This window comes from Clostridium prolinivorans (assembly GCF_004011155.1).
GTDB lineage: Bacteria > Bacillota > Clostridia > Clostridiales > Clostridiaceae > Clostridium_AT > Clostridium_AT prolinivorans.
Genome location: NZ_RJWG01000003.1, coordinates 114948 through 172618, shown reverse-complemented (window position 1 = coordinate 172618; position 57671 = coordinate 114948). Strand labels below are relative to the sequence as shown.

The following is a 57671-nucleotide window of genomic DNA, read 5'->3' as shown; positions in this document are numbered from 1 at the left end:
GGTATTTCCGTTAATCGTGGAATATTAGTAAATGAAAAAATGGAAACAAATATAAAAGACATATATGCTTGTGGTGATAGTGCAGAGCTTAATGGTAAAATTTATGGAAACTGGCCAGCAGCTATAGAAATGGGTAAAATTGCAGGTTCTAATGCAGTTGGAGAAGAAATAATATTTAAAGACTTTGTAAATTCTACAGTGTTTAATGCAATAAATACTGAGCTTTTTACAGCTGGTGATATATATCCTAATGAAGGAAACATAAAAACTTTATGTTCTGCAAATAAAGAAAATAAAATTTATAAAAAACTTTTCTTTAAAGATAATAAACTTGTTGGAGCAATACTTTTAAATGACACAAAACAATCTGTAAAAATTATGAAAGCTATACAAAATGCTATGACAATTAATGATGTTATTAAAGATATTAATTACTAAAATTCTTAAGCCACAATTTAAAAAATTGTAATTATGCAAAATATCTTTTTTATATTTTCCATTAATTTTATAATAAAAATGATAGTAATCTTTAAATGAATAAAGATTACTATCATTTTATTTAAATTATTTAGCTGATTCTTCTATTGCAACTGATACTGCAACTGTTGCTCCAACCATTGGGTTATTTCCCATTCCTAAAAATCCCATCATTTCAACATGAGCTGGAACTGATGATGAACCTGCAAATTGTGCATCTGAATGCATTCTACCCATAGTATCTGTCATACCATAAGATGCAGGACCTGCAGCCATATTATCTGGATGAAGTGTTCTTCCTGTACCACCACCAGATGCTACTGAAAAATATTTCTTACCCATTTCATAACATTCTTTCTTATAAGTTCCTGCTACTGGATGTTGGAATCTTGTTGGATTTGTTGAATTACCTGTTATGGAAACATCAACTCCTTCAAGATGCATTATAGCAACACCTTCTCTAACATCATCAGCACCATAGCATTTAACTTTTGCTCTTTCTCCTTTAGAATATGCTATTTCACGAACAACATTAACTTTTCCTGTGTAGTAATCAAACTTTGTTTGAACATATGTAAATCCATTTATTCTTGAAATTATTTGTGCTGCATCTTTTCCAAGACCATTTAATATAACCTTTAAAGGTTCTTTTCTAACTTTATTAGCTGATTTAGCTATACCAATTGCTCCTTCAGCAGCAGCAAATGACTCATGTCCAGCTAAAAATGCAAAGCATTTTGTTTCTTCTCTTAAAAGCATTGCTGCTAAATTTCCATGTCCTAAACCAACTTTTCTATCATCAGCAACAGAACCTGGTATGCAAAAAGCTTGAAGTCCTTCTCCTATAGCTTCAGCACAATCTGCTGCTTTAGTTAATCCTTTTTTTATTGCTATAGCAGCACCAAGTATGTATGCCCAGCAAGCATTTTCAAAACAAATTGGCTGTATGCCTTTTACTATGTTATATACATCTATACCTTTTTCATCACATATTTTTTTTGCTTCTTCTAAAGAGCTCATTCCATATTTATTTAAAACAGAAGTTATCTTGTCTATTCTTCTTTCATAACCTTCAAATAAAGCCATTTATTTTCCCTCCTTACTCATGTCTTGGATCTATTACTTTTACAGCTTCGTCAAATCTTCCATAAGTACCTGTTGCTTTTTTAAGTGCTTCATTTGCATCCACACCTTTTTTTATCATATCCATCATTTTTCCAAGATGAACAAATTTATAACCTATAATTTCATTGTTTTCATCTAAAGCAGTTTCTGTTACATAACCTTCTGCCATTTCAAGATATCTAGGTCCCTTATCTACAGTACTATACATAGTTCCAACCTGACTTCTAAGACCTTTTCCTAAATCTTCAAGTCCAGCTCCTACAGGTAATCCACCTTCTGAAAAAGCTGTTTGAGTTCTTCCGTAAACTATTTGTAAAAATAATTCTCTCATTGCTGTATTTATAGCATCACATACTAAGTCTGTATTTAATGCTTCAAGTATAGTTTTTCCAGCTAATATTTCAGCTGCCATTGCTGCTGAGTGAGTCATTCCTGAGCAGCCAAGAGTTTCAACTAATGCTTCCTGTATAACTCCATCTTTAACATTTAATGTAAGCTTACAAGCTCCTTGTTGTGGTGCACACCAACCTACTCCATGAGTTAATCCTGATATGTCTTTTATTTCTTTAGCTTGTACCCATTTCCCTTCTTCAGGTATAGGTGCTGGCCCGTGATTTGGACCTTTTGCAACACAAGTCATCTTTTGAACTTCTGATGTGTATTCCATTTTTCCATCCTCCCGTTATTAAATATTTAAGTGCAAAAATACTGCCCATAAAATATACTAGTTATATTATAAATATAAATTATAATAACTAGACATTTATATTTTACCACTTGTTATAAATTTCGCAAACTAATCTTTGGAAATGTTAAAGATTTTTATAAAAATTTTTATATTTTTATTTATATTATATCTTAAACATAGAAATTGTTTCTGTTAATTCATTAATCACAGAATTTTCTTCTTGAAGTGAACCTATAATTTGGTTTATAGAAAATGATTGTTTCTCCGTTGATGAATTTACTTCCATAGTAATTATTTTTGATTGTTTTGTAACTTCAAGTATGTTTTCCATAGAACTAATTACTTTACTTTCAACATCCCTTACTTCATTTAAATTATTTTTAAGAATTAAAATTTCTTTTATCAATATATTAGTGTTATTTTTTATATTCATAAATGCTTTTTCTGTTTGCTGCATTGAATTATTTGAAAGTTCAACAATTTCATTGCTTTCATCCATGTGAATTTTAGATTCTTTTATTGCTTTAGTAATATCTCTAATTATTATACTTATTTCTTCTGTTGAATTTTTAGATTGTTCTGCAAGTTTTCTTATTTCGTCAGCTACAACAGTAAATCCTTTTCCTGCTTCTCCTGCTCTTGCTGCTTCTATTGACGCATTTAAAGCTAATAAATTTGTTTTATCTGCTATATCTTTAATTGTACTTATTATATTTTCAATAACCTTAGATCCTTCTGAAAGATTATCAATTTGTTTTGTAAGAATTAAAGTGCTTGTATGATTTTTATTAAGCTTTTCTTTAAGAACTTTTAATGCACTGATACCAATTTCTGTACTTTGTTTTGTATGATCACCATTTTTTATAGTATTTTCAATTTGAATGTTCATTTCATCAATTTTTTTCGATAATACCTCTATTATTTCATCACATTCTTCAATTTTTTCTGTTTGAATTATTGAACCTTCTAATGCATTTCCCATAGCTGAGGCTATTTCTTCGCTTGAAAATCCTATTTCTTCTGAGATACTGGAAATTGTATTGGAATTACTTTTTAGTCTTTCAATTATATTTGCTGTTTTTTCAACTAAATTTTTAATATTTTTTATGGTAATATTTACGCTGTCTGCAATATCTTTAATTTCATCTTGAGTATTTATATTACATCTTATATTAAGTTTCCCTTCACCTAATTCATTTATAGTGTTAGATACTCTATTTACATTTTTTAGTAATATATTGATAAAAATATTAATTGCAATTATTCCTAATAATATAAAAATAACCGTAGTAATACCAACTATAAAATTAACATTAAATATTGTTTTTTCTGCTTTACTTTTATCCACAGCAGTAAGCCACATTCCTAAAGTATTTCCTTTTTCATCAATTAATGGGATAAACATTCCTTCATATTTTTTATTGTCAATTACTATTTCTGTTATTTCTTCTTTCTTATTATTTATTACCGATTTTTTTATATAATCAGGTACTTTTATATTAAGATACCTTTTACCATTTTTATCTTTAATGCTTGTTGATACACATTTATCTAAATTAAAAATTGCAGAAAATGTTTCCGTTTCTTTTGATATCTTATCTACTATAATTGTATCAGTTTCAAGAGGCACATCTCCTCTATAAAGTTTACCATTTATCAAATTAAAATCCCCAATATAAGATTGATTTAAAAATGATGTCCCCATTTTTGAAGCTGCTTTTAGCTGCTGTCTTGAAGTATCTGTAATTATTTTATTAACTTGAACATTAATAACTAAAAAAACAGTTATGCTAAAAATACAAAATAACAATATGTAAGCAGACATTAACTTACCTTTTAGTTTAAATTTAAAAAACTTATCTAAATTCAACTTCATTTTAAATTTATCCTCCTGCATGTTTTAGAAGTTTTTATTTATTTAAGAATTTAAGGCTGGTTAATAAGCCAGCCTTAAAACTATCTAGTAACCTTCATATCAGTTACTGGTATATACCCTAATTTGGTGATTATTGGTTTTACTTCGTCGCTAACCATATAATCTAAAAAAGCTTTTGTAAGTCCACTTGGCTCACCTTTTGTATACATATGCTCATAAGACCAAATTGAATATTTTCCATTTGTTATATTTTCATTATTTAATTCAACGCCATCAAATTTTAATACTTTTACTCCTGATAAATTTGCTTTATCATTTATATATGATGTTGCTAAATATCCTATAGCTCCTTCTGTTTCTTCTATAGTTTTCTTAACAGCTCCACTTGAATCTTGAGTTAATGCTTTTCCTTCAACTTCTTCTTTACCGTCTAAAGCATATTTTTTAAAGGTAGCCCTTGTTCCCGATGATTTAGGTCTATTTATAACTGTTATTTTTAAATCATTTCCCCCAACTTCTTTCCAGTTAGTTATTTCCCCTGTGAATATTTTTATTGTATCAGCCTTACTTAAATTGTCTATATTTACTTTATCATTTACAACTAATCCAAATCCAACTACAGCAACTTTATGATCAACTAATTGTTTTGCTTCTTCTGGTTTTAATTTTTCTTCAGCAAAAATATCAGAGTTTCCAATTTCAACTGCTCCTTGCATAACTTGAGTAAGTCCAGTACCGCTTCCTCCACCTTGTATAGTTACTGTTGCATTTGGATTTTTTTCTGTAAACTGTTTTGCAGCTTGCTCTGCTAATGGCTGAAGTGCTGTAGATCCTGCAGCAGTTATAGAACCACTTATCTCAGTTTTATTGCTTTCTGCTTGATTAGAATTATTATCATTATTTTTATTACCACACCCTGCAAATATTCCTGCAGACATTGTTATTGCCAATGCAGTAATTAATAACTTAATATTGTTCTTTTTCATAAATAAGTACCCCCATCTTAATTTTTTCTTTTTTCTTTCAACATTTTCAATTTTATATCCTTAAAGTTATATAAATATTATGATGAGGTTAAAGAAAATTAACATACTTTAAGATAAATAAACTTAATTATAATGTTAATTTAAGTTCTTCTAATTTTTGATTATTAAATTCTTTTTTATTAAATTCTCCTTCAGAATTTGCAACTAATAAAGCTGATACTGCAGCACCAGTAACATTTGTTGCGGTTCTTGCCATATCTATAACTGTATCTACTCCAAGAAGCATTGCCATACCTTCTACTGGAAGTCCCATACTTGATAATACAACTGTTGACATTATTGATGCAGTTCCAGGGACACCTGCAGTACCAAAAGAAGCTATTGTAGTTACTACAATTAATATTATATATTGACTAAAATTTAAATTTATATTATAAACCCTCGCTACAAACATTGCAGCCATAACAGGATATAATCCACCACAAGCATTCATACCCATAGAAGCTCCCATTGGTGCGACAAAGCTTGCAATTCTATCTGAAATTTTAACTCTTTCAGTTAAACTTTTAATTGTTGCAGGTAGTGTTCCATAACTACTTCTTGTTGTAAATGCAACAATCTGTGCTGGTAATATTGCCTTAAAAAATTTAATTGGATTAACCTTAGCAATAAAAGTTATTAAGGTTGAATGAACTAGAGCTATTTGAATTATGCATGCTATATAAATTGCTATAACAAATTTACCAAGAGGCAATAATGTTTCAAAACCGTACTTAGCAGAAACTCCTGCCATTAATCCATAAACACCATATGGAGTTATTTTAAGTATCATCTTTGTAATTCTAAACATAATTTGAGCAAAACCATTAATAAAATTTATAACTGGCTTTATAACTTCAGGTTTTTTGGAATTTTCAATAACAATAGCTATTCCTACAAACATTGAAAATATAATAACAGGTACTATTTTTGCATTTGCAGCATCTGCTACCGGATTAGATGGAGTTAAATCTATTAAAACATCAGCAAAAGAAGGTATTTCTCTCGCTTTAAAAGAGGCATCCTTAACAATCTTTATACCTGCCCCTGGATCCATAATAATACTTACTATTAATCCAATTATTGATGCTATAGCTGTTGTTGCTATAAGCCATCCAATTGTTTTAAATCCTATGCTTTTGAGTTTAGCAGTATTATCTAAATTAGTTATACTTGAAATCATGGATGTAGTAACAAGCGGAATAACAAGCATTTTAATTAAATTAACATAAATTTTACCAATTGGTTCTATAACTAAAGCATTTTTCTTAAATATTGAACCAATAGCAATACCTAATATCATTGCTATAAGCACTCTATTTCCAAAGCTAATTTTTTTTGTTTTTAAAAAATATAATAAAGATATTAGTAATATGGATACTAATAAAACTGTAAATTGTAACATACTTAATCCTCCTTAAATTTTTATAAGTAAATTATAAGTAAAATATTAATTTATATACCGGCGCCTTGGTATATAAACAAAAAACCTTCTGCCTCTGTAATTTATACAGAGGCAGAAGGTTAAATTCCGCGGTTCCACTCTGATTAGGTATAAAATACCCATCTTTATTCTGACACAATCATGTCATAGCTCTATAACGTGAGCTCACGTATCAGCCTACTTTCTTCGGCTTAATGCTCACAGGGGCACTTCAACTATAATCCAACATAAAGTTCTCTCACCCTAGAAACTTCTCTCTGTCTGATTCATATAGTTTACTTTTCCTGATCACAGCATTTAATTCATACTATTTTACTTATATTTATATTATAAACGCTTATGTAAAAAAATCAATATATTTTTATAAGAATAAAATCTAAATCTAGAAAAAGTTTTAATGAATATTAAAACTTTTTAAACTTATCTATTTAAATCAGTTTATAATTATAATAATTTTTAAATCTCAATAAAATTTTAACTTTTACTATTTTAAAATAGCTTATAAACACATGCTTCATAAGGAGCGAGTGTAAATTTTCTTATATCATTTTCTTTATTAGAGTAATTTGAAATAATAAGCTCTTTATCTTTATATAAAATATCCTTTGGCAGAGTAAATTCTGTTTCTTTACCATAAAAATTACATATGACAATGAGTTTTTCACCTTTATATTCTCTAATATAAGAAAATATTTGAGGATGCTCCCTGTTTATAAGTTTATAATCTCCGTACACTATTAAAGGATTATTCTTTCTTAAATCCACAAGCTTTTTGTAGTAATAGAATATAGAGTCTTTATTTTTTAAATCATTTTCTACATTTATTTCCTTATAATTTTTGTTTACTTCTATCCATGGTGTTCCTTTAGTAAAACCTGCATTATATTCATCATTCCATTGCATTGGAGTTCTAGCGTTATCTCTTCCTTTTGTCATAATTGATTTCATGATTTCTTCATGAGAATATCCTTTTTCAATTCTTTCTTTATATAAGTTTAATGTTTCAATATCTTTATATTGGTTTATATCTGTAAAATAAGCATTAGTCATACCAATTTCTTCGCCTTGATATATGTAAGGTGTACCTTTCATAAAATGAAGTATAGTTGCAAGCATTTTTGCAGACTCTACTCTATATTCTTTGTCATTTCCCCATCTTGAAACTATTCTTGGCTGATCATGGTTATTCCAATAAAGGCTATTCCATCCTTCTGTACCAAGATCAGTCTGCCAAGAACTTAATATATCTTTAAGCTCAATTAAATCTAATTCTTTTAAATCCCATTTTGATTTACCCTTTTGTTCATCTAACCCTACATGCTGAAAATGAAATACCATATTAAGTTCTTTTCTTTCTGGATTACTGTAAAGTTTTGCTCTTTCTATTGTTGCTCCACCTGTTTCCCCTACTGTAAAAGAATCAAACTTTCCAAATGTTTTTTTATGCATCTCTTGAATATATTTATGAGTATTATCAGTATTTCCCAAAATACAATTATCTATATCTTTTCCTATTAATTCAATAACGTCCATTCTAAATCCTGCAATACCCTTATCAAGCCAAAAGTTCATCATATCATATATTTCTTCTCTTAATTTTGCATTATCCCAATTTAAATCAGGCTGTTTTTTGCTAAATAAATGAAGATAATACTGCTTAGTATGTTCATCATACTGCCAAGCAGAACCACTAAAATAAGATTTAATGTCACTTGGTTCTTTACCATCTTTCCCATCTCTCCAAATATAATAATCTCTATATGGGTTATCTTTAGATTTTCTAGACTCTATAAACCAATTATGTTCATCTGAAGTATGATTTACAACTAAATCCATTATTATTTTAATGCCTCTTTTATCTGCTTCTTTTATAAGTTGTTCCATATCTTGCATAGTACCAAACTCAGAGGCAATTTCTTTATAATTACTTATATCATAACCATTATCATCCATTGGTGATTCATATACTGGTGATAACCATATTATACCTATACCTAGTTCTTTAAGATAATCAAGTTTACTTATTATGCCTTGTAAATCTCCAATTCCATCATTGTTACTATCCATAAAACTTTTAGGATAAATTTGATAAACAACTTTGTCATGCCACCATTTTTCCATAAAAAATCCCACCTTTTATTTTATCTTATACAAATTGTATGCTTGTCTTGTTAATACTATATATTAATACCTTTTGTATAATTTTATTTTTATGATCTATTACATCTTATTTTAATTCAAATTTCAAAATATGTAAATATATTGAATTTTAGACATTATAATATTAATATTTCTTTTATTCCAAAATATAAAATAAAATATTTGTCTGTTTATATTGAAAAAGTTTAAAAAATGTTTGTGAAAGAAATTGACAAGATATTTAAAAAATTATAAAATAAAATTACAAGATTGTAAATTATTTTTATATATTAATGATTATCTCACAAAAACTATTTTTTCTTAGAATTGACCACTATATTTTTGAAGTAAATCAATAATAAACTACTACTCATTATTTAATGGAAATTCATTTACAGTTTATTGTGTTTTAATCATATTAATAAAAATATAATTCTTTCTTGTAGCCAATTATTAAAACGTTTTATATAAGGCATAACAACTAAATATAGTATAAAAATGAACAATTATATATCTTATTTTAATATAGTTAATATTTTATTAATACGATTACACTAAACTTTGAAAATCGATACTTATAATTTTTATTTAATTTATCATAAGAGCATTTTATTAATACTATTATTTATTATAAAAATTTTAATTAGGAGGAATCATTATGTCTAATACAAACATAACTCCCAAAATTTTGGCTGAAAACATTTTAGACAAACTTGGTGGAGGAGACAATTTATCATCTGTAGTTTACTGCATGACAAGGCTTAGGGTAACTCTAAAAAATCCAAATCTTGCTGATAAGGAAGGACTAAAAAAGATTGAAGGAGTTATGGGACTTGTAGAACAAGGAGGTCAGATTCAAATTATTTTAGGCCCTGGAAGAGTTACTAAAGTAGCAAATGAAGTTGGAGAAATCACTGGACTTAAAATTGGAGAAGTTGATGAAGCCGAACTTTTAAAAGCTGAGATAAAAGCTAAAAACAATACTCCATTTAAAAATTTATTAAAAAAAATATCCAGTATATTCATCCCTCTTATTCCAGCATTTATAGGATGTGGTCTTGTAACAGGAATACTTAATATTTTAGTAAAATTTAATGCTGACTTTGCAGCAACTCCAACAGCACAAATATTAGTTATAATAGGAAATTCAGTGTTTTGGGGATTAAGCTTATTTGTAGGTGTTAATGCCGCTAAAGAATTTGGAGGTTCCCCAATACTTGGTGGTGTAATGGCCGCAATAATAACTCATCCAAACTTAGCAAATATAAAATTATTTGGCAAAGCATTAGTGCCAGGCAGAGGTGGAATAATAGCAGTTCTTATAGTAGTTGCATTTAGCAGCTATCTTGAAAAGAAAATAAGAAAAATAGTACCAGAAGTACTTGATTTATTTATTACTCCATTATTAGTTGTATTAATATCTGGATTTATTGCATTAATAATATTGCAACCAATAGGAGGGGCTATTTCAGATGGAATTGGAAATGCAGTTAAAGCAGCTATAAATGGTGGTGGAGCATTTACTGGATTTATTTTGGGAGGAACTTTCCTTCCACTTGTTATGACTGGATTGCATCAAGGTTTAACTCCAATACATGCAGACCTTATAAAAACTACAGGTATGACATTACTTCTTCCAATATTAGCTATGGCTGGAGCAGGTCAAGTTGGAGCATCTATTGCTGTACTTGTTAAAACAAAAAATCAAAGATTAAAGAAAACAATATGGTCAGCACTTCCAGTAGGTATACTTGGTGTAGGAGAACCTTTAATATATGGTGTTACTCTGCCTCTTGGTAAACCATTTTTAGGAGCTTGTATAGGGGGAGCTTTTGGAGGAGCAATTAATGCCGCTTTAGCTGTAGGAGCTAAAAGTATGGGATTATCAGGAATACCTCTTTCATTATTAGTAAACAAGCCAATGGTTTATCTATTTGCAGTAATAATATCATATGTAGCTGGGTTTGCAGCAACTTATATTTTAGGTTTTGACGATCCACAAGAATAATATAAAATTGGACAGCAGAATAATATTATATGGTTAATTTTAATTAACTTTGTTAAATACTGCTGTCCTTTTATTTTAATTAGGAGGATTTTTATGTCAAAGGGTATATCAGTTTTTGTAGGAATGAATTATTTTCTAGAAGATAATATAAAATTTATTAAAAATGCTAAAACTTTTGGTTTTAATAGTGTATTTACTTCCCTTCATATTCCAGAAGCAAATTATAAAAAGGCTATTTTAGATTTTAAAGAAATTGCCTCTTTATGTAAAGAATTAAATATGAATATAATTGCAGATATTTCCCCTAGAGCATTTAATTATCTTGGATTTGATATAAATAATCTAAAAGCTATTAAAGATTTAGGTATATCTGCTATAAGAATAGATTTTGGCTTTTCTGCAAAAGAAATTGCATATTTCACCAAAAATCCTTATGGATTAAAAATAGAAATAAACGCTAGTACTGTAACAGAAAAATTTTTAAAAGAGCTTGAAAGTTATAACCCTAATTATGAAATGCTTCAATCATGTCACAATTATTATCCAAGATTAAACACAGGGATATCTATTAAAACTTTTAAAAAGAAAAATGATATGTTAAAAAAATACAATTTAAAAATATCTGCTTTTATTCCTTCTTTAGTAAATAAAAGAGGACCTATTTTTGAAGGACTTCCAACTCTTGAAATTCACAGATTTTTAGATCCTCAAATATCTGCAAAAGAACTTTTTGCATTAGGTATAGATGAAGTTTTTTTTGGTGATGCCATACCAGCAGAAGAAGAGTTAAAAACAGTTGGAAAAATTTCAGAAAATATTATTGACCTTAGAATAGAAACTTTTAATCCATGCAGTATAGAAGAAAATATTATTTTCAATTATATTCATGAAAATAGACCTGATGCTGCAGAAGATGTAATAAGATCAACTAATTCAAGAATTAGTTTAAAAAAGGACGATATAATAAATCCCAATAATACTCTAGAGAGAGAACCAGGATTTATAACTATAGATAATAAAATTTATTTAAGATATTGTGGAGAACTTCAAATCTGTAAAAAAAATTTACCTAAAGATGAAAGAGTAAATGTAGTAGGCAGAATTATCGATGAAGAAATTTTTTTAATTAATTATATAGATGATGAAATAAAATTTAGATTTACAAGAAAATAACAGGAGGTGAAAGCTGCAAAAATTTGCAGCAAAATATATGGAAATTGAAAATTTGTCAAAACTTATTACAGAAGACAGAAATCCAAATACTATGAATATAGATAATGTGAGTACTTTAAAAATGATAGAAATGATAAATGAAGAAGATAAAAAAGTAGCTAAAGCAGTGGGTAAAGAAAAAGAAAGTATTGCTAAAGCAGTGGATTTAATTGCTGATAGATTATCTAAAGGAGGCAGACTTATTTACATTGGTGCAGGTACAAGTGGAAGGCTTGGAATACTTGACGCTTCAGAATGTCCTCCTACTTATGGAGTTTCTTCAGATTTAGTTCAAGGTGTTATTGCAGGAGGATATGCGGCTATGTTTAAAGCAATTGAAGGAGCAGAAGATGACAGTGAACTTGCCATAAAAGATTTAAAAGAAAAAAATTTAACTTGTAAAGATGTTGTATGTGGTATAGCAGCTTCAGGAAGAACTCCTTATGTCATAGGAGGAATGAAATACGCTAAAAGTTTAGGAGCAGCTGTTATATGTCTTACTATGAATCCAAAAAGTGAAATGGCAAAACTTGCAGATATACCTATATCCGTCATAGTTGGTCCAGAAGTTATTATGGGATCTACAAGAATGAAAGCAGGCACAGCTCAAAAAATGGTACTTAATATGCTTACCACTGGAGCTATGATTAAACTTGGAAAGGTATATAGCAATTTAATGGTTGATGTTAAAGCTTCAAATAAAAAGCTTTATGCTAGAGCTAAAAGAATAACTATGCTTGCTACTTATGAAAAAGAAGAAACTGTATCTAAGATACTAGAAGAAACTAATTTTGATGTAAAGCTAAGCATACTAATGCTTAAAACAGGGCTTACTAAAGAAAAAGCTCAAAAGCTTTTAAACGAAAATAATGGTTATATATCAAAAGCCATTAAATCATTAAAAGGCCATAATTCTAAATAATTCTATTTTTAAAGTTTTTATAACAAAAGCAGGCTCTACAAATTAGTACAAAACCTGCTTTTACTTTTATCAATTTTTAATTATTATAAGAGTATAAATTTATTAAAATATTATTTTATTTAAGCTCAAAACTTAAAATTTGCAAATCCCTTGAATTTGGGCCTACCATGACATTAAATCTACCTTTTTCAGATTTAAATTCCATTTTATCGTTATAAAATCTAAGCATTTCCTCTTTTATTTCAAATAATACCTCTTTTTCTTCTCCTGCTTCTAATTTAATTTTTTTAAATCCTTTAAGTTCCTTTATTGGTCTAATTACACTTGCAGCTAAATCTCTTATGTAAAGCTGAACTATTTCTTCTCCAACCCTTGTTCCTGTATTTTTAATCTTTACAGAAACTGTTATAGTATTATTCTCTGTTAATACTTTTTCACTTATTTTTAAATCTGAATATTCAAAAGTAGTATAACTTAGCCCAAATCCAAAAGGCAGTAATGGTAAATTTGGTATATCAAGATATTGTGAAGAATATCTATATTCATTACTTTCATCTGATGGTTTAGGTCTTCCTGTATTAAAAGCATTGTAATATATTGGTATCTGACCTATTGTATATGGAAAACTCATGCTTAAACGTCCTTTAGGATATTTGTCTCCAAATAAAATATCTGCTGCTGCATTACCTCCTTCTGTTCCTGGAAACCATGCTTCTAAAATAGCAGGTGCTTTACTATACAATTTCGTTATTTCCAAAGGTCTACCATTAAATAATACAACAATAGTTTCTTTCCCAAGTTTCAATATTCTCTCCGCAAGTTCTTCTTGCCTTCCTGGAAGTTTTATAAAAGCTCTGCTTGCCCCTTCTCCAGTCATTCCAGAATCTTCTCCTAATGCAAGTATTATAATATCTGCTTTTTCAGCTTCAGAGACTGCTTTTTCAATTTCATAATCATTTCCATCTAATATTCCACAACCATTTGAAACTATAACTTTTTCACTTCCTATTTTATTTATAATACCTTCTTTTAACGAAACTGCTTCTTCAGGTTTCCCTTGCCATGACCATCCACCTAATATTTCATGATTGTCAGCAAAAGGACCTATTATTGCAACTTTATTAACCTCTTTAGATATTGGTAGAACATTTTCATTTTTTAATAATACCATAGAAGATGCTGCTATATTTCTTGCAGATTTTCTATGCTCATCACATAGTATTATCTCGGCTTCTTTTTTTTCATTTGCTCCTTTAAATGGATTTTCAAACAAGCCTAATTCTTCTTTAAGTTTTAATATCCTTAAAACTGCTTCATCTATAAATTCACTGCTTATTTTCCCTTCTTCAACAAGAGTTTCTAAAGATTTAACATAGCATCCAGTCATCATTTCTATATCTACTCCAGCTTTAATTGCTTTTTCTGCTGCTTCTTTTTCGTCTTCAGCTACTCCATGTGCTATTAATTCTTTAATTGCCCCCCAATCTGAAATTGTTACTCCGTCAAATCCCCATTCATTTCTTAATATATCTCTCATTAACCATGTATTGCCACTTGAAGGTATCCTATTTACTGGATTAAAAGATGTCATAACCATTTTTACACCTTCTTCAATAGCTGCTTTATAAGATGGAAGATAATATTCCCTTAACATACCTTCTGAAATATCAACTGTATTATATTCTCTTCCACTTTCTGCTGCTCCATAAGCTGCAAAATGTTTTACACACGCTCCAATATTTTCATCTTTTTTTATATTATCTCCTTGATATCCTTTAACAAAAGCACGAGCAAATAAACTATTTAAATATGGATCTTCCCCTGTTGATTCCATTACTCTTCCCCACCTTGCATCTCTAACAAGATCTACCATAGGTGAAAATGTAACATGAATCCCAGCAGCAGAAGCTTCTTTTGCAGAAACTCTTGCAACTTCTTTAGCTAAATCTTTATCCCAAGTACAACCTATACCTAATGGAATTGGAAATATAGTTCTATATCCATGTATTATATCTGCCATAAACATTAAAGGTATCTTTTTTTCACTTTTCTCTAAATAATTTTTTTGTATACTTACAGCTTCTTTAGCTCCACTAATTCCAATAACAGAACCAACTTTCCATATATCTTTTTCTTTTAATCCTAAATCCTCTAATGGTCCTGTTATTTCTCCTGTTGTTTTTGGATTAAAAAAACTAGGAATTATTTGAATTAATTGACCTATTTTTTCTTCTAATGTCATACTTTCTAATATCTTTTTAATATCTATTTTTTTGCTATTCACATTTTTTACCTCTTTCTTTTAAAATTAATATTTATAATTCAAGCCTCCAAATTAGGAGGCCTTAAATTATTTCATAAATTTTATTGTGCTGGTTTATAATTTTGAAGTTGTTTTTTTATTTCATCTATAATTTTATCTATTCCTGCTGATTTAAGTTTATTTCTATAATTTTCTACAGCAGTCTTTGGATCTCCAGATTTTCCAAATAATATCGGAACACCATACATTACATTTACTTGATTTACAGCTGCTATTTCTGAATCTACTGCTTTTGAATTAAAATTAAAATTAGCAAAAGGATCTTTTATAGCAAATGTATCATAATGCTTATTCATATCAGCTCTTCCTTTATAATCTGAAGCCATTGGTATTTCAAATTCATCAGTTCTTACAGCCCACGCTGATTGACCATATCCATTTTTCTTATCATCAAAATTTTCAGGAGTTATACGTTTACCATTACTATCTAACTCATAGTTTCTCCCTTTTATACCATACTGGAATAAATCATAAATTTCTTTATCATTCATAAGTAAATCAATCATCATAAGAGATCTTTCAGGATTTTTAGAATTTGCACTAATTGCTGTAGCATTTTGCATTGTATTTGTTTTTATAACTTTTTTATTAGCTTCACCAAAGCAATAAAACTTAGGATCAGAATTTGGTTGAGCTTTTAGAAGTCCACCATACCATCCAATATAACCCTGAGCATGTTGAAAAAATGATGCACCTTTACCTGTATTAAAAGAATTAACAGGATCTTTTTTGCTTGAAAGAACATCTTGAGGCCAATATCCTTTATCTGCCCAATTTTTCATCTTTTCTGCAAATGCATAAAATTCATCTGTAAATGCTGGGTGGAATATATTATTAATTTCGTCTTTAGATTTTGCAGTAAGATACATTGTACTTAAAGCTAGTCCAGGAGCTGGAATCCAAGTGCTTGTACTTTCAATAAACATCTTATATAAATCACTAGCATTATTAATATTAGCATCCCATGGAATTATACCGTTTTCATTTTTCAGTACCCCATCAAAATATTTTTCCATATCATCCATAGAAGAAATAGATTCTATACCATATTTTTTAGAATAATCTCCTCTATAAACAAATCCATGAGGTATATATTCAGTATATCTTGAAGGTATAGCATATATTTTACCATTATATTTTGTATCATTCCACATATCCTGACTTGTCTTTTTCCAAGTTTCTGGAGCATATACTGGCAATAAATCATCAAGTGCTTTGAAAGAATTTTTTTCAGCTAAGCTAAAATAATTAGGGTTAGCTGCACTTGATACATATATCATATCATAGTTTTCTCCTGAAGCAAATACTAAAGGATATTTTGTTGAAATAGCATCCCATGGAATATACTTTATTTCAAGTGTAGCATTTATTTTTTCAGTAAGCTTTTTATTAAGCTCAGCCATAACATTTTCATGGTCTGGAGATTGATTACCCCATAAATACATAACTAGATTTACTTTTTTAGAAGTATCAACTTTTTTCCCATTAGTAGATGCCCCTGTATCCTCCTTCTTTGAGCATCCAATTAAAGTACCTAAGCTCATAGATAAAACAAGTAAAGATGCAATACATTTTTTTATACGAATTTTCTTTTTCATAGATTCCCCTCCTAATTCTACATACTATATATTGATTGTATTAATAATTAAACAGTTAATATCACCACCCTTCTATACTTTATTTTGTTAAAGTTTTATTATAAACATTAAATATATAATGATAATTCAACCAAGCATTATATATTATCCTGCTATCCTTTAACTGATCCAACTATTAACCCTTTTACAAAATATTTTTGTAAAAATGGATAAAATAATATTACAGGTCCAGTTACTATAATAGCTGTAGCCATTTTTATAGATTCAGTAGGTATTTTTGATAAATCTATATTCGCTCCAATTTTTATTAAATTAGTAATATTAGCTGAAGCCATCATATTTTGTAGAAAATACTGTAATGGATACTTTTCAGGAGTTTGTATATAAAGCATAGCATTATACCATTCATTCCAATATCCAAGTGCTTGAAATAATCCTACTGTTGCTAATGCAGGTTTAGAAAGAGGTATTACAATCTGCCAATATATCCTAAAATCTCCAGCTCCATCTAACTTTGCTGCTTCATAAAGAGAATCAGGTATAGATTTCATAAAATTACGTAATAAAAATATTGACCATACATTAGCAAGACCTGGAAGAATCATTGCAAAAATGTTATCTTTTAAATGTAAATACTTAACCATCATTATGTAAAAAGGAACTAATCCACCATTAAACAAAGTTGTAAAATAAATATAAAAAGCAAATTTATTTCTATATTTAAAATCTTTTCTTCCTAATACATAAGCAGTCATTGACATAAGTATTAATCCTGTTGCTGTACCAAAAATAGTAATAAATATTGTAACTTTATATGCATTAAATATTTCTTTCCCATTACTAAGTAAAAGCTTATATGCATCAAAACTTATATGTTTAGGAATTAATGAATATCCATATTTTACAATATCATTTTCTGGAGTAATGGAAGCAGATATAACTAAAAAAAATGGTATTAAGCAAAACAATGCAAATATACTTATAATTAAATAACAAAATACTTTAAATATTTTACTTTTAGTGTCTTTATAAAAATCCAACTAATTCACCTCCATTAAAAAAGTGCATAATCACTATCTATCTTTTTTACAATAAAATTTATAGTCAGTACTAATACAAGCCCAAATATAGATTGATAAAATCCTGCTGCAGCACTTAACGAAAAATTAAAATTTCCTATTAAACTTCTAAATACATAAGTATCAATAATGTCTGTCTGTGGAAAAAGTAATGCATTATTTCCAATTAGATTATAAAATAAATCAAATTGACCTCTTAATATACCTCCAAGACTAAATAATAATAACATTACAAAAGTAGGTTTTAATAAAGGCAATGTTATATATCTTATTTTTTGAAATATACTAACTCCATCTATTACTGCTGCTTCATATATTTCTTCATCTATTCCCGTAATAGATGCAAGATATACTATCATTCCATATCCTGTGCCTTTCCAAATATAAAAAATAGTTACAATATATTTCCATATACCTACATCTCCATAGAAATCATGTTTACCTATGCCTAAATTATTTAATATAGAATTTATTAATCCTTGATCATAGCTAAATAAATTATATGCAAACACTCCAACAATTACATAAGAAATAAAATTAGGAAGAAGAATAACAGACTGTGATATTTTTTTAAATAATTTGTTTGATACTTCACTAATTAATATTGCAATAAAAATTTGAATTATATTTCCAAGTAATATAAAAACTATATTATAAAAAATTGTATTTTTAGTAATACGCCATAAATCACCACTTGTAATAAGAAATTTAAAATTATCAAATCCTACAAAATTACTTCCAAATATACCATTAGAATAATCATAATTAACAAATGCTATGTATACTCCAGGCATTACCATATAACTAAATATAAAAAAATATATTACTATAGGTAAGAGCATAATAAATAATGTTTTGTTATTTTTGATTTCCTGTATAAAATTTTTACTTTTTATACTATTCATCATAATTTCCTCCTATTTTCGCTTATATTTAATTCTCAATACTTTGCTTTAGACTATCCCATAATAACTTTAATTTTATGCTGCTTACCATCTGAAAAATCAGGAATTATATTGTTTTGTATTAAATTTCCATCTACATATATTTCTTTAATACCTTTACTTACATGCAAACTGTTATCTACTTCAATTAAATATTCCGAACCTCTAAATTGTCTTTTGTAAGTAAATCCATCCCATTCTTTTGGTATACATGGATCTATTTTTAATCCTTCTATTGTTGGTCTAACTCCTAGTATAAAATGTGTTCCAACTCTATGAAGCCATTGTGAAGAACCTGTATACCATGACCATCCACCTCGTCCATAATAAGGTGATAATGGGCCATCACTATTACCTGGAGTTACATAAGGTTCTGCCATATAATTTTCAATATCATTTGATCTATTAGGAGGACATATTTTTCTATAAGCTTCATAAGCGTGTTCAGCATCTCCCATCAGAGCATAAGCCCAAACAGCCCAAGTTGCAGCATGAGTATATACACCACCATTTTCTCTTAATCCTGGAGCATACCTAGTAATATATCCTATATCTGTTCTAGGCTTTGTATATGCTGGATGCAAAAGTAATGCTCCATAATCTTTTAATAAATATTTTGTAACAGCTTCCATAGATTTTTCTGCTTTATCTTTATCTGCTATACCACTTATAACAGCCCAAATCTGCGGATTTAAAAATATTTTTCCTTCTTCATTTTCCTTTGATCCAACTTTTTCCCAATTATCTGTAGTTGCTTGAATATACCACTCTCCATCCCAACCATATTTATTAATTGAAAATTTTAATGTCTCTAACACATCTTTTGCTTTATCAGCAAATAATTTATCTCCACGGCTTTCTGCTATAGGTATAAAATCTTTTAATATTTTATATAAAAATTCTCCCACCCAAATACTTTCACCTTTCCAATCGTTACCTACTGCACTTAACCCATCATTCCAATCATGATCTCCCATAAGTGGAATTCCTCTTGGGCTTATTCTTAAAAATACTCTTTCTATAGCTCTTTTACAATGTTCATATATAGTGGCTTCTTTATCATCTAAAAATGGAGTTATTTCATCATATATTGAATAATCTTTTGTTTCTTCTATATAAGATTCAGTTATAAACGGCAACCATAGAAGATCATCAGAGCATCTTGTTCTAGGCCCACCTCCATTTATTGTAAACCACCAGTGGAGAACATCCCCTTCTTTAAACTGCTGTTTTGAATGCATTAGTATTTGTTTTTTTGCAAGTTCACTTTTATTTGTCAAAAATATCTGAGAGTCTTGAAGCTGATCTCTAAAACCATATCCTGCTGAAGTTTGATAATATGCAGATTTACCCCATAATCTACACGAAATAGATTGATACTTTAGCCAAATATTTGTCATAATATTCATAGCATCATCTGGAGTATTGATTTCTTCTGTATCTATAAATTCACTCCAAAATTTATTAACTGCTTTTAACGCCGCCTTTGAAGTCTCAACATCTGTAAACTTTCTAGCAATCTTACGAGCATCTTCATCTCCTTTTTTAGCAGCTCCTATAGTAAATACTATTGTTTTAGAGTCACCTGGATTTAAGCTAACTTCTACTTGAAGAGATGCTGCTGCATCTACAAATCTTCCAGTTCTTTTTGAAAGTTTTTCCATATTCATAGCTTGAGGAGTTGCTTCTGAGTTATACATACCAATAAAAGATTCTTTATCACCATCATAAGATTTAACTTTTTCACTAGAGGCATGAAAAGCTATATAATCCCAATCTGTATTGTTTGCTCTACCTTTCTCATCTGTAAATTGGCCAAGATATTTTTCAACCAAAAGTCCATTTATTTCTTCATCAAATTTAGAATTAATAAATATTTTATGAAATTCTCTATGTTCATCTGGAGCATTTCCAAGTCCCCATTCAAAAAATGTTGTTATATCTAATTTCCTTTCCTTTAAATCTTCATTAGTTAAAGTGATCTGCATTATTTCAACTGGCTCCTCAGGTACTACAAATACAGTCATTTCACTTTTTATATTGTCCACTTTGTGATTAAAAACAGAATATCCAATACCATGACGTACTTCATATTCTTGATACTCTGCTTTTACTGGTGCCCAAGCTGCTGACCAATATTTTTTGCTTTCTAAATCACGTATGTATACATATTTGCCCCATGAATCTTTAATAAGATCTTGAAAAGCCCTTGTTATCCTATTTTGTCCTGCATTCCCTCTCCATGAATATCCACCACCAGTTTGTGATATCATAAAAGAATAATCACCATTGCTTATAATATTAGCCCATGGTCTTGGAGTTTTAGGATTTGTAATAACATACTCTCTTCCATCTTCTGTGAAATAACCATATTTGCTTTCAAATAATTTTTTCATATTATTTCCTCCCAACTTTAAAACGTTATCTTAATATTTTTGTGTAAGCAATTTTTTAAAATTAACTTATATTTTTCATTTTCATTAATTAATTCATAAGCTATATTTTGAGTTTCTACTTGAACTTTTTTACTAAATTTCATTATTTCTATATTTTGCTTACAAAAAACTTCAATTTTATTTTTATCATTTAAAACTAATTCGCAAGTAGAATAAATTAATTCGATATTTTCATTTATTTTATAATTAATAGGAAGAAGTAACCCGCTTCTTGGATTTATTGTAATTTCATAACCGTCAAATAGAATTTCTCCAAAGTAATCAAACACCATTGTTTTTTTATATTCATCATAATTTTGTATAAACATAAATTTTGTATTTTTACCTGGTATACTCCTAAATGAAACATCTATATAATCATTTCTTTTTGTTACAGGATAATTGCCTATTTTTTCTGCAAGTTTTAAAATTATTTCATTTTTAAAATAGTGTTCTAATTTAAAACCTATACCTAAAACTATTATTTTACCTTTTCCTATATTTTTCTCAAAAGCACAAACCTTTTGATTATCATCTTGCAAGTAAGCAAAACTTTTAATATTATTCCCTTTGTATATTTCCACATAATCTGCTACCACTGAATCTATATCTTCTAAAATTACATATTTGTCCAAAAAACTTTCAACAACTTCTATATTTAAAGCTTCAATAAGTTTAGTACACATCTCACCTTTCATGTTCATAGTAGGAACTGATGGGTATAATATTAACTGTCCCCCATCTTTTACATATTCAATAAGTTTTTCCTGAATATCTTCATCCATCCAATGACTTGAAAACATCCATAAACTTTTTATTTTATTTACATTAATTTTTTTATCTCTTTTTACATCATAACCTTCATAAGTTATATTGTTTAATGTAAGACCTTTAGCTATTCCATCATATAAAAAAGATTCTCTAAATATTTTTAATATATCATTCATTTTTTGTGTATATTTATTAGAATACTCAGTCATATAATAATCAGCATAAAAACCAATATAGGTTACAATATCTTTTTTAGATTCTAATAATTCTTTTTCTATTGCTTTTATTACATTACCTAAATATTGAATTATATAATAATGTTTTTTTAAAGATCCATCTGAAGATATAGGAGCCTGCCAATCATGTCTTTTCCCGAGAAGTCCTATATCTTCATAATTTTCTCCTCCTGCAAACATATAGTAATTAAGTGAATTCATTCCATTTGCAATACAAAGCCTAGTTGTTAAATCAAAAGTAGTTGGTTGAAGTCTTGGTATATCATATTGAAATCCTCCTTGAAATTCTGCAGAAAAAAGAGGTTGCTTTTCATTTTGAATTGCTTTAGTAAAAGCATTGGCTAAAACAATATCATGATAATTTTCAAAAACAATATTCCCTATATAATAATCTCCTGCAGTAATAATTTCATCAATTTGGGCAGCTTCATAAAGTTGAGATAAACCTATTGGATATCTTCCTCCTCGTTTTGCATAATCATTAGAATCAAATCCATGCACATTTATTGCAAAAGGAATTTTAATCCCATATTTAAGTGCCATTGCTTTTAATGTTTCAATATATTTTTTATAATATATTCTCATAAATAACATAAATTCATTTTGAAGCTTAATACCCAAATTTTCTTTCGGCTCTTTAATTAATTTAATTACATCATCGTATCTTTTTAAATTTGTTTGTAGCAAAATATTTAATTCATTTAAAGTATATTTAGATTTAATATAACAAACAAATTTTTTTAATGTGTCTTCATTGTAATCTGCTTGATTAGTAACCCACTGAAGCATTCCAACTTCATTGTCTAATTGAAACATTATAACATTCTTTCCGTTTGTTATTTGCATTGGAGCTATAACTTTACAAATAGCTTTATACCAATTTTCTACTTTTTCTAAAAATGTAGGATGTAAATAACTTACAACTCCTGTAGTATGCATTTCTCCATTTTGATTTTTAGCAATTACTTCTGGATACTTTTCGTTTATCCAATATGGTATGCCATGATTTTTTATTTCTGACATTACGTACGGTCCTGGCCTTACCAAACAATACATGCCTTGCTCCTCTACTTTTTTTAAAAAATATACTAAATCTCTTTCAGGTGTACTTTCCCCAATTAAATCAATGTTACCTTCTTTAACTTCATGCCACATCCATGGTATATAAGTACTAATAAGATTACACCCTGCTTCTTTAATTTTTTTTATTCTATCTTCCCACTCTTTTTTAGGAACTCTAAAATAATGAAGTTCTCCACCATATATAAAAATTTTTTCACCATTTATAATAAAAGCTTCTTCTTTACTGTCTATCAAAATTTAGCAACTCCTTTAAAACATTATATTCGTAACGTTTCGATTTTTTTCATATAGTACTTCTTTTAGTACTATATGATCTTAATTAAATCAAAATCTAATCAAATTTTTCTTTACTTTGTGATTTTATACAAGACTCTCTTTTTATAAGTTTCGCAGGTAAAATCAATTTCCCGCATTTAGAATTTTCTTTTAATCCTTGAAATATTAAATTAGCAGCCATAGTTCCCCATTCATAATTATAATGACTTATAGTAGTTAACGAAGGTTTAATGTAAGAAGACAATCTAATATCATCATAACCAACTATAGAAATATCTTCTGGTACATTAATTCCATCTTCATTTAATGCATTTATTGCACCTATTGCCATTTCATCATTAGCACAAAATATTGCATCTAATGGTATTTTATTTAATTTAGAATTTAATATAAGAAGCTTAGCAGCTCCATATCCGCCTTCTTCAGTAAATCTTCCTTGAACAATCAAATTAGGATTAAATTCTATATTATTATCTGACAATGCTTTTTTATATCCTTCTAAACGCTTCATATTATCATATGATACAACAGGTCCGCTTATATAAGCAATATTTCTATGCCCTAATTCAATTAAATATTGAGTAGCATTATAAGCCCCTTGTACATTATCTAAAAGAACAGTATATACATTTTCGCATTCTAATTCTCTATCCATAACAACTATAGGAAACTGAGGACTAGCTACCTTTAAAATTAAGTCATCAGGAATATGAGGAGATAATATTATAGCTCCATCTACCCGTCTTTCATTTAAAAATTTTTCTGTCATTTTATAAGTACATACAATTAAATTGTAATTATTGCATATCGCTACATCTTGTACTCCTCTTAAAACTTCACTGTAGAAAGGTCCTCCAAAATCGCTAACAAACATACATATTATGCCTGTTTTTTTATTTCTTTTTAAATCTTTTGCTGCTCCATTTGGTCTATAGCCCAATTCTTCGGCAGCTTTTAAAACTTTTTCTTTAGTAGCTTGACTAACTTTTCCTGTTCCATTAAGTGCATAAGATGCTGTTGATAAAGCTACATTAGCTAAACGAGCTACGTCCTTTATTGTATGCATATAACTTCATCCTCTACTTTTTTATTCATTAATAAAATATAAAACAATATATTTTCTATTTACATTACTGTAAAAACGTTTCGACTATGATTTTATTATATATGTTATTTTATATAAATGCAATAGTTTACATTTATTTTTCTCAAATATTTTTAAAAATACTGTAACAAAATAGAGTTGTTGATCTTAAAATAAATTAAATATTTCTACCTTTTCTTGTATTTAATTAACAACTCTCCAATAAAAATTCCAATTAAAGCAATTATACTATAAACAAAACACCATATTCAAAAAGTAGTATTAAATAAAATATGTGCAAAGAGAATTAAATAAAGTTTAAAAACTCTAATCTCATTACACATATTTTATTTATTGCATTTTTAATTACAAATTTATTGTTATTTTCTAAATACTATTTTATTTATATTTCCATAATTATAGGAAGTATAATAGGTCTTCTTTTAGTTTTTTCATATAAAAATCTGCTTACAGAGTTTTTTATATTTGATTTTATAACTGTCCATTCTATAATCTTATTATCTAAACATTTATCAATTTCTTCTCTTACTATATCTTTAGTTGCATTAAGTAATTTTTCAGATTCTTTTGCATAAATAAAGCCTCTTGTTATTATATCTGGTCCTGCAATAATACTAAATGATTCTTTTTCTATAGTTACTACTATTGTTAAAATTCCATCTTCTCCTAAATGTTTTCTATCTCTAAGAACTATATTGCCTACATCTCCGACACCTAAACCATCTACCATAATAGCTCCAGAGCTTACCTTTCCTCCTAATTTTATAGAATCCTTTGTAACTTCTACAACTGTTCCTGTTTCTCCTATAACAATATTTTTTTTATCCATTCCTAATTTTTCTGCAAGCATAGCATGATGCATTAAATGCCTATATTCTCCATGAACAGGCATAAAAAATTTAGGTTTTACTAATGTATGTATAAGCTTTAATTCTTCCTGACGAGCATGACCTGAAACATGAACTTCTTCAAAAGCTTCATAAACAACCTCTGCCCCTTTTTTAAATAATTCATTTATTACCCTAGATATAAATTTTTCATTACCTGGAATGGGAGATGCTGAAACAATAACTAAATCTTGAGGTTCTACTTTTAGTATTTTATGTGTTCCAATAGACATCCTTGCTAAAGCTGACATAGGTTCCCCCTGACTTCCAGTCGTAATTATTGTTAATTTATTATTTGGATATTCATTTATTTCTTCAATACTTATATTATATCCTTCTGGTATATTTAAATATCCTAATTCCATTGCTACTTGAGAAACTTGCTCCATACTTCTTCCACTAAAAGCTATCTTCCTGCCATAATTTACAGATGAATCTATAATTTGCTGTATTCTATGTATATTAGAAGCAAAAGTTGCTACTATAATACGCCCCATAGCTTTTTTAAATACTTTATCAAAAGTTTCGCCAATAACCTTTTCCGAAACAGTATATCCTTGTCTTTCTACATTTGTACTATCTGCTAAAAGAAGTAAAACCCCTTCTCTTCCTAATTGTGAAATTCTGTGTAAATCCATCATTTTACCATCTATTGGTGTATAATCAATTTTAAAATCACCTGTATGAATTATAACTCCAATAGGAGTATGTATAGCTAATGTACATGAATCTGAAATACTATGGCTGTTTCTTATAAATTCTATTTTTAAAAAATTATTTTCAACTATATCTCCCGGCTCTACAATATTAAGTTTACAATCATAAAGCATCTTGTGTTCTTTAAGCTTAAGTTCAACTAAGCCTAATGTTAATCTTGTTCCGTATATTGGAACATTTATCTGTTTTAAAATATATGGTACTGCCCCTATATGATCTTCATGTCCATGAGTTAAATAAATACCTTTTACCTTTTCTTTATTGTTTAAAAGATAAGTAATATTAGGTATTACTAAATCTACTCCATACATATCTTCTTCTGGGAAAGAAAGCCCACAATCAATTACTATTATTTCATCTTTATATTCTATTACTGTAATGTTCTTTCCTATTTCACCTAACCCACCTAAAGGAATAACCTTTAATATATCATTGCTATCCATTTTATCACTCCTGTTTTTATATAATTAAAATATTTCTATATTAAATTAAAGTTTTAATAATTTTTATATATATTAACCCACAATAAACTATAAATTAATTTTCACGATATATTTTATAGTGTTTTAAGATTTCTATTTTTATATATCAGCTTATCAATTTTTAATAAAAATATTTTAAATCTTAATGATACTTTTAATTTATAATATGTAATAATTGTTAATTATATTTTATTTATATAAATCTATTTTCACCTAATTTAAAATTACTATTCTATCATTATAATAAAGTATGGTAAAATATATAAAACAAATGAAACTAAAATTTTTAGGAAGTGAATATATGGATTTATTCGATATAGCTAATGCTAAAAATAACATAAATTTAAAACCTTTAGCAGAAAGAGTACGACCTGAAACACTTGATGAATATATAGGTCAAAAGCATATTTTATCTAAAGATAAAATGCTTTATAGAGCCATAGTAACAGATAATATATCTTCAGCTATTTTTTATGGACCCCCTGGAGTTGGAAAAACTACATTAGCTAGAATTATTGCCAATCAAACTAAAGCAAATTTTATAGAATTAAGTGCTGTTACTGCAGGAACAGCTGATATTAGAAAAATTGTTCAAGAAGCCGAAAATAACTTAAAGCTATACAGTAAAAAAACAATACTTTTTTTAGATGAGGTACATAGATTTAGTAAATCTCAGCAAGATTCTCTTCTTCCATCTGTCGAAAAAGGTATAATAATTTTAATAGGTGCTACTACCGAAAACCCTTATTTTGAAGTAAATAACGCACTTTTATCCCGTTCTATGATATTTGAACTTAAGCCTTTGACTGATGAAGAAGTAATACTTGCACTAAAAAATGCAGTAAAAAACCCAAAAGGTCTTGGTAATCTAAATATAGATATAGAAGAAGATGTTTTTAAATATTTTGCTATTCACAGTAATGGAGATATAAGAAAGGCTCTTAATGCTTTAGAAATGGCTGTAAAAACTTCAAAAATGAATGGAAATAAAATTGTTATAACTGTAGAAGATGCAAAAGAATGTATACAAAGAAAAATGACTTTATATGATAAAAATGGAGATAATCATTATGATACCATAAGCGCATTTATAAAATCTATGAGAGGAAGCGATCCTGACGCAGCAGTTTACTATCTTGCAAAAATGCTTGATTCCGGTGAAGATCCTGTTTTCATAGCAAGAAGAATTGTTATTTTCGCTTCTGAGGATATTGGAAACGCAGACCCAATGGCTCTTGTTGTAGCAACTAGTGCTATGACTGCCTGCCATATGATAGGTATGCCTGAATGCAGGATTAATTTATCACAAGCAGCTATATATGCAGCTTGCGCACCAAAATCCAATGCTTCTATAATGGCTATAGATAAAGCTCTTTCTGATGTAAGAAAAACAAAGGATAGCGGAATTCCCCCTTATCTAATGGATGCTCATTATAAAGGAGCCAAAAATCTTAATCGTGGTAAAGGATATCTTTATCCTCATGATTTTGGAGGTTTTATAGAGCAGCAATATCTTCCAACATCACATAAGGATAAAATATATTATAATCCTACAGAAAATGGTATAGAAGCAAAATTAAAAAATAGATTAAATACTCTTTGGAAAAATAAAAAAAGATAAAATATAATAAATGATATAAATGATAATAAAAAATGACGAGATTTTTCTCGTCATTTTTTATGCTATTTCAAACTGCATATTATAAAGGCCAGCATATATTCCATTTTTCCTTAATAATTCTTCGTGAGTTCCTTCTTCTTTAATTCCATCTTCTGTTAAAACTAATATATTATCTGCATTTCTTATAGTACTTAACCTATGTGCTATTACAATGGTTGTCCTATTTTTTGATAAATCTTCTAAAGATTTTTGAATATATCTTTCACTTTCATTATCTAAAGCTGATGTTGCTTCATCAAGTATTAATATTGGAGGATTCTTTAAAAACACTCTAGCAATTGAAATTCTCTGTTTTTGGCCTCCTGAAAGTTTAACTCCTCTTTCACCTACATAAGTATTATATCCGTCTTCAAGTTCCATTATAAATTCATGAGCATTAGCTCTTTTGGAAGCTTCTATTATTTCCTCATCTGTAGCATCTGGTTTTCCATAAGCTATATTTTCTTTTATAGTTCCAGAGAACATATAAACATCTTGTTGTACAATTCCTATATTATTTCTTAAAGATTTTAGCTTAATATCTTTTATGTCTATACCATCAATTTTAACAGATCCTTCATCTATTTCATAAAATCTTGGTATTATACTGCAAAAGGTTGTTTTTCCTGCTCCAGATGGTCCAACTATAGCAACAGTTTTTCCTGCTTTAATATTAACATTTATATTTTTTAAAATAGTATTTTTATTATCATAACTAAAAGATACATTTTCAAAAGCAATATTACCTTTTGTATTTTTAAGTTCTATTGCTCCCTTTTTATCTTTTATATCAGGATGCGTATCCATAATTTCTAAAAATCTTTCAAATCCTGTTATACCTCTTTGATATTGCTCAGTAAAGTTTATAAGTTTTTCTATAGGATTTAAGAATATATTTATATAAAGTATATAAACTACAAGATCTGATGTTTGTAGTTCTCCTGTACTTATAAATATTCCTCCAAAAAGTATTACTGAAAGATATAAAATACCTTGGAAAAATCCATTTGTACTATAAAATTTTCCCATAACGCTGTAATTATCTTCTTTGCTTTGTAAATATTCATTATTGCTCTTTTGAAATTTTTTCTTTTCTATGCTTTCATTCGCAAAAGATTTTACTACTCTTATTCCAGAAAGACTGTCTTGAATTTGAGCATTTACATTAGCTATCTTTTCTCTATTTTTTGTAAATACTGTTTTCATTTTTTTGTTGTAAAAATATGAAAAATATGCCATAAACAGAGTTATAAAAATTAATATAACTGTAAGCTTAATATTTATATTCATAAGAATTACAAAAGAACCTGTTATCTTTAATATAGATATAAATAGATCTTCTGGTCCGTGATGCGCTAATTCTGAAATATCAAAAAGGTCTGTAACTATTCTAGACATTAGCTTACCTGTATTATTGTTATCATAATAAGAAAATGATAATTTTTGAAGATGATTAAATATATCTCTCCTCATATCTGTTTCCATTTTTGCACCCATAACGTGTCCTTGAAAAGTTATGTAATATTGGCAAAAATATCTTATGATATACATAAAAAGAAGTATGGTACCTACTAATGCTACATATTTTAATATTTGAGATTTTTCTCCTTTATATACATCATCTAATAAGAAATTCACAAATAATGGAAAAACTAAATCTATGACTGACAAAGTTAGTGCACAAAACATGTCCATAAAAAACATAAATTTATAAGGCTTATAATAACTTATAAATTTTTTTAAGATTTTGGTCATTATTATCCCCCTTAATTCTAAAATTTAATATATTAAGTAAAATAATAATCCTCTCTGGTCAGACAAAAAATATTTCCTGCTCGGATTATTATTTTACTTTATTATATATTTAAAGTTTAATGCTAATTTTAAGTAAAATAATAATTCTCTCTGGTCAGATAAAAGATATTCTCTGCTCGGATTATTATTTTACTTTATTATATATTTAAGGTTTAATGCTGATTTTCATGTTGGATATTTATGATGTAAAAGTAAATATTTTTTTGTAAATTTATTGTATTTATAACCTTTTTGTGTTGTTAAACTTTAATAATAAATAATAAGCTTATTTACACATAACATTCTATACTAATTAATAATTTTTATCAATAGCAATTTTATACTATATATTTTTTAAAAACTGATTTTTGCTTTTTAATAATATTATTAATAATTAATAATAATTAATTATTTTATTTTTCAGAGTCAGCTTCAAAAGAGTGTTTTTCTGGTTCATGTATACCTACTTTATGGCCATTTTCTATCCCGAAATGACTTCCGTTTTGAAAATATATTCTTCTAAGTTCAGGATTGGATTTATGCCTTGTTTTTTTAAGACCTTTATTATTATCCATAAAATTCCCTCCTTAAAAAATTAATAAATCTTCAATATTAATTTAACCAAAAGCAGTTTTTATATTTTAGGAAATTGAAGTATACTTTATTATTTTTTTCATTTAAATAATATTTTATTTTCTGTGAAAGACTATAATTAAGGTGGTGAAAATTTTGAGATTAAACAGTTTTGAATTCACTAAAAAGCTATTGATTACAATAAGTGCAAGCTTTTTTTCAGCTTTAGGTGTAAATATGTTTTTAGTTCCACATAAACTTTTAAGCGGTGGAGTATCTGGTGTTTCTCTTATAATTCAATATTTACTACATATTCCTTCTGGAATTATTGTACTTGCACTAAATATTCCTTTATTTATTTTAAGTATAAAAGAACTTGATAAGGAATTTACTTTTTTAACTATAGCAGGCACTATATTTAATTCTATTTTTTTAATACTTACAAGAAATATATCTAATTTATTTTTTACTAAAGATATGCTTTTAAGCTGCATTTATGGAGGAGTTATAAATGGAGCTGCAATAGGATTAGTTTTTAGTAATCATGGCTCTTTAGGTGGTACTGATATAATTTCAATGTATATTAGGAAAAAATTTTATCTAGAACTTGGTAAAGTATCTTTTGGTATAAATTTATTGATAGTTTCATTTAGTTCTATATTTTTTGGTATAGAAAGAGGACTTTATACTTTAATATCTATGTATATAGTTTCTGCTGTAATAGATAAAATGATAAATGGTTTTGACAGAAAAAAAATGATTTTGGTTGTAACAAATAAAGAAAATGAAATAATCGAAAAAATTAAAACAGATTTAAGAAGAAGCTCTACTCTTATAAATGCTGTTGGAACTTATAGTAAAAGAGATAAAAAAATTATATATTGTGTTGTATCCTTATCTCAAGTTCCTAAAGCAAAAACTATAGTTCAAAATATAGATCCTTATGCTTTTATGTCTGTACTTGATACTTCAGAAATTTTAGGCGAAGGTTTTAAAAAATCCATATAAAAACAAAATCATAAAAAGAAGCCTTTTGCAAAATAAGTAAATAGTTATATGCAAAAGGCTCCTTTTTAATTATTTAATTATTTGTATAATGGCTTATACTTCTTCCTTATATAACCTACCATACTTACAAATCCTGCTGCTGCCAAAGTACCAACACCTATAATTATTTTTTTAACCATAAACATCACGCTCCCCTGAAATTTATATTTAAATTATTTCCATAGGATAAGCTATTTAAACTAAATTTTAGAATTTTATTTTTTCTTTTTTGATTTTAATATAGCTGCCACAATGCCTGCTGTTACAACTCCAATTCCTGCAATGACTTTAGCTGCCTCTTTTATGTTGTTTTTTCTATCTTCATAAGTTTTGTTTTCTTCTTCTTTTACAATCATAGTTTTAATGTTAACTGGTTTATTTTCTTCTTTTGAATTATCAGCATCTTCATAACTTTCAAGATTATTTTGAGTTTCATTATTTACAATTTCATTATTTTGAGTTTCATCATTTACAGTTTTTGTTTCTTCTTCTACTTCTTTATTTTCTTCTGCTTCTTTATTTTTAGTTTCTTCTTTATTTTCTTTTGCTTCTTTTTCTGATGAAGCATTTTTTAATTTATCTGCTATATCTTTTATGCTCATTTTTATCATCTCTCCTTTTTATAAAATCATTATATAAAAATAGTTTATGTAATGATTTAAAAATATTTCTATCTCTTAAACAAATTATAACATAAAAAAGCAGAATTCTTAATTCTGCTTTTTATTTTTAATTAATATTTTATTACATTTTGAGGTTTACCTTCTAACCATTTGTTAATATTTTCAAAAGTTATATTAGCTCTTCTTATCATAGCCTCTTTTGTAGCAAAACCAATGTGAGGTACTAATACAGCATTACGTATACTTAAAAGAGGATAATCAGAAGGTATAGGAGGTTCCATATCAAATACATCTATTCCAGCCCCAGAAATTTTACCTTCTTTAAGTGCCTTTGCTAATGCGTTATTATCTACTATAGGACCTCTTGCAGTATTTATAAGTATTGCATTTTTCTTCATAAGTTTAATTTTTTCTTCACTTATAAGTCCTTTTGTATAATCATTTAATGGTGTATGAATTGTAACTATATCGCTTTGTTTTAATAATTCATCTAAAGATACATATTTAATTCCCTTATCTTTAAGTTCTTTTTTCTCACTTCTGCTCCATGCAATTACTCTGCAACCGAAAGCTAAAGCAATTTCTGCTACTTTTGAACCTATTGCACCAGTTCCTATTACACCTAAAGTTTTTCCAGCTAAATCAGTTTGGCTATAACCATCTTTAGTTTTACCTTCTCTTACTAATTTATCCAAAGGAACTATGTTCCTTAAAACTGAAAATATAAGTCCAAATGTTAATTCTGCTACCGAAGATGTGCTATAACCTGCCGCATTACATACCATTATATTTTTATCTTTACATACATTTAAATCTACATGATCAACTCCTGTAAAAGCTACAGAAATCATTTTTAACTTTTCATCAGAAGCTATAACTTCACCATTTAAAGGCATATTAGCTAAAACTAAAATTTCTGCATCTTTAACTCTTTTTTTTAAAATATTTGTATCTGTAATTTTATCATTATATATTATAAGTTCATGTCCTTTATCTGTAATAGGTTTTGCTATATTTCTAATTTCTTCTTCAGAAATTCCTAATGGTTCAATAACAACTATCTTCATTTTCATACTTCCTTTCAAAATGTTGTAATATAATACTTAATATGAAATATTTTTATATTACTATTTTTCATAAAAAGAATCAACATTTTCCTTAGTTACAACACTTACTCCTGTATCAACAAAACGTGGAAGAGGATTTATTTTTTTATTTTTCCAATCTTTTGAAGGATTTATTAAATTGTGTTTAAGCTGATATAAAAAATTCATTGATTGATAACCCATAACATAAGTTTCTTGAGCTATAGAAGCAGAAATAATTCCTGATTTAATTGCATCTAAAGTTCCTTTTTCAGTGTCAAAACTTACTATCTTAACCTGACCTGCTTTGTTGGCTTCTTTTACAGCTGTAGCAGCTCCTACCCCGCTAGTAGCATCTGTACAAAATACTCCCTTAATATTAGGATGAAGCTGAAAAAAAACTGAAAGTACTTTTGCAGCCTCTGTTGGATCACTTTTACCATTTCCAATTTCAATAAGTTTTAAATTTTTATATTCTTTTTCTAATGCCTCTTTAAATCCAGCAGCCCTCTGCTCATGGTTTTGCTGCATTGGAAGAGTTATTATAACAACCTCACCTCCATCTTCTCCTATCTGTTCTGAAAGAGTTTTTGCCGCAACATATCCAGCATATTCATTATCAGTTGCAAGTGTTGAATATCTTTTACTTTTTGGAGAATCTGCATCAAAAGTAACAACAGGTATTCCTAAATCTACAGCTTTATTTATAGGTGCAGCTAAAGCATCTGGATTTATACATGATATAGCAATTCCTGCAGGTTTTTTAGCAATAATTTGTTCTAAAATTGTTACTTCTTGATTTATATCATATTGAATAGAACCTGTGTAAACTGTTTTAATTCCATATAATTTCCCAGCATCTTCAAACCCTCTATAAGCACTTTTCCAATACTCCATACCAGATTGAAAAGTTATCATATAATATTCTTCATTTTTATCTCCAAGCATAGGACTATATGATTTTTCACTTTGAATATATTCATTTTTTTTAGCACATCCACTTATTCCAATAATTAAAGCAGCAAATAAAGATGTCATAAATAAAATATTTTTCTTCTTATTTAACATAAAAAGTCCCTCCATATGACTTTTAAACAATATAAAATTAAAAATTTGATTTTACTTTTAAATTTTTAATTCTATTTTGATGTCTTATATAATCTATTGTAACAGCTCCAATCAAAATAATGCCATTTATTAAATCCTGCCAATAAACAGGTACATTTAAAAGTATAATACCATTATTTATTAAATTTATAAAAACCAGTCCAAGAAAGGAGCCCAAAATACTTCCTTCTCCTCCACTAAGACTTGCTCCCCCAATAATTGCTGCTAAAATACATCTCATACTAACATCAGTACCCAATCCTATTGTAGGAACAGCAACAGTAAATCTTGCCATATTAAGTATTCCAGCAATACTTGACAATAAAGCTACTAACATATAAATTTGTATTTTAAGCTTAGAAGTATTTATTCCTGCAAGAATGGCTGCTTTTTCATTACTTCCAGTATAAAATACTTTTCTCATAATATCAGATTTCCTTACCATAAAATCTCCTATAATAGTTATTAGTAAAAATACAAAAACTATAAGAGGAAGTCCTAAAACTTTACCTTGTCCTAAAAATTCAAAAGATTTAGGAACCCCAAATAATGATATAGGATAACCTTGAGTAAGAACATAAGATCCTCCTCTAACTATACTCATAACAGCCAAAGTTGTTATAAAAGGATTTAACCCAACTTTACCTATAAAAAATCCATTTAAAAATCCACATAATACACCTGCAATTAAAGCTATAAAACATGAAATCCAAATATTTATACCTGCTGTAAATAAGGCTCCAGCAATTACGCCGCTTAAAGCCATAACTGCTCCTGTAGAAAAATCAAAACCTCCTGAGATTAATGCTATTGTCATTCCCACTGTTATAATACCATCTGTAGAAAATCCTATTATTGTTGCCATTAAATTATCTTTTGTTAAAAAATTAGGTGAAAGGATACTTAGTACAATAATAATTATTAATATAATAAATAATACTGTAGCCTCTCTAAAAGAACCAATCTTTTTCCACAGTTTCTTTGCTCTAAAGCTTAAATTTTTTCTTTTAATTCCTATATCAGAATTCATAGTTAAGCTCCCCTTATATAAAAATAATTTTATACATAAACGTTTTCTATATTGTTAAGTATACCAGTTTTATATCAATTATGTAAATGTCTTTTATGTTCCACAAACAAAAATTTACAAATAAAGTAAGAAAAGGTTTGTCGCAGGAAACCTTTTCTTACTTATTAATATTTTAATATTATGAATTCTTAGATTTTGTAAAAATATCAAAAGCTACAGCAATTAGCAAAACTAAGCCTTTAATAGCTTGCTGCCAATCAATTCCTATACCCATTAAAGACATACCATTGTTCATAACCCCCATTACGAGTCCCCCTATGATAGCCCCAATTATAGTACCAACTCCACCACTTGCTGAAGCTCCTCCTATATAGCAAGCCGCTATAGCATCAAGTTCAAAATTTGTACCTGCTTTAGGTGTTGCTGCATTTAATCTTGCTGTAAATACAAGCCCTGAAAGTGCTGCAAGCATGCCCATATTTACAAAAACTAAAAATACATTTCTCTTTGTTTTTACTCCAGAAAGTCTTGCTGCTTTTTCGTTACCACCTAGTGCATATATATGTCTTCCTAAAATAGTTTTGCTAGCTACAAATGAATAAATAAGAATTAATATAAATAGCAATATAAGAACATTAGGAATTCCTTTATACTTAGCTAAGGTAATAGTAAAGGCATTTATTGCAGCTGAAATTAAAACTATTTTAGCTATAAAGAATTTTTGGGAAATAACTTCAAAATTATATTTCTTTTGATTGTTTCTATTATAAATTTCAAACAATATATATACTACTGTAAAAATTATACCTATAATAATAGTTGTTATGTGTATTTCTTTTCCATTAAAAATATCAGGCACAAAACCAGAACTTATTTTTTGAAATTCTTTAGGAAAAGGTGCCATAGAAGTACCATTTAAAGTTACCATGGTAAGTCCTCTAAATATAAGCATACCAGCAAGAGTAACTATAAATGCAGGTATTTTTACATAAGCAACCCAAAATCCCTGCCAAGCTCCTATAACTGCTCCTATTGCTAAACATATCAAAATTGAAGGAATAACAGGAAGCTTCATTTTTACCATAAGTATTCCTGAAACAGCTCCTATAAAAGCGGCTGTTGATCCAACAGACAAATCTATCTGAAATGCTACTATTACTAAAAGCATACCTATTGCAAGCACCAAAATATAACTGTTTTGCAATATTAAGTTGGTTATATTTAACGGTCTTAATAAAGTTCCTTTTGATACAATCTGAAAAAATATCATTATCGATATTAATGCAATTAACATACCATATTGTCTAATATTTTTTTTAAATAAATCTTTTAAATTCTCCATTTATTGTACCCCCTGACCATGATTAATAACTAATTTCATTATTTTTTCTTGTGTTGCTTCATCTTTATTAAGCTCACCAGTAATTTTCCCTTCACTCATAACATAAATTCTATCGCACATTCCAAGTATTTCTGGAAGTTCAGAAGATATAAATATTATTGCTTTACCTTCATTAGCTAATTGATTTATGATAGTATAAATTTCATATTTTGCACCTACATCTATACCCCTTGTTGGTTCATCTAGAATTAATATATCTGGTTCTGCAAATATCCACTTACTTAAAACTAATTTTTGCTGATTTCCTCCGCTTAAATTTCCTGCCTTCTGAAGTATACTTGAACATTTAATATTAAGCTTTCTACGTAAATTTTCTGTTTGAATTATTTCTTCATTGTTATTAATAACATAATGTTTTGAAACTTTATTTAAATTAACTAAAGTAGCATTTTCCTTTATATTATCATTTAAAATCAATCCATATTCTTTTCTATCTTCTGTAATATAGGCTATACCAGCTTCTATAGCTTTATTAACTGTACTTACATTAATTTCTTTACCATTTTTTATTACTTTTCCACTTATTCGCTTTCCATATGATCTTCCAAATATGCTCATAGCAAGTTCTGTTCTTCCAGCCCCCATAAGCCCTGCAATACCAACAATTTCACCTTTACGCACATTAAAATTGGCATTGTTTACAATTTTTCTATCTTCGTTAAAAGGATGATATACAGTCCAATCCTTTACTTCAAATATAACTTCTCCTATATTAGCTTCTCTCTTTGGAAAACGATCTACTAAATCTCTCCCAACCATTCCTTTTATAATCCTATTTTCAGTTACATTATCTTTTTTCATATCTAATGTCTCTATTGTTGATCCATCACGTAATATTGTAATAGAATCTGCAACTTTAGATATTTCTCCAAGTTTATGAGTAATCAAAATTGAAGTAATTCCCTGTTTTTTAAGTTCTAACAATAAATTTAATAAATTTTCACTATCATCTTCATTTAATGCCGCAGTAGGCTCGTCTAATATAAGCAATTTAACTTCTTTAGATAAAGCTTTTGCAATTTCAACAAGCTGCTGCTTACCAACACCTAAGTTTGTAACTAAAGTAGTTGGCTGCTCATTTAATCCAACTTTTTTAAGTAATTCCCTTGTTTTATTTATAGTAATGTTCCAATTTACAATTCCTTTTTTAGCCTGTTCATTACCTAAAAATATATTTTCTGCTATAGATAAATAAGGTATTAAAGCTAGCTCTTGATGTATTATAACTATACCTAAATTTTCACTTTGCTTTATATCCTTAAACTCACACTTTTTCCCTTTAAAAAAAATATCTCCAGTATAGGTTCCATGTGGATATACGCCGCTCAATACTTTCATAAGAGTTGATTTGCCAGCCCCATTTTCCCCTAATAAAGCATGAATTTCTCCTTCTTTTACTTTTAAATTTACATTGTTAAGTGCCTTTACCCCTGGAAATGTTTTAGTTATATTTCTCATCTCTAAAATGGTATCCGACATATAATAATCATCTCCCTGCAATATTATAAATAATTTAGTGATGGCATAAAGCAATCACTAAATTATGTTTTAAAATATTAAATATTACTCAGCTAATTGCTCTTTAGTATAATATCCTGTTTCTATTAATTCTTTTTCATAATTATTCTTATCAACTGAAACAGGAACACAAAGATATGAAGGAACAACTTTTACTCCATTGTCATAAGTCTTTGTATCATTAACTTCTACTTCTTTTCCTGTTAAAATTGCATCTGCCATTTTAACAACTCTCTTAGCTAATTCTCTTGTATCTTTAAATACTGTCTGTGTCTGTTCTCCCTTTATTATTGATTTAATTGAAGGAATTTCAGCATCTTGTCCTGTAACTATTGGCATTGGTTGATTTGGAGTTCCATATCCAACACCTTTTAAAGAGGATATAACACCTATACTTATACCATCATAAGGGGATAATACTGCATGTAATTTATCTTTAGTATAATTTTTGCTCAATATGTTATCCATTCTAGACTGTGCAGTAGCACCGTCCCATCTTAATGTTGCTACTTGGTTAAAATCAGTTTGTCCACTTTTAACAACTAATTTTCCTGAATCTATATAAGGCTGTAATATTGACATAGCACCTTTAAAAAAGTAGTTTGAGTTATTATCATCTGGAGAACCTGCAAATAATTCAATATTAAATGGTCCTTTGCCTTCTTTTAATCCTAATGCTTTTTCTATATATTCTCCTTGTAAAACTCCTACCTTAAAATTATCAAAAGTTGCATAATAACTTATAGCATCCGTATTTCTAATCAAACGGTCATAAGATATAACAGGAATATTAGCATCTTTTGCCTTTGCTAATACATCTGTTAATGCTTCACCATCTATGCAGGCTACAATTAAAAGGTCTACTCCTTTAGTAATCATATTCTCTATTTGTGATACTTGATTTTCTACAACATCTTCAGCATATTGAAGGTTTGCTTTATATCCAAGTTTTTCAAGTTCTTTAACTACATTATTTCCATCATCAATCCATCTTTGTGAAGATTTTGTAGGCATTGCTATACCTATTGTTTTTGCATCTTTTGATGAACCAGTTCCTGCACTATCACCAGATGGTGCATCTGCAGGTTTTGAACTACATGCTGCTAATCCAAAAGATAATGAACTAGCAATAAGTAAAGATAAAATTTTTTTCATTTTCATTATAATTCCCCCTACACATAATTTTCAGAAATTTTCGTTTGTTTTCGTTTACAATCAAATATTATCACATTCGAAACTAAAATACAATATATTTTTAAAAAATATATTATTATTTTTTGTTTTTATGTTTTTATGCTTTTGAATTTGTTCGTTGTTTTTTCATATTTTTTTATTTTTATGTTTTATTTTTTTATTTAAATGTAATATTTTATAATCATTGTAATATGCTATTTAGTTATGTATAATAAAATTAATTGCTGCATATAGCTATTCTACATAATAAAAGCTAAATACATTTTGTTAAAAATTTTAAAGAAAATATATTTTTTAATAAATTTCCCAAGGAGGATTTTATGTTTGCTCCTGAACGATTGAGAATAATAAAGAAAATACTTTTAGATAAAAAACATATTAATGTTTCAGATTTAAGTGCTATGCTTAATGTATCTGAAGTTACTATAAGACGTGATTTAGAAAAATTAGAAAATGAAAATTTTTTAACAAGAACTCACGGTGGTGCAATTATAAATGAAGATAATGACTTTACTGAAGATAACTTGAACGAAACTGAATCTGACCCTCTTATTGAGCAAAGAACTGAAATAAGTGAAATAGCCTTTCATATGATTGATGATAATGATGTTATAATTTTAAGTCCAGGTATTACAAACTTATATATTGCAAAAAAAATAATAAATAAAAAGAACTTAACAGTACTAACTAATGATCTTAATATTGCTTCTGAATTTACTGCTAATCCAAGCACTAAAGTTATTGTACCTGGAGGAGATTTGGATCTTTCTACAATGACATTAACAGGAAAACTTACTGAAGAAAATTTAAAAAATTTCTTTGTATCAAAAGCATTTATTGAAGTTGAAGGAGTAAGTACTCAAAGAGGATATACAGTGCAAAGTATTGATAGGGCATCTGTAATAAGGGAAATGCTTAATATTACTTCTGAAAAAATAATAGTTTGTACATATAAAGCTTTTGATAATATTGCTTTTTCTCAAATAGGGCAATTAAATATAGCTGATAAGATAATAACAAACCCTTCTATACCTGATTTATACAAAAAATATTATTTTGAAAGCAATATAAAGCTTTATACTGCTTTTAACTCTTATGAAGGTGGTATTTAAAATGTTATCTCCAGTACTTAAGTTATCAAATATCAATAAAAAATTATCTGATTTTTTTTCTTTAAAAAATATTTCTATTGAATTTTACGGTGGTGAAGTTCATGTTTTAATGGGAGAAAACGGATCAGGAAAATCATCTTTAATGAATGTTATATGGGGAGCTTATCCAAAAGACAGTGGAGACATTTTAATTAATAATGTACCTGTTTCTATAAATTCTCCTATAGATGCAAAAAAATTAGGAATAGCAATGATTCATCAAAACTCTTCTTTGTTTGAAAATTTTACTGTTGCAGAAAATATTTTTATAGATAATAAACCATATTCAAATAAGCTTTTAAAAACAATAAACAAATCAAAAATGTATTCTCTTTGTGAAGATCTTTTTAATAAACTTGGCTTTTCATTAAATTGCAAAAGTATAGTTAAAGATCTAAATCTAGCCCAAAAACAGATTGTTGAAATATGCAGAGCTTATGTTTCTAATGCTAGAATTTTTATAATGGATGAACCAACTTCTTCACTTACCGACTCAGAGTCTTATCTTCTTTTTAAAATAATAGAAGAGTTAAAAAAATCTGGTGCTGCTATAATATATATTTCTCATAAACTTGAAGAAATACACAAAATAGCAGATAAAATAACAGTTATAAGAGGCGGAGAGATAATAGGTACCCAAGAAGTAAAGTCTATGGAAGTTAACAATATAATTCATATGATGACAGGTATGGAATTAAAAAATAGGTATCCTAAACTTCATGTTAAAATCGGAAAAGAAGTTTTAAAAGTTAATAATCTTAGTTCTGATAATATAATTAAAAATATAAATTTTTCTCTTAAAAAACGTGAAATTTTAGGAATAATAGGTCTTGTTGGTTCAGGAAGAACGAAGATAGCTAAATCCTTATTTGGCGTTGATAAATTAGATTTTGGGGAAATATTTATAGAAAATAAAAAAGTAAATATTAATTCTCCTAAAGATGCTATTAAAGCTGGAATAGGCTATGTTACAGAAGATAGAATTTTTAACGATCTTTTTATGTACCTAAATATACATCAAAATATAAGTGCTCCTAATATTTCTAGAGTTTCTAATAAACATATAATAGATAAAAAAATTGAAAGCAAAATTGCAAATTCATATATTAAAAGACTTAGAATAAATGCAGGTACAGTGAATAATAAAATTGCCTATTTAAGTGGTGGAAATCAGCAAAAAGTTGTTCTTGCAAAATGGATTATGTCTAAGTCTAAAATACTTATTTTAGATGAACCTACAAAAGGTATAGATATAGCTTCAAAAGTTGATGTTTATAATATAATGAATGAAATGGTTACCAAAGATGTTTCAATAATTCTTATTTCCTCTGATGTAGATGAAGTTATAGGAATGTGTGACAGAATAATGGTATTATATAATGGAAATATTGCAGCAATGCTTAAAGGCGATAATGCAACACGAGAAAATATAATGTTTTATGCAACAGGCGGTAAATAGCCATCTTTAAATAACCACTAAAATTATTATAATCTCATTAAAAATATTTCTACTTTAATTATTTTTCTATATTATATTTAATTCGTGGTAAATATATAATATAAATTATGTAATGGAATAAGGACGGTAATACAATTGAAAAAACAAATATTAAAATTACTTAAAGAAAATAATAATGATTTTTTATCTGGAGAATATATAAGCCGTACATTAGGGGTAAGCCGCAGTGCTATATGGAAACATATAAAACAGCTAAAAGAAGAAGGTTATAAAATAGAGGCTGTATCAAATAAGGGTTATAAATTAAAATCTTCTCCTGATTTATTAACTTTAGAAGAAATAGAGCCTTATTTAAATAGCTCTGTTATTGGAAGAAATTTTGTTTATTTTAATTCTATTGATTCTACTAATAACGCAGCAAAAAAAATAGCTGATGATGAAAATTCCCATGGCACTGTTTTAATAAGTGAAGAACAAACAAATGGGAAGGGACGTCTTGGAAGACATTGGATATCTCCTAAATATAAAGGAATATGGATGTCTATTATTTTAAAACCAAATTTAGATCCTATAGATGCATCTAAGATTACTCAAATAGCTGCTGCTGCAGTAACTTTATCTTTATTAGAAATGAATATAAAAGCTTCAATAAAATGGCCTAATGATATAATTCTAAATCACAAAAAAGTATGTGGTATATTAACAGAAATGAACGCAGAACTTACAAATATACATCATGTTATTGTAGGAATTGGAATTAATGTAAATGCAGATAAAGAAGATTTCCCTGATGATTTAAAAAATATAGCTACTTCTTTAAAAATAGAAAGTAATAATAAAATTAATCGTCAAATACTTACCGCTAAAATATTGAATAATTTTGAAATTTTGTATGATAAATTTATAAATAATAATGATATAGAGTCTTCTTTAAAAATATGCAGGGAATATTCTGCTATTTTAGGCAGTGAAATAATAATAATAAATAAAGGAAAAAAAGTTTCTGCCAAAGCTTTAGATATTGATGAAGAAGGAAAACTTATAGTAAAATATTCTAATGGTAATATAGAAAAAATCATATCTGGAGAAATTTCTATAAGAGGAAAAGAAAGCTACATTTAAAGAAGGGAAGTAAAGATATGACTGACAATATAAAAGAACAAGAACGTGCAGAACTGCACCGCACAATATGGAATATGGCAAATGATTTAAGAGGCAGTGTAGATGGCTGGGACTTTAAACAATATGTCCTCGGTATGTTGTTTTACCGTTACATATCTGAAAATATCACTGCCTACATTAATAAAGGAGAATGGGAAGCTGGAAACACTGAATTTGACTATGCTAAGCTCTCCGATGAAGAAGCAGAACAGGCAAGAGAGGATTTAGTAAAAACAAAAGGCTTTTTTATACTGCCTAGTGAGCTTTTCGAAAATGTTCGTGCTCGTGCAAAGGATGACGAAAACCTAAATGAAACATTGGAGCAGATATTTAATAACATTGAAGCATCTGCACGGGGAACAGAAAGCGAAGATAATTTCAAAGGCTTATTTGACGATATAGATGTCAACAGTAACAAGCTTGGCAGCACTGTAGCAAAACGAAATGAAAAGCTTGTTAAACTATTAAATTCAGTGGCTGAAATGAAACTTGGAGATTATAAAGATAATACCATTGATGCTTTTGGTGATGCCTATGAATTCTTAATGGGTATGTATGCATCTAATGCTGGAAAGAGTGGAGGAGAATATTATACGCCACAGGAGGTTTCTGAGTTACTAACCCACCTTACATTAGTAGGGAAAACTGAAGTAAACAAGGTATATGACCCCGCTTGTGGTTCTGGCTCCCTGCTTTTAAAATTTGCTAAAATTCTCGGAAAGGAAAATGTGAGACAAGGATTCTTCGGTCAGGAAATTAATATAACAACATATAACCTCTGCAGAATAAATATGTTCCTTCATGATATCGATTATGACAAATTTGATATAGCCCTTGGCGACACATTAACTGATCCACAACACTGGGATGAGGAACCTTTTGATGCCATTGTTTCCAATCCTCCCTATTCTATTAAATGGAAAGGAGATAGTGATCCTGTTTTGATTAACGATCCTCGCTTCTCTCCTGCAGGAGTACTTGCACCAAAATCTAAAGCAGACCTTGCTTTTATTATGCATAGTCTCTCATGGCTTGCAACAAACGGAACAGCGGCTATTGTATGTTTTCCAGGTGTACTGTATAGAGGAGGTTCCGAAAAGAAAATAAGGCAATATCTGATTGACAATAACTATATCGACTGTATCATTCAGTTACCGGATAACTTGTTTTATGGTACCAGCATTGCTACCTGCATTATGGTGCTGAAGAAGTCTAAATCAGAAAATAGCACCTTATTTATCGATGCATCAAAGGAATTTGTCAAGGTTACGAATAACAACAAGCTGACACAAGAAAATATTGAGACCATTCTTAATGCATTTAAGGAAAGAAAAGATATTGAGCATTTTGCTAGGCTTGTGCCAAACAGCGAAATTGCTGAACAAGATTATAACCTGTCTGTTTCTACCTATGTTGAACAAGAGGATACCAGAGAAAAGATTGATATTGTTGCCCTCAATGCTGAGATAGAAAAGATTGTGGCACAAGAGCAAATTTTAAGAGAAGAAATAGATAAGATTATTGCGGAAATTGAGGTGAGCAAATGAGTAAGTTAGACGAATTGATTGCTGAAATTTGCCCTCATGGGGTTGAGTTTGTTGAACTTAATGAAGTATTAGACTATGAGCAACCTACTAAGTATATTGTGAAAGGTACAAATTATGATGATTCCTATACAATTCCTGTGTTAACTGCAGGACAATCATTTGTGCTGGGTTATACAAATGAAGATTTTGGGATATATAAGGCATCTCCTGATAGTCCAGTAATTATATTTGATGATTTTACTACTTCTTTCCATTGGGTTGATTTTAACTTTAAGGTTAAATCTTCTGCAATGAAAATGTTAAGGTCTAAGGACAATGAGATTGCTAATTTAAGATTTTTGTTCCATTTAATGAAAAATATTAACTATATTCCTGTAGACCACTCTCGTCAATGGATTGGAAAATACTCTAAATTTAGAATCCCCCTCCCTCCGCTACCTGTGCAGCAGGAAATTGTCCGTATTCTGGACAATTTCACAGAGCTTACAGCAGAGCTTACAGCAGAGCTTACAGCAGAGCTTACAGCAAGAAGAAAACAGTATGAGTATTATAGGGATTTGCTATTGACATTTGGAGATGAGGTAGAGTGGAAGACTTTAGGAGAAGTTTGCGAAAAAATAGCATCCGGAAAAAACAAGTCCAGAAACGACAGTGGGGAATTTCCAGTGTATGGTTCAACTGGCATTATTGCCTATTCAGATTCCTACGCATATAATGAGGAGTTACTGCTGGTTGCGAGAGTTGGGGCTAACGCAGGATTCGTTCATAAAGCAAAAGGGCAATATGATGTCTCAGATAATACGCTAATTGTAAAACCAAAAAAAAGTTATAACCTATCATTTGCTTACTATCAGTTATTAAACATGAAGTTAAATAATTTAGCTGTTGGAGGTGGCCAACCTCTAATTACCGCTGGAAAACTGAAACAAGTTAAAATTCCGGTTCCTCCCCTCGAAGAACAAGAGCGTATTGTTGCTATACTCGACCGTTTTGACGCCCTATGTAACGATCTAACCAGTGGTCTGCCCGCTGAAATTGAAGCACGCCAAAAGCAATATGAATATTACAGAGATAAATTATTAACCTTCCCTGCCCGTTCGAAAGAGGTGAAGGAGTCAAAGGAGGTAAAAGCATGAGTATTTATAACATCGTTGCAAGTACCGATGAAGCAACGGTTGTCGCCGAATATTCCGCTCTATATAATGTCCGCTCTGAAAAATATCAGAGTGAGACTGATCTTGAGAGGGAATTTATTCACCTTTTAACATCACAAGGATATGAGTATATTACAATACACAATGAGGCTGCACTTATCTCAAATCTCCGCAGGCAGCTTGAACTTCTTAATGATTTTACCTTTACTGATAGTGAATGGGAGAGATTTTTTACAGAGTGCATAGCAAATAGCAATGAGGGTATTGTTGAAAAGACAAGAAAAATTCAAGATGACCATATTCAAATACTAAAGAGGGACGATGGAACAACTAAAAATATATTCCTTTTGGATAAAAAGAATATCCATAATAATCGCTTGCAGGTTATCAATCAATACGAAGAATCAGGCGGCAAGCATGAAACCAGGTATGATGTAACAATACTTATAAATGGATTGCCTCTTGTCCATGTAGAGCTAAAACGTCGAGGTGTATCTATACGTGAAGCTTTCAATCAGATTAACCGCTATCAGCGTGATAGTTTTTGGGCATCTTCTGGTTTATTTGAATATGTGCAGATTTTTGTAATCTCCAACGGTACTCACACCAAGTATTATAGCAATACAACAAGAAGTGCTCATATTAAAGAACAAAGTAAATATGAACGTCAAAGAAGTAAAAAAACAAGCAACAGCTTTGAATTTACAAGCTTTTGGGCAGATGCTAATAACAAAGTTATTGCTGACCTTATGGATTTTACCAGAACATTTTTTGCTAAGCACACTCTTTTAAATATTATTACAAAATACTGTGTATTTACATCCGAAGATATGCTCCTTGTTATGCGTCCCTATCAAATCGCCGCTGCTGAACGAATATTATCACGTATTGTAGTATCAACAAACTACAAAAAAATGGGTACAACAGCCGCTGGGGGATATATCTGGCATACGACAGGCTCAGGAAAGACTTTAACTAGCTTTAAAACAGCGCAATTAGCTTCTGCCTTGCCATTTATTGACAAGGTATTGTTTGTTGTTGACCGTAAAGATCTAGACTATCAAACTATAAAGGAATATGACCGCTTTGAAAAAGGTGCAGCCAATGGAAATACATCCACAAGAGTTCTTCAAAGACAATTGGAAGACAGAGATGAAAAAGGAAATCCTCACGAATATAAAATCATTGTAACCACCATTCAAAAACTGGATATATTTATTAGAAAAAATAAGCAACATGATATTTATAAAAAACATGTTGTAATAATTTTCGACGAGTGCCACCGCTCACAATTTGGCGATATGCATCAGGCTATTACAAAGGCATTTAAGAATTATCACATATTTGGCTTTACTGGGACACCTATTTTTGCTGCAAATGCTAGTTCTGGTGGTAATCCTCATCTTAAGACAACAGAGCAGGCTTTTGGCGAAAAGCTTCATACTTATACCATAGTAGATGCTATTAATGACGGAAATGTGTTGCCTTTTAGGATAGATTTTATAAATACTATCAAGATGCCAGAGTATATAAATGATAAAAAAGTCTATAGCATAGACAGAGAAAAAGCTTTGGCAGATCCACAGCGAATAAGCGAAATTGTTTCTTATGTTCTTGAGCACTTTGATCAAAAGACAAAGCGTAACAGCTTTTATACATTCTCTGCAAAATGGGAAGAACCCGATAAGAAAAACCCAAAGAAAATAATAGAAAAGCGTGAAACAAGACGTGTTGCTGGATTTAACTCAATATTTGCCGCAGACTCTATTCCAATGGCAATCAGGTACTATAATGAATTTAAAAAACAGATAGCTGAAAAAAACCGTAATCTTATAATCGCAACCATTTTCAGCTTCAGTGCAAATGAAGAAGAACCAGATGGACTCTTACCAGATGAGGATTTCAATATAGAAAACCTTGACCAAAGTTCCAGGGATTTTTTAGAATCAGCTATAAAGGACTACAATAAAACATTTAACACAAATTATGATACATCTTCAGATAAGTTCCAAAATTATTATAAAGATCTCTCTCTTCGTGTAAAGAATAGAGAGATTGATATATTAATTGTTGTTAATATGTTTTTGACAGGTTTTGATGCAACTACACTTAATACTCTCTGGGTAGACAAAAATTTAAAGCAGCATGGACTAATTCAAGCTTTTTCAAGAACAAACCGTATTTTAAACAGTGTTAAGACATATGGAAATATAGTTTGTTTTAGAGATTTAAAAGAAGAAACAGACAAAGCAATCGCCCTTTTTGGTAATAAAGATGCTGGAGGTATTGTACTTCTTAAAACATACGATGAATACTATAAAGGCTATTGTGAAAAAGGTGAGCACAAGCCGGGATATGAAGAACTTATTGCTACATTAACTACACAATATCCTCTTGGAAAACCTATTGCAGGTGAGGAAACACAAAAAGACTTTATCCGTTTGTATGGAGCAATTTTAAGGCTTAGAAATATCCTTACTTCCTTTGATGACTTTGCAGGAAATGAAATTTTATCTGAAAGAGATTTTCAGGACTATCAAAGTATTTATATTGATCTTTATCAAAAATATAGAAAAGGCTCTGATAGCAATAAAGAAACAATCAATGACGACATTGTCTTCGAGATAGAATTAATCCGTCAGATAGAAGTAAACATAGATTATATACTTATGCTTGTAGATAAATATCAAAAATCAAACTGCAAGGATAAAACTATTCTTACAACCATCGATAAAGCCATTAATTCAAGTATTGAGCTTCGCAGCAAGAAAGAGCTTATTGAGCGTTTTATAAATCAAGTCAATGTATCTACTAAGATAGATGAAGACTGGCGTAAATTTTTGCATGAGCGTAAGGAAGAGGAAATTACAGAAATAATCAAAGAAGAAAAATTAAAGCCTGAAGAAACTAGACGTTTTATTGATAATTCTTTGCAAGATGGTGTGCTTAAAACAACAGGTACTGCCATTGATAAAATTATGCCTCCTATTTCACGCTTTGGTGGCGGCAGGGCTGTTAAAAAGCAAGGAATTATTGAAAAGTTAACGAAGTTTTTTGAGAAATATTTTGGATTAGTATAAGTTTCAATTTATAATGATTTTAAAGTATTTACAAAATTATATGATAATAACATAACAAATACTTTGATTTTCTTTTAACTCCTAAATAAAAGCTTCTTTTAGGGGTTTTATTTTTTTGATTTAAATTTTTATAATTAAAATTTTAGTATTTTATTAACAAAATGAAATTGTTTTAGTTGATAATTTTTTAACAAAGTGCTATATTTATATAAAAGATTAATTTGGGAGGATTTTTATGGTTACTATAAGTATTTGTATTGGTAGTGCTTGTCACTTAAAAGGAGCTTATAATGTAATTTCTTCACTTCAAAACGAAATAGAAAAATTAAATATAAAAAATAAAGTAGAACTTAAAGCTTCATTTTGCCTTGGGCATTGTACTAATGCAGTATCTGTAAAAATTAATGATGGACCTGTACTTTCTCTAAAAGCAGATGGTGTACCTGAATTCTTAAAAGAACAGGTACTTACAAAAATTTAAGAAATGGTGGTTTTATTATGGAATTAATTAATTTTACAAAAGCAAATTGCAGAAGCTGTTATAAATGTCTTCGTTCTTGTCCTGTAAAAGCAATTAGAATAAAAAATGATCAAGCTAAAATAGTAAATGAACGTTGCGTAACATGTGGTCAATGTCTTATAGTCTGCCCACAAAATGCAAGACATATAAAATCAGATGTATATAAAATTAAAAGTTATATAAAATCAGACAAAACTGTAATAGCAGCTGTTGCTCCTTCCTTTGCTGGAGCTTTTAACTTAAAATCCTCAGGACAATTTGCAGCAGCTCTTAAAGCTCTTGGTTTTAACAAAATTTTTGAAGTAGCTTTAGGTGCAGAAATAGTTACTGAGCTTTATAAAGAATATGCTATTTCAAAAAATATGAAAAATTATATTACCACAAGTTGTCCTTCTATAAATTATTTAATAAATACTTATTATCCATCACTTTCAAAATATTTAATACCAGTAGATTCACCTATGATTGTTCTTGGAAAAATATTGAAGCAGAAATATGAAAATTGCTTTATAACATTTGTTGGTCCATGTTATTCTAAAAAATTTGAAAGCATTGATGAAGATAATATAGGAATTATAGATTCAGTTTTAACTTTTGATGAAATTTATAAATGGCTTGAAGAAGAAAATATAGATATAACTTCCCTTGAACCTATGAATTTTGATAAATCATCTAAAACCTTTGGAAAGAATTTTCCTATAATGGGAGAGCTTAAATATGAACTTATAAAAAATAAAAACTTTAATTACGATTTTATTAGTGCTGATGGTGTAGATAAGTGTATGCAGCTTTTTCAATCAATGGAAGAAAATGATATAAGTGAAGTTTTTGTAGAAGCATTCGCTTGTAGAGGAGGATGTATAAATGGTCCTGCTATGCCTAAAAATGAATTGGACTTTTTTACAAGGCAGCGAAATGTAAAAAAATATATAAAAGAAAATTCTACAAAAAATATTCCTGATTATTTAAACACAGATGTAAATATAAACTTTTCAAAGACATTTAAAACTAGAACTTTATGTAAAAGTAATTTTTCTCAAGAGAATATTTCTGAAGTTTTGAAAAAAATGGGTAAATTTAGTCCTAAAGATGAGCTTAATTGCGGGGTATGTGGTTATAATACATGCAGAGAAAAAGCTCAAGCAGTATTAGATGGAATGGCAGAAATAAATATGTGTATACATTATATAAGAAATAAAGCAGAAAGTATAGCAAATGTAGTATTTGAAACTTCACCAAATGCAATATTTACTTTAGATGAAGATTTTCTTATTAAAGATTTTAATCCAGCTTCTGAAAAAATGTTTAATATTAAATATCAAGATATTATAGGTAAACCTATTTGTCTAATTATGGATGATAGTGATTTTTATAAAGTTAAAGAAACTAAAAAAAATATAATAGGCAGAAGAATTTTTTTTGAAAATCAAGATTTAATTGTACTGGAAAATATAATATATCTTCAAAAGCAATGTTTATTTTTAGCAATAATAAATGATATAACTTTAGAAGAAAAAAGTAAAGGAGAACTTGCAAGAGTTAAAGAACAAACAATTGACGCAGCACAAAAGGTTATAGAAAAGCAAATGAGAGTTGCACAAGAAATTGCAAGTCTTCTTGGAGAAACCACCGCAGAAACGAAAGTTATTTTAACCAAACTAAAAGCCTTAGCTCTTGGCGAGGTGAATGAAAATAGATGAATACTTTTATAGATATTTCATATAACAGTTTAAACAAAAGTGGTGAAGAGCTTTGCGGTGATAAGGTAGAGATTATTAAGACTTCTAAAGAAATTATAATCGTAATGGCAGATGGTCTTGGAAGTGGGGTTAAAGCCAACATACTCTCTACTCTTACTTGTAAAATTGCAGGCACCATGCTTAAAGAAGGCTTAAGTCTTTATGAAACGGTAGATACAATAGCCCACACTCTACCTGTATGCAACATAAGACAACTTGCTTATTGTACTTTTACTATAATTAAAATTGATAATAGCGGAAATGTTCATGCTCTTGAATATGATAATCCTTCATATTTTCTTATAAAAAATAATATAATAACTACTCCAAAGAAAAAACAAATTATTATTAAAGATAAGCTTATAAATGAAAGCAACTTTAAACTTGATATAGGAGATGTACTAACTGTTGTAAGTGATGGTGCTGTACATGCTGGTGTAGGTGCAATACTAAACTTAGGATGGCAATGGGAAAATATTGCTGATTATTTAGAAAGACTTGTTTCTAAAGAAAAATGTGCTGCTAATATTTCAAAAGATTTATTGGTAACATGTCAAAATTTATATGCAGGTAATCCAGGCGATGATACTACTGTAGTTGCAGTTACTATGAGAAAACCTGAATGTGTAAATATATTTACAGGACCTCCTAAAGATCCTAAAAATGATCCTATTGTTATATCAAAACTTATAAAAAGCGAAGGTAAAAAGGTTATATGTGGAGGTACCGCTGCAAATATAGCTGCACGAGAGCTTAAAGAGGATATAGAAGTTAATCTACAGTATTATGATTATTCTGTTCCCCCTACTGCTAAAATTAGAGGACTAGATTTAGTAACTGAAGGAGTTTTAACTTTAAGCAAGGCTTTAGAAAAAATAAAATCTTATTTAAATAGCTCTTTAGAAGATAAAATATCTCTCAATTTAAATGGTAAAGATGGAGCTTCAAAACTTGCTAAACTTCTTATAGAAGATTGTACTCATTTAAATTTTTTTGTAGGTACGGCTATAAATCCAGCTCATCAAAATCCAAATTTCCCTTTAGATTTAAGCATAAAGGTTACTGTAGTAGAAAATTTAGCCGAAGTTATGAGAAAACTTGGTAAAATTGTTAATATAGAATATATATAATTTAAAGAATATTTACACTCAATTATAAAGCCCTTGCTATTACGCAAGGGCTAATATTTATTAATTTATTTTAAATTCTTCTGTTTTTACCATCCACTACCAACTGCATTATGAACAAATGCTGATATTCTATCTACTGGAATATCTACTATTGAACCAAATCCTCTATCAGCATCGCATCTTATTCCACTTGGTAATACATTCCCATCATCACATCTAGGATGAGAATATTTATCACAACAGTTTCCAAGTGCACAACCTGGAGCTGGACCTATTTGAGTAATAAGTCTTACAAAATTGCAGTTTACGCTAGCTAATACACCTGTAAAACCTCTCCCTGATTCTCCTCCACTAGTTGTAAAAATTGTTACAGTTTGTCCAATGTGTCTTGCTAAATTATTTACTAAATTATATGAATTTGCCATCCTATGTGTCCTCCTTTCTTATATTTAAGCTTTTAAGGACCTTTGTCCTAATATATAGTATGTTACTATATAAATAATGTTCCAAAGTATAAATATAATTTTTTAAAAAATTTATACAGCATTATGAACAAAAGCTGTAATTTTATTTATTGGTATGTTTATTACTATTCCTAATGAATTTTTTTTAATATCTTCAATTTTACACTCACTTTCTAAATCTATAACTGGAGGATTCATAGCTTTAGATAGTATTTTTATATAATCTTTTTTTATATCTAACAAAACTCCTGTAAATCCCAAATCTCCATCTTTATTACCTATAACATATACTACTATTGTTTGCCCCATATATTTAAAAAGGCTTTGAATAAATGTATCATCTTCTAAGTATATCTTAGTTCCTTTTATGTTTTTAGTTTCACAGTTTTTATTTGAATTTATATATATTTTATTCTTTTTTTTAGTTCTTATATTAAATATATTTACATTTCTTCTCACTATATATTACCGCCCTTAAAAATATTTACTATATTATAATATGTAAATATTCATTATACTGTTACCTAATACTATTATCTAAAAAAGTAGCTGCTATGCAGCTAACTAAATAGTTATATGCATAGCAGCCTTTAAATTCATCTTAAATTAAATATAAATTTTATTTTAATTTAATAATGTTTTTACCATCCGCCGCCTACAGCATTATGAACAAATGAAACTATTTTATCTACTGGAATATCTACTACACAGCCAAGACCATGGTTGCCTCTACAATCTATTCTTCTTTCATTAGGAGTATAATTTGCTTGATTTTGAACATTCTTATCATCATTTGAAGAATTTTTTTCTCCATCTATACATAAATAATCATCTTGAATGTTTCTTAAATTCATTGGGTACTGGTACTGATAATCGCAGCAATTCCCAAGTGCACATGCTGGTGCAGGTCCTATTTGAGTAATAAGTCTTATAAAATCTGGATTTACCATTGCGAGCACACCAGTAAAGCCTCTTCCTGATTCTCCCCCACATGCAGCAAATACCGTAACAGTTTGTCCAATATAATTTGAAATATTATACATAAAATTATTAGCCATCATCTTATGTGTCCTCCTTTCTTATTTAAAAGATTATTAGGACTTTTCAATCCTGCTATATATTATGTAGATTATATTATAAGTGCCACCAGATTTTATAATATAATATAGCTCTTTTGACTAAAATATAAATTATCAAAATTTAAAAACCATGCATAATTTAAAAATTTTTTTTATGCATGGCTTTATATAAAAATTATATAAATATTATATAAATATTATATAAATATTATATAAATATTCATTTTTATTTTATTAAATTATTTTCTCTTAAAAAATTTTCTGCTACCTTTTGTGGTTCTTCATTAAGTTTATCTACTTTATAATTTAACTCTCTCATTTTTTCATCATCTATTTTCCCACTTAACTTATTTATTAAATCTTTTAATTCAGGATATTTTTCTAAAGTATTATTATTTATTATAGGTACGGCATAATAAGGTGGAAAAAAGTTTTTGTCATCTTTTAATACTTTTAAATCAAAAGCTTTAAGAAGTCCATCTGTAGAAAAAGCATCAATTACATCTGTTTTACCATTATTTAATGATGTATATCTAAGTCCTCCATCTACAGCATTTACTTCTTTAAAATTCATATTATAAGCTTTCTTTAAACCCAAATATCCATCTTCTCTATTAGTAAATTCTATTGTGCTTCCTAATCTTAATTTATTTGATACTTTAGCAATATCTGAAAAAGTTTCAATGTTATATTTTTTAGCAGTGTCTTTTGATACTGCTAAAGTATAAGTGTTGTTAAATCCCAAAGGCTCAAGCCAAGTTATATTATAATTTTTATTAAAATAATCACTTACTATCTTATACGCTTTATCTGGATCATTAACTGCAGGCTGATTCATAATGTTAACCAGTCCTGTTCCTGTATATTCAACATATAAGTCTATTTCACCAGATTTAAGTGCGTTAAATGCTATACTTGTTCCTCCTAAATTAAGTTTTCTTTCAACTTTTAAATCTGTATTTTCTTCTATAAGTGTAGCTAGCATATTGCCTAATATTAACTGCTCATTAAAATTTTTAGAACCTATTACAATTTTATCTTCTTTTTTATTATATTTTATTATACTTCCTCCTATTATTACTATAACCAATATTAAAGCAGCAAGTTTATATATTTTATTTAATTTTGAACTTTTTTTCTTTTTTGTCTTTATACTTCCATCAGCTTTTCTAATACCAGGAGGTGTAACCATTTTTTCAATTTTACCAACAATAAAATCCATTAAAAGTGCTAATAAACAAGCTGGTATTGCTCCTGCAAGTATCATATAATTATTTACAGTCTGTACTCCTGAAAAAACCATATATCCAAGTCCGCCTGCTCCTACAAAAGCCGCTATAGTCATAAGACCAACAGCTGTAACTGCAGATATTCTTATTCCTGTCATAATAATTGGTAATGCTAAAGGTATTTGTACTATTCTAAGTATTTGATTTTTAGTCATACCTATACCTCTAGCTGCTTCTAATGTATCTGGATTTATATTTGTAAGTCCAATATAAGTGTTTTTTATTATTGGAAGAAGTGAATATAAAAATACCATAATTATAGCTGGTTTACTCCCTATCCCAAGTATAGGAATTAAAAATCCCAGTAATGCTAAACTTGGTATAGCTTGTACTACATTAGCAAAACCTATAATTGGAGCAGCCAGTTTTTTTACTTTAGTTATAAGTATACCAAGAGGAATACCAATTATAATAGCAAGTAGTAAAGCTAATAAAGTAAGCTCTATGTGTTCTACAATTAAATTTATTATTTGAAGTTTTCTATCTAAAATAAAGTTTAAAAATTCATTTATCATATATGTTATTCCTCCATTTCTTTATTGATGTATTGATTACTTAATACAGTTAATAAACTACTCTTTGTAATAAGTCCAAGCAGCTTATAGTTATCATCTACCACCGGCATATATCCTACTTTATATTCATTCATTTTATTTAAAATATCTATAAGAGAATCTTCTTTATTCACTGTTTTAACTTCTTTTTCCATTATTTCAGAAAGTTTTAAACTTTTATTATCAGCTTTTCTAAGATCTTTTACAGTGACTATACCTTCTAAAATTCCATTTTTATTTATAATTAATAGGCTGTCTACCTTATTTGATTTCATTATTTCCAAAGCTTGAAGTATCGTTCTATTAGAATTTGTTTTAATTGGTTCAAAAATCATAATATCTTTTGCTTTAATAAATTCAGGCTGTTTCCATATTCTATTTTTACCAACAAATTCTTCTACAAATATATTAGCTGGGTTTTTTAATATTTGTTCAGGAACATCAAATTGAACTATTTTGCCTTCATTCATTATGCAAATTCTATCTCCAAGCTTTAAAGCTTCATCCATATCATGAGTTACAAAAACTATAGTTTTTTTAAGTTCTTGCTGCAGATTAAAAAGTTCATCTTGAAGCTGATTTCTTGTTATTGGATCTAATGCACTAAAAGGTTCATCCATTAAAATTATATCTGGATTTGTAGCAAAAGCTCTAGCTACACCTATTCTTTGCTGCTGTCCTCCGCTTAACTCACTTGGATATCTGTCAATATATTCTTCTGGTTTCATTCCAACCATGTTTAAAAGTTCAACAATCTTTTCTTTTATATTATTTTCAGGCCATTTTTCTAATTTAGGAATAATACCTATATTTTCTCCAACTGTAAGATGTGGGAAAAGTCCTGTTTGTTGTATTACATACCCTATACTTCTTCTAAGTTCTATTGTATTTTGCTCTGATATATCTTTTCCATTTACATATATTTTCCCTGATGTGTTAGTAATCAATTTATTTATCATTTTTAAAGTTGTTGTTTTCCCGCATCCACTAGGTCCTATAAGAACTACAAGCTCCCCTTTGTTTATTTTTAAATCTATTTCTTTTATTATGGCTTTATCTTTAAAGTATTTAGAAACTTTTTTAAACTCTATCATAATTTCAACCTCCTTAAAAAGTAACAACTTTATTTTATCGAAAAGTTGTTACTTTATTTTAACATAAAGTTATTACTTTGTAAACATTAGTACATAATTGTAGTTTTTCTTTAAACTTTATAAAATAAAAAAATGTGCCAAGAAATCATTTTAATATACTCCCTTTTAATGTAAGTAGATTTAAAAAAATCTGATACCTTAAGGAAACATATCATTTAAATTCCTTGACACAATTTTTATTTATAAATTTATTCATGCATAAAATTTTTTACTCTTTCATAAGAATTTTCATCGCCTATAACTATATATATATCTCCTTTATTAAAAATAGCATACGGTCCTGGAGATAATATTATTGTTTTATT

Annotated in this window: 44 protein-coding genes and 1 other annotated feature (2 of these 45 cut by a window edge); of the genes, 15 read left to right on the top strand and 29 right to left on the bottom strand. The window is 28.4% G+C overall.

Features of this window, described 5'->3' with window-relative positions:
- Positions 1–438, top strand: the final stretch of a protein-coding gene (locus EGD97_RS04950) for an FAD-dependent oxidoreductase (RefSeq protein ID WP_078682773.1). It extends 2133 nt beyond the left edge of the window; 438 of the gene's 2571 nt are visible here — the last part of the coding sequence; the start codon falls outside the window, past its left edge; its stop codon occupies positions 436–438.
- Positions 439–564: 126 nt separating this feature from the next.
- On the opposite strand, the gene EGD97_RS04945 is transcribed toward EGD97_RS04950, so the two are convergent.
- The 6 genes from EGD97_RS04945 to EGD97_RS04920 form a co-directional block, all read right to left on the bottom strand.
- On the bottom strand, positions 565–1563 hold the full coding sequence (locus tag EGD97_RS04945) for a GGGtGRT protein (protein ID WP_078682774.1): 999 nt from the start codon (positions 1561–1563) through the stop codon (positions 565–567).
- A 13-nt stretch (positions 1564–1576) separates the two neighbouring features.
- Positions 1577–2269, bottom strand: coding sequence for an iron-sulfur cluster assembly scaffold protein (locus tag EGD97_RS04940; protein ID WP_127836627.1), 693 nt, complete (start codon positions 2267–2269; stop codon positions 1577–1579).
- Positions 2270–2453: 184 nt separating this feature from the next.
- Positions 2454–4166, bottom strand: coding sequence for a methyl-accepting chemotaxis protein (locus tag EGD97_RS04935; protein ID WP_164850161.1), 1713 nt, complete (start codon positions 4164–4166; stop codon positions 2454–2456).
- Between the two features lie 80 nt (positions 4167–4246).
- Entirely contained in the window at positions 4247–5152 is a 906-nt protein-coding gene (locus EGD97_RS04930; protein WP_078682777.1) for a phosphate ABC transporter substrate-binding protein, read from the bottom strand.
- A gap of 127 nt (positions 5153–5279) precedes the next feature.
- The gene (locus EGD97_RS04925) at positions 5280–6596 is read right to left on the bottom strand and encodes a dicarboxylate/amino acid:cation symporter (protein ID WP_127836625.1); all 1317 of its coding nucleotides are present in this window, start codon (positions 6594–6596) and stop codon (positions 5280–5282) included.
- 104 nt (positions 6597–6700) lie between these two features.
- Positions 6701–6936: a binding site (T-box leader), on the bottom strand.
- A gap of 188 nt (positions 6937–7124) precedes the next feature.
- Positions 7125–8756 carry a glycoside hydrolase family 13 protein gene (locus EGD97_RS04920; RefSeq protein ID WP_127836624.1) on the bottom strand — a complete coding sequence of 544 codons (1632 nt, stop codon included), beginning with the start codon at positions 8754–8756 and terminating at the stop codon, positions 7125–7127.
- Positions 8757–9432: 676 nt separating this feature from the next.
- On the opposite strand from EGD97_RS04920, the gene EGD97_RS04915 reads away from it, so the two are divergent.
- The 3 genes from EGD97_RS04915 to murQ all read left to right on the top strand — a co-directional run bounded on the left by EGD97_RS04915 (position 9433) and on the right by murQ (position 12916).
- Positions 9433–10782, top strand: a complete 1350-nt coding sequence (locus EGD97_RS04915; RefSeq protein WP_127836623.1) for a PTS transporter subunit EIIC — start codon at positions 9433–9435, stop codon at positions 10780–10782.
- 93 nt (positions 10783–10875) lie between these two features.
- Positions 10876–11955: a DUF871 domain-containing protein gene (locus tag EGD97_RS04910; protein ID WP_127836622.1), complete on the top strand. Its 1080-nt coding sequence runs from the start codon at positions 10876–10878 to the stop codon at positions 11953–11955.
- Positions 11956–11992: 37 nt separating this feature from the next.
- The gene (murQ, locus tag EGD97_RS04905; protein ID WP_127836621.1) at positions 11993–12916 is read left to right on the top strand and encodes an N-acetylmuramic acid 6-phosphate etherase; all 924 of its coding nucleotides are present in this window, start codon (positions 11993–11995) and stop codon (positions 12914–12916) included.
- Positions 12917–13031: 115 nt separating this feature from the next.
- Here the strand turns inward: murQ and bglX are convergent, their stop codons facing one another.
- From bglX to EGD97_RS04865, 8 genes are all read right to left on the bottom strand, one after another.
- Positions 13032–15200 carry a beta-glucosidase BglX gene (bglX, locus tag EGD97_RS04900; protein WP_228201971.1) on the bottom strand — a complete coding sequence of 723 codons (2169 nt, stop codon included), beginning with the start codon at positions 15198–15200 and terminating at the stop codon, positions 13032–13034.
- An 80-nt stretch (positions 15201–15280) separates the two neighbouring features.
- Complete coding sequence (locus EGD97_RS04895; protein WP_127836620.1) at positions 15281–16837, bottom strand: DUF3502 domain-containing protein; 1557 nt, start codon at positions 16835–16837, stop codon at positions 15281–15283.
- A 152-nt stretch (positions 16838–16989) separates the two neighbouring features.
- Entirely contained in the window at positions 16990–17877 is an 888-nt protein-coding gene (locus tag EGD97_RS04890; protein ID WP_127836619.1) for a carbohydrate ABC transporter permease, read from the bottom strand.
- A 14-nt stretch (positions 17878–17891) separates the two neighbouring features.
- The gene (locus EGD97_RS04885) at positions 17892–18821 is read right to left on the bottom strand and encodes an ABC transporter permease (protein ID WP_228201970.1); all 930 of its coding nucleotides are present in this window, start codon (positions 18819–18821) and stop codon (positions 17892–17894) included.
- Positions 18822–18874: 53 nt separating this feature from the next.
- Positions 18875–21256: a GH36-type glycosyl hydrolase domain-containing protein gene (locus EGD97_RS04880; RefSeq protein WP_127836618.1), complete on the bottom strand. Its 2382-nt coding sequence runs from the start codon at positions 21254–21256 to the stop codon at positions 18875–18877.
- A 17-nt stretch (positions 21257–21273) separates the two neighbouring features.
- Positions 21274–23619: a beta-galactosidase gene (locus EGD97_RS04875; protein WP_127836617.1), complete on the bottom strand. Its 2346-nt coding sequence runs from the start codon at positions 23617–23619 to the stop codon at positions 21274–21276.
- Positions 23620–23716: 97 nt separating this feature from the next.
- Positions 23717–24727 (bottom strand): LacI family DNA-binding transcriptional regulator, encoded by a 1011-nt coding sequence (locus EGD97_RS04870; RefSeq protein ID WP_127836616.1) that lies wholly within the window; start codon positions 24725–24727, stop codon positions 23717–23719.
- Between the two features lie 421 nt (positions 24728–25148).
- Positions 25149–26813, bottom strand: coding sequence for a ribonuclease J (locus EGD97_RS04865; RefSeq protein WP_078682788.1), 1665 nt, complete (start codon positions 26811–26813; stop codon positions 25149–25151).
- Between the two features lie 340 nt (positions 26814–27153).
- Here EGD97_RS04865 and EGD97_RS04860 point away from each other — a divergent pair, with 340 nt between their 5' ends.
- Positions 27154–28473: a replication-associated recombination protein A gene (locus tag EGD97_RS04860; protein ID WP_127836661.1), complete on the top strand. Its 1320-nt coding sequence runs from the start codon at positions 27154–27156 to the stop codon at positions 28471–28473.
- Between the two features lie 57 nt (positions 28474–28530).
- Here EGD97_RS04860 and EGD97_RS04855 read toward each other — a convergent pair whose 3' ends face one another.
- A complete protein-coding gene (locus tag EGD97_RS04855) occupies positions 28531–30267 on the bottom strand; it encodes an ABC transporter ATP-binding protein (protein WP_127836615.1) in 1737 nt (578 codons plus the stop codon).
- A gap of 452 nt (positions 30268–30719) precedes the next feature.
- Positions 30720–30881: a hypothetical protein gene (locus tag EGD97_RS12365; protein WP_164850160.1), complete on the bottom strand. Its 162-nt coding sequence runs from the start codon at positions 30879–30881 to the stop codon at positions 30720–30722.
- Positions 30882–31035: 154 nt separating this feature from the next.
- Here EGD97_RS12365 and EGD97_RS04850 point away from each other — a divergent pair, with 154 nt between their 5' ends.
- Positions 31036–31887, top strand: coding sequence for a YitT family protein (locus tag EGD97_RS04850; protein WP_228201969.1), 852 nt, complete (start codon positions 31036–31038; stop codon positions 31885–31887).
- 254 nt (positions 31888–32141) lie between these two features.
- On the opposite strand, the gene EGD97_RS12360 is transcribed toward EGD97_RS04850, so the two are convergent.
- The 7 genes from EGD97_RS12360 to chvE form a co-directional block, all read right to left on the bottom strand.
- Positions 32142–32528 (bottom strand): hypothetical protein, encoded by a 387-nt coding sequence (locus EGD97_RS12360; protein WP_078682345.1) that lies wholly within the window; start codon positions 32526–32528, stop codon positions 32142–32144.
- Positions 32529–32659: 131 nt separating this feature from the next.
- On the bottom strand, positions 32660–33616 hold the full coding sequence (locus EGD97_RS04845; RefSeq protein WP_127836614.1) for a 2-hydroxyacid dehydrogenase: 957 nt from the start codon (positions 33614–33616) through the stop codon (positions 32660–32662).
- A gap of 60 nt (positions 33617–33676) precedes the next feature.
- Complete coding sequence (locus EGD97_RS04840) at positions 33677–34702, bottom strand: substrate-binding domain-containing protein (RefSeq protein WP_127836613.1); 1026 nt, start codon at positions 34700–34702, stop codon at positions 33677–33679.
- A 37-nt stretch (positions 34703–34739) separates the two neighbouring features.
- Complete coding sequence (locus tag EGD97_RS04835) at positions 34740–35771, bottom strand: ABC transporter permease (RefSeq protein WP_127836612.1); 1032 nt, start codon at positions 35769–35771, stop codon at positions 34740–34742.
- A gap of 178 nt (positions 35772–35949) precedes the next feature.
- Complete coding sequence (gene mmsB, locus EGD97_RS04830) at positions 35950–37113, bottom strand: multiple monosaccharide ABC transporter permease (protein WP_127836611.1); 1164 nt, start codon at positions 37111–37113, stop codon at positions 35950–35952.
- Positions 37114–38652, bottom strand: a complete 1539-nt coding sequence (mmsA, locus tag EGD97_RS04825; RefSeq protein ID WP_127836610.1) for a multiple monosaccharide ABC transporter ATP-binding protein — start codon at positions 38650–38652, stop codon at positions 37114–37116.
- Between the two features lie 84 nt (positions 38653–38736).
- Complete coding sequence (gene chvE, locus EGD97_RS04820) at positions 38737–39852, bottom strand: multiple monosaccharide ABC transporter substrate-binding protein (protein WP_323052674.1); 1116 nt, start codon at positions 39850–39852, stop codon at positions 38737–38739.
- A 353-nt stretch (positions 39853–40205) separates the two neighbouring features.
- On the opposite strand from chvE, the gene EGD97_RS04815 reads away from it, so the two are divergent.
- The 9 genes from EGD97_RS04815 (at position 40206) to EGD97_RS04775 (ending at position 52826) form a co-directional block, all read left to right on the top strand.
- Entirely contained in the window at positions 40206–40997 is a 792-nt protein-coding gene (locus EGD97_RS04815; RefSeq protein WP_127836609.1) for a DeoR/GlpR family DNA-binding transcription regulator, read from the top strand.
- Position 40998: 1 nt separating this feature from the next.
- Positions 40999–42495, top strand: coding sequence for a sugar ABC transporter ATP-binding protein (locus EGD97_RS04810; RefSeq protein WP_164850159.1), 1497 nt, complete (start codon positions 40999–41001; stop codon positions 42493–42495).
- A 135-nt stretch (positions 42496–42630) separates the two neighbouring features.
- On the top strand, positions 42631–43617 hold the full coding sequence (locus EGD97_RS04805) for a biotin--[acetyl-CoA-carboxylase] ligase (RefSeq protein ID WP_127836607.1): 987 nt from the start codon (positions 42631–42633) through the stop codon (positions 43615–43617).
- 17 nt (positions 43618–43634) lie between these two features.
- On the top strand, positions 43635–45203 hold the full coding sequence (locus EGD97_RS04800; RefSeq protein ID WP_127836606.1) for a type I restriction-modification system subunit M: 1569 nt from the start codon (positions 43635–43637) through the stop codon (positions 45201–45203).
- Positions 45200–46339, top strand: a complete 1140-nt coding sequence (locus EGD97_RS04795; protein ID WP_127836605.1) for a restriction endonuclease subunit S — start codon at positions 45200–45202, stop codon at positions 46337–46339. Before EGD97_RS04800 ends, EGD97_RS04795 begins: the two co-directional genes overlap by 4 nt.
- Positions 46336–49437, top strand: a complete 3102-nt coding sequence (locus EGD97_RS04790; RefSeq protein WP_127836604.1) for a type I restriction endonuclease subunit R — start codon at positions 46336–46338, stop codon at positions 49435–49437. Before EGD97_RS04795 ends, EGD97_RS04790 begins: the two co-directional genes overlap by 4 nt.
- A gap of 235 nt (positions 49438–49672) precedes the next feature.
- The gene (locus tag EGD97_RS04785; RefSeq protein ID WP_127836603.1) at positions 49673–49918 is read left to right on the top strand and encodes an NAD(P)H-dependent oxidoreductase subunit E; all 246 of its coding nucleotides are present in this window, start codon (positions 49673–49675) and stop codon (positions 49916–49918) included.
- A gap of 17 nt (positions 49919–49935) precedes the next feature.
- A complete protein-coding gene (locus tag EGD97_RS04780) occupies positions 49936–51657 on the top strand; it encodes a [Fe-Fe] hydrogenase large subunit C-terminal domain-containing protein (protein ID WP_127836602.1) in 1722 nt (573 codons plus the stop codon).
- Positions 51654–52826 (top strand): SpoIIE family protein phosphatase, encoded by a 1173-nt coding sequence (locus EGD97_RS04775; protein ID WP_127836601.1) that lies wholly within the window; start codon positions 51654–51656, stop codon positions 52824–52826. Before EGD97_RS04780 ends, EGD97_RS04775 begins: the two co-directional genes overlap by 4 nt.
- A gap of 86 nt (positions 52827–52912) precedes the next feature.
- Here the strand turns inward: EGD97_RS04775 and EGD97_RS04770 are convergent, their stop codons facing one another.
- The 6 genes from EGD97_RS04770 to EGD97_RS04745 form a co-directional block, all read right to left on the bottom strand.
- Positions 52913–53251, bottom strand: a complete 339-nt coding sequence (locus tag EGD97_RS04770) for a hypothetical protein (protein WP_078682329.1) — start codon at positions 53249–53251, stop codon at positions 52913–52915.
- A gap of 111 nt (positions 53252–53362) precedes the next feature.
- On the bottom strand, positions 53363–53749 hold the full coding sequence (locus tag EGD97_RS04765) for a hypothetical protein (RefSeq protein WP_127836600.1): 387 nt from the start codon (positions 53747–53749) through the stop codon (positions 53363–53365).
- 182 nt (positions 53750–53931) lie between these two features.
- Positions 53932–54351 (bottom strand): hypothetical protein, encoded by a 420-nt coding sequence (locus tag EGD97_RS04760; protein WP_127836599.1) that lies wholly within the window; start codon positions 54349–54351, stop codon positions 53932–53934.
- A gap of 244 nt (positions 54352–54595) precedes the next feature.
- Positions 54596–56173 (bottom strand): ABC transporter permease/substrate-binding protein, encoded by a 1578-nt coding sequence (locus EGD97_RS04755; protein WP_127836598.1) that lies wholly within the window; start codon positions 56171–56173, stop codon positions 54596–54598.
- A gap of 5 nt (positions 56174–56178) precedes the next feature.
- A complete protein-coding gene (locus EGD97_RS04750) occupies positions 56179–57306 on the bottom strand; it encodes a betaine/proline/choline family ABC transporter ATP-binding protein (RefSeq protein WP_127836597.1) in 1128 nt (375 codons plus the stop codon).
- Between the two features lie 248 nt (positions 57307–57554).
- Positions 57555–57671, bottom strand: partial view of a TrkA C-terminal domain-containing protein gene (locus tag EGD97_RS04745; RefSeq protein WP_127836596.1) — the final stretch only. 507 nt of this gene lie beyond the right edge of the window; only the last 117 of its 624 coding nucleotides appear in the window; its start codon lies off the right edge, out of view; its stop codon occupies positions 57555–57557.

Coding starts and splice junctions, on each gene's coding strand:
- EGD97_RS04945 (WP_078682774.1), bottom strand. CDS start 1,563: ATGGCTTTATTTGAAGGTTATGAAAGAAGAATAGACAAGATAACTTCT.
- EGD97_RS04940 (WP_127836627.1), bottom strand. CDS start 2,269: ATGGAATACACATCAGAAGTTCAAAAGATGACTTGTGTTGCAAAAGGT.
- EGD97_RS04935 (WP_164850161.1), bottom strand. CDS start 4,166: ATGAAGTTGAATTTAGATAAGTTTTTTAAATTTAAACTAAAAGGTAAG.
- EGD97_RS04930 (WP_078682777.1), bottom strand. CDS start 5,152: ATGAAAAAGAACAATATTAAGTTATTAATTACTGCATTGGCAATAACA.
- EGD97_RS04925 (WP_127836625.1), bottom strand. CDS start 6,596: ATGTTACAATTTACAGTTTTATTAGTATCCATATTACTAATATCTTTA.
- EGD97_RS04920 (WP_127836624.1), bottom strand. CDS start 8,756: ATGGAAAAATGGTGGCATGACAAAGTTGTTTATCAAATTTATCCTAAA.
- EGD97_RS04915 (WP_127836623.1), top strand. CDS start 9,433: ATGTCTAATACAAACATAACTCCCAAAATTTTGGCTGAAAACATTTTA.
- EGD97_RS04910 (WP_127836622.1), top strand. CDS start 10,876: ATGTCAAAGGGTATATCAGTTTTTGTAGGAATGAATTATTTTCTAGAA.
- murQ (WP_127836621.1), top strand. CDS start 11,993: ATGGAAATTGAAAATTTGTCAAAACTTATTACAGAAGACAGAAATCCA.
- EGD97_RS04895 (WP_127836620.1), bottom strand. CDS start 16,837: ATGAAAAAGAAAATTCGTATAAAAAAATGTATTGCATCTTTACTTGTT.
- EGD97_RS04885 (WP_228201970.1), bottom strand. CDS start 18,821: ATGAATAGTATAAAAAGTAAAAATTTTATACAGGAAATCAAAAATAAC.
- EGD97_RS04880 (WP_127836618.1), bottom strand. CDS start 21,256: ATGAAAAAATTATTTGAAAGCAAATATGGTTATTTCACAGAAGATGGA.
- EGD97_RS04870 (WP_127836616.1), bottom strand. CDS start 24,727: ATGCATACAATAAAGGACGTAGCTCGTTTAGCTAATGTAGCTTTATCA.
- EGD97_RS04865 (WP_078682788.1), bottom strand. CDS start 26,813: ATGGATAGCAATGATATATTAAAGGTTATTCCTTTAGGTGGGTTAGGT.
- EGD97_RS04860 (WP_127836661.1), top strand. CDS start 27,154: ATGGATTTATTCGATATAGCTAATGCTAAAAATAACATAAATTTAAAA.
- EGD97_RS04855 (WP_127836615.1), bottom strand. CDS start 30,267: ATGACCAAAATCTTAAAAAAATTTATAAGTTATTATAAGCCTTATAAA.
- EGD97_RS12365 (WP_164850160.1), bottom strand. CDS start 30,881: ATGGATAATAATAAAGGTCTTAAAAAAACAAGGCATAAATCCAATCCT.
- EGD97_RS12360 (WP_078682345.1), bottom strand. CDS start 32,528: ATGAGCATAAAAGATATAGCAGATAAATTAAAAAATGCTTCATCAGAA.
- EGD97_RS04845 (WP_127836614.1), bottom strand. CDS start 33,616: ATGAAGATAGTTGTTATTGAACCATTAGGAATTTCTGAAGAAGAAATT.
- EGD97_RS04840 (WP_127836613.1), bottom strand. CDS start 34,702: ATGTTAAATAAGAAGAAAAATATTTTATTTATGACATCTTTATTTGCT.
- EGD97_RS04835 (WP_127836612.1), bottom strand. CDS start 35,771: ATGAATTCTGATATAGGAATTAAAAGAAAAAATTTAAGCTTTAGAGCA.
- mmsB (WP_127836611.1), bottom strand. CDS start 37,113: ATGGAGAATTTAAAAGATTTATTTAAAAAAAATATTAGACAATATGGT.
- mmsA (WP_127836610.1), bottom strand. CDS start 38,652: ATGTCGGATACCATTTTAGAGATGAGAAATATAACTAAAACATTTCCA.
- chvE (WP_323052674.1), bottom strand. CDS start 39,852: ATGAAAATGAAAAAAATTTTATCTTTACTTATTGCTAGTTCATTATCT.
- EGD97_RS04815 (WP_127836609.1), top strand. CDS start 40,206: ATGTTTGCTCCTGAACGATTGAGAATAATAAAGAAAATACTTTTAGAT.
- EGD97_RS04810 (WP_164850159.1), top strand. CDS start 40,999: ATGTTATCTCCAGTACTTAAGTTATCAAATATCAATAAAAAATTATCT.
- EGD97_RS04800 (WP_127836606.1), top strand. CDS start 43,635: ATGACTGACAATATAAAAGAACAAGAACGTGCAGAACTGCACCGCACA.
- EGD97_RS04795 (WP_127836605.1), top strand. CDS start 45,200: ATGAGTAAGTTAGACGAATTGATTGCTGAAATTTGCCCTCATGGGGTT.
- EGD97_RS04790 (WP_127836604.1), top strand. CDS start 46,336: ATGAGTATTTATAACATCGTTGCAAGTACCGATGAAGCAACGGTTGTC.
- EGD97_RS04785 (WP_127836603.1), top strand. CDS start 49,673: ATGGTTACTATAAGTATTTGTATTGGTAGTGCTTGTCACTTAAAAGGA.
- EGD97_RS04780 (WP_127836602.1), top strand. CDS start 49,936: ATGGAATTAATTAATTTTACAAAAGCAAATTGCAGAAGCTGTTATAAA.
- EGD97_RS04775 (WP_127836601.1), top strand. CDS start 51,654: ATGAATACTTTTATAGATATTTCATATAACAGTTTAAACAAAAGTGGT.
- EGD97_RS04770 (WP_078682329.1), bottom strand. CDS start 53,251: ATGGCAAATTCATATAATTTAGTAAATAATTTAGCAAGACACATTGGA.
- EGD97_RS04760 (WP_127836599.1), bottom strand. CDS start 54,351: ATGATGGCTAATAATTTTATGTATAATATTTCAAATTATATTGGACAA.
- EGD97_RS04755 (WP_127836598.1), bottom strand. CDS start 56,173: ATGATAAATGAATTTTTAAACTTTATTTTAGATAGAAAACTTCAAATA.
- EGD97_RS04750 (WP_127836597.1), bottom strand. CDS start 57,306: ATGATAGAGTTTAAAAAAGTTTCTAAATACTTTAAAGATAAAGCCATA.